Annotated in this window: 37 protein-coding genes and 1 tRNA gene; 27 read left to right on the top strand and 11 right to left on the bottom strand. The window is 59.5% G+C overall.

What is annotated here, in order from left to right:
• Positions 1–430: 2-dehydropantoate 2-reductase N-terminal domain-containing protein (locus K0H47_RS21055; RefSeq protein WP_307877331.1), on the bottom strand; the 430-nt coding region annotated here is incomplete at its 3' end.
• A gap of 125 nt (positions 431–555) precedes the next feature.
• Here K0H47_RS21055 and K0H47_RS21050 point away from each other — a divergent pair.
• Together K0H47_RS21050 and K0H47_RS21045 are read left to right on the top strand one after the other, a co-directional pair.
• A complete protein-coding gene (locus tag K0H47_RS21050; RefSeq protein ID WP_017475669.1) occupies positions 556–1,041 on the top strand; it encodes a YajQ family cyclic di-GMP-binding protein in 486 nt (161 codons plus the stop codon).
• Positions 1,042–1,176: 135 nt separating this feature from the next.
• Positions 1,177–2,019, top strand: coding sequence for a mechanosensitive ion channel family protein (locus tag K0H47_RS21045; protein ID WP_201139987.1), 843 nt, complete (start codon positions 1,177–1,179; stop codon positions 2,017–2,019).
• Positions 2,020–2,210: 191 nt separating this feature from the next.
• Here K0H47_RS21045 and K0H47_RS21040 read toward each other — a convergent pair whose 3' ends face one another.
• Positions 2,211–3,518, bottom strand: coding sequence for an OprD family porin (locus tag K0H47_RS21040; RefSeq protein WP_063027607.1), 1,308 nt, complete (start codon positions 3,516–3,518; stop codon positions 2,211–2,213).
• 174 nt (positions 3,519–3,692) lie between these two features.
• Between K0H47_RS21040 and K0H47_RS21035 the strand changes: the two genes are divergently transcribed.
• The 3 genes from K0H47_RS21035 to K0H47_RS21025 all read left to right on the top strand — a co-directional run bounded on the left by K0H47_RS21035 (position 3,693) and on the right by K0H47_RS21025 (position 5,038).
• A complete protein-coding gene (locus K0H47_RS21035; RefSeq protein ID WP_219273555.1) occupies positions 3,693–3,950 on the top strand; it encodes a hypothetical protein in 258 nt (85 codons plus the stop codon).
• 452 nt (positions 3,951–4,402) lie between these two features.
• Positions 4,403–4,828, top strand: a complete 426-nt coding sequence (locus K0H47_RS21030) for an HIT domain-containing protein (protein WP_219273554.1) — start codon at positions 4,403–4,405, stop codon at positions 4,826–4,828.
• A 3-nt stretch (positions 4,829–4,831) separates the two neighbouring features.
• A complete protein-coding gene (locus K0H47_RS21025; protein ID WP_017475674.1) occupies positions 4,832–5,038 on the top strand; it encodes a SlyX family protein in 207 nt (68 codons plus the stop codon).
• Between the two features lie 83 nt (positions 5,039–5,121).
• Here the strand turns inward: K0H47_RS21025 and K0H47_RS31330 are convergent, their stop codons facing one another.
• Positions 5,122–5,724, bottom strand: coding sequence for a cold-shock protein (locus K0H47_RS31330; protein WP_003209798.1), 603 nt, complete (start codon positions 5,722–5,724; stop codon positions 5,122–5,124).
• Between the two features lie 429 nt (positions 5,725–6,153).
• Here K0H47_RS31330 and K0H47_RS21015 point away from each other — a divergent pair, with 429 nt between their 5' ends.
• The 18 genes from K0H47_RS21015 (at position 6,154) to K0H47_RS20930 (ending at position 20,074) form a co-directional block, all read left to right on the top strand.
• Positions 6,154–6,627 (top strand): Dps family protein, encoded by a 474-nt coding sequence (locus tag K0H47_RS21015; protein WP_003209800.1) that lies wholly within the window; start codon positions 6,154–6,156, stop codon positions 6,625–6,627.
• 213 nt (positions 6,628–6,840) lie between these two features.
• On the top strand, positions 6,841–7,194 hold the full coding sequence (locus K0H47_RS21010) for a ribbon-helix-helix domain-containing protein (RefSeq protein WP_081253086.1): 354 nt from the start codon (positions 6,841–6,843) through the stop codon (positions 7,192–7,194).
• Positions 7,195–7,412: 218 nt separating this feature from the next.
• Positions 7,413–7,634 carry an FmdB family zinc ribbon protein gene (locus K0H47_RS21005; protein WP_003209804.1) on the top strand — a complete coding sequence of 74 codons (222 nt, stop codon included), beginning with the start codon at positions 7,413–7,415 and terminating at the stop codon, positions 7,632–7,634.
• Between the two features lie 108 nt (positions 7,635–7,742).
• Complete coding sequence (gene aspS, locus K0H47_RS21000) at positions 7,743–9,518, top strand: aspartate--tRNA ligase (protein WP_003209808.1); 1,776 nt, start codon at positions 7,743–7,745, stop codon at positions 9,516–9,518.
• 151 nt (positions 9,519–9,669) lie between these two features.
• Positions 9,670–10,416, top strand: coding sequence for a YebC/PmpR family DNA-binding transcriptional regulator (locus K0H47_RS20995; RefSeq protein WP_063027612.1), 747 nt, complete (start codon positions 9,670–9,672; stop codon positions 10,414–10,416).
• A 180-nt stretch (positions 10,417–10,596) separates the two neighbouring features.
• The gene (gene ruvC, locus K0H47_RS20990) at positions 10,597–11,121 is read left to right on the top strand and encodes a crossover junction endodeoxyribonuclease RuvC (RefSeq protein ID WP_003209812.1); all 525 of its coding nucleotides are present in this window, start codon (positions 10,597–10,599) and stop codon (positions 11,119–11,121) included.
• Between the two features lie 115 nt (positions 11,122–11,236).
• Positions 11,237–11,848: a Holliday junction branch migration protein RuvA gene (gene ruvA, locus K0H47_RS20985; RefSeq protein WP_010169952.1), complete on the top strand. Its 612-nt coding sequence runs from the start codon at positions 11,237–11,239 to the stop codon at positions 11,846–11,848.
• A complete protein-coding gene (gene ruvB / locus K0H47_RS20980; RefSeq protein ID WP_017475679.1) occupies positions 11,849–12,907 on the top strand; it encodes a Holliday junction branch migration DNA helicase RuvB in 1,059 nt (352 codons plus the stop codon).
• Positions 12,908–13,045: 138 nt separating this feature from the next.
• A complete protein-coding gene (gene ybgC / locus K0H47_RS20975; RefSeq protein ID WP_063027614.1) occupies positions 13,046–13,501 on the top strand; it encodes a tol-pal system-associated acyl-CoA thioesterase in 456 nt (151 codons plus the stop codon).
• A gap of 1 nt (position 13,502) precedes the next feature.
• A complete protein-coding gene (tolQ, locus tag K0H47_RS20970; protein ID WP_003209819.1) occupies positions 13,503–14,198 on the top strand; it encodes a protein TolQ in 696 nt (231 codons plus the stop codon).
• A 23-nt stretch (positions 14,199–14,221) separates the two neighbouring features.
• Positions 14,222–14,674: a protein TolR gene (tolR, locus tag K0H47_RS20965; protein WP_161635741.1), complete on the top strand. Its 453-nt coding sequence runs from the start codon at positions 14,222–14,224 to the stop codon at positions 14,672–14,674.
• A complete protein-coding gene (gene tolA / locus K0H47_RS20960) occupies positions 14,674–15,747 on the top strand; it encodes a cell envelope integrity protein TolA (RefSeq protein WP_017475681.1) in 1,074 nt (357 codons plus the stop codon). Before tolR ends, tolA begins: the two co-directional genes overlap by 1 nt.
• Positions 15,748–15,764: 17 nt before the next feature.
• On the top strand, positions 15,765–17,045 hold the full coding sequence (gene tolB, locus K0H47_RS20955) for a Tol-Pal system beta propeller repeat protein TolB (RefSeq protein ID WP_032868196.1): 1,281 nt from the start codon (positions 15,765–15,767) through the stop codon (positions 17,043–17,045).
• Positions 17,046–17,100: 55 nt separating this feature from the next.
• A complete protein-coding gene (pal, locus tag K0H47_RS20950) occupies positions 17,101–17,601 on the top strand; it encodes a peptidoglycan-associated lipoprotein Pal (protein WP_003209827.1) in 501 nt (166 codons plus the stop codon).
• Positions 17,602–17,607: 6 nt separating this feature from the next.
• On the top strand, positions 17,608–18,444 hold the full coding sequence (gene ybgF / locus K0H47_RS20945; protein ID WP_063027616.1) for a tol-pal system protein YbgF: 837 nt from the start codon (positions 17,608–17,610) through the stop codon (positions 18,442–18,444).
• 164 nt (positions 18,445–18,608) lie between these two features.
• A complete protein-coding gene (gene queE / locus K0H47_RS20940; protein ID WP_063027618.1) occupies positions 18,609–19,256 on the top strand; it encodes a 7-carboxy-7-deazaguanine synthase QueE in 648 nt (215 codons plus the stop codon).
• 1 nt (position 19,257) lies between these two features.
• Positions 19,258–19,935 carry a 7-cyano-7-deazaguanine synthase QueC gene (queC, locus tag K0H47_RS20935; protein WP_177025512.1) on the top strand — a complete coding sequence of 226 codons (678 nt, stop codon included), beginning with the start codon at positions 19,258–19,260 and terminating at the stop codon, positions 19,933–19,935.
• A gap of 63 nt (positions 19,936–19,998) precedes the next feature.
• Positions 19,999–20,074 (top strand) — tRNA-Lys (locus K0H47_RS20930).
• Between the two features lie 117 nt (positions 20,075–20,191).
• On the opposite strand, the gene pstB is transcribed toward K0H47_RS20930, so the two are convergent.
• The 7 genes from pstB to lldD all read right to left on the bottom strand — a co-directional run bounded on the left by pstB (position 20,192) and on the right by lldD (position 32,357).
• The gene (pstB, locus tag K0H47_RS20925; protein WP_003209835.1) at positions 20,192–20,971 is read right to left on the bottom strand and encodes a phosphate ABC transporter ATP-binding protein PstB; all 780 of its coding nucleotides are present in this window, start codon (positions 20,969–20,971) and stop codon (positions 20,192–20,194) included.
• The gene (gene pstA / locus K0H47_RS20920; RefSeq protein ID WP_063027624.1) at positions 20,971–21,843 is read right to left on the bottom strand and encodes a phosphate ABC transporter permease PstA; all 873 of its coding nucleotides are present in this window, start codon (positions 21,841–21,843) and stop codon (positions 20,971–20,973) included. The genes pstB and pstA overlap by 1 nt, the downstream gene beginning before the upstream one ends.
• Positions 21,840–22,835, bottom strand: a complete 996-nt coding sequence (gene pstC / locus K0H47_RS20915; RefSeq protein ID WP_017475686.1) for a phosphate ABC transporter permease subunit PstC — start codon at positions 22,833–22,835, stop codon at positions 21,840–21,842. Before pstC ends, pstA begins: the two co-directional genes overlap by 4 nt.
• A gap of 65 nt (positions 22,836–22,900) precedes the next feature.
• Positions 22,901–23,917 carry a phosphate ABC transporter substrate-binding protein PstS gene (gene pstS, locus K0H47_RS20910; protein WP_219273553.1) on the bottom strand — a complete coding sequence of 339 codons (1,017 nt, stop codon included), beginning with the start codon at positions 23,915–23,917 and terminating at the stop codon, positions 22,901–22,903.
• 173 nt (positions 23,918–24,090) lie between these two features.
• Entirely contained in the window at positions 24,091–29,046 is a 4,956-nt protein-coding gene (locus K0H47_RS20905) for a hemagglutinin repeat-containing protein (RefSeq protein WP_219273552.1), read from the bottom strand.
• A 103-nt stretch (positions 29,047–29,149) separates the two neighbouring features.
• Positions 29,150–30,820 (bottom strand): ShlB/FhaC/HecB family hemolysin secretion/activation protein, encoded by a 1,671-nt coding sequence (locus tag K0H47_RS20900; RefSeq protein WP_218169073.1) that lies wholly within the window; start codon positions 30,818–30,820, stop codon positions 29,150–29,152.
• 394 nt (positions 30,821–31,214) lie between these two features.
• On the bottom strand, positions 31,215–32,357 hold the full coding sequence (gene lldD / locus K0H47_RS20895; RefSeq protein WP_177071280.1) for an FMN-dependent L-lactate dehydrogenase LldD: 1,143 nt from the start codon (positions 32,355–32,357) through the stop codon (positions 31,215–31,217).
• Positions 32,358–32,465: 108 nt separating this feature from the next.
• Here lldD and K0H47_RS20890 point away from each other — a divergent pair, with 108 nt between their 5' ends.
• On the top strand, positions 32,466–33,374 hold the full coding sequence (locus K0H47_RS20890; protein WP_017475691.1) for a LysR family transcriptional regulator: 909 nt from the start codon (positions 32,466–32,468) through the stop codon (positions 33,372–33,374).
• On the opposite strand, the gene K0H47_RS20885 is transcribed toward K0H47_RS20890, so the two are convergent.
• Positions 33,371–35,329 carry a PAS domain-containing sensor histidine kinase gene (locus K0H47_RS20885; protein WP_063027636.1) on the bottom strand — a complete coding sequence of 653 codons (1,959 nt, stop codon included), beginning with the start codon at positions 35,327–35,329 and terminating at the stop codon, positions 33,371–33,373. The two genes, K0H47_RS20890 and K0H47_RS20885, sit on opposite strands and share 4 nt — an antisense overlap.
• A gap of 359 nt (positions 35,330–35,688) precedes the next feature.
• Here K0H47_RS20885 and K0H47_RS20880 point away from each other — a divergent pair, with 359 nt between their 5' ends.
• From K0H47_RS20880 to nadA, 3 genes are all read left to right on the top strand, one after another.
• A complete protein-coding gene (locus K0H47_RS20880) occupies positions 35,689–36,975 on the top strand; it encodes an OmpP1/FadL family transporter (protein ID WP_201139981.1) in 1,287 nt (428 codons plus the stop codon).
• 128 nt (positions 36,976–37,103) lie between these two features.
• The gene (locus K0H47_RS20875; RefSeq protein WP_256124515.1) at positions 37,104–38,675 is read left to right on the top strand and encodes a lactate dehydrogenase; all 1,572 of its coding nucleotides are present in this window, start codon (positions 37,104–37,106) and stop codon (positions 38,673–38,675) included.
• A gap of 219 nt (positions 38,676–38,894) precedes the next feature.
• A complete protein-coding gene (gene nadA, locus K0H47_RS20870; RefSeq protein WP_003209852.1) occupies positions 38,895–39,953 on the top strand; it encodes a quinolinate synthase NadA in 1,059 nt (352 codons plus the stop codon).
• The last annotated feature ends 448 nt before the right edge of the window (positions 39,954–40,401 follow it).

Genomic DNA, 40,401 nt, shown 5'->3' with positions numbered 1-40,401 from the left:
GGCCGGCAAATACGACCCGCCAGTCGCTTTCGCGAAACGCGCCTTCGGTGCTGGAGGCGAAGATGCAGCGGGCTTGGGGCAGTTGGGCGGCGACTGCATCCTGGCTGCCCAGGCCGTTTTGCAGCAGGATCAGCTCGGCGTGGGGTGCCAGACGATGTTCAAGCTGTGCGACGGCCTCTTGGGCGTCGTAGGCTTTGCACGCCACCAGCAGGCGATGAATCGGCCCAGGGCTGTCGGATGTTTCGCCGACGACTGGATAGGTGTGAGCCACGCCGTGCTCGACCAGGGTCAGGCCCTTGCCGGTCTGATAGCTCGCCAGCCGCGCGTGGTCCCGCAGGATCAGGCGCACCGGCAACCGGGCGCGGGCCAGGCGGGCAGCCCACAATGTTCCGAGGCTGCCAGCGCCGAGGACATGCCAGGTGGTCGACATCAGTTTTTACTCCGTAAGGCTGCCCGCAGTGAACGAGGCGAAAGAACCGCTATAATGCCCGGGCATTTTAGCCTGGGCGTGCTCCATCTCTACTGAGCCGCGCCCCTTTTTATTGGAGAAATTACATGCCGTCGTTCGACGTGGTATCCGAACTGGACAAACACGAAGTCACTAACGCCGTCGAGAACGCCGTCAAGGAGCTGGATCGCCGCTATGACTTGAAGGGCAAGGGCAGCTTCGAGTTCAAGGAAAAGGAGCTGACCGTCAACCTGACCGCAGAAGCCGACTTCCAGCTGGAAGCGATGATTGAGATCCTCAAGCTGTCCCTGGTCAAGCGCAAGATCGATGCGCAGTGCCTTGAAATCAAGGACGCCTATGCCTCCGGCAAGCTGATGAAGCAGGAAGCCGTGCTCAAGGAAGGCATCGACAAGGAGCTGGCGAAGAAAATCGTCGCCCACGTCAAGGACGCCAAGCTCAAGGTCCAGGCCTCCATCCAGGGCGAGCAGGTACGTATCACCGGCAAGAAGCGTGACGACTTGCAAGAGGCCATTGCTGCCCTGCGCGCCAAGACCTTCGACATGCCGCTGCAGTTCAATAACTTCCGCGACTGATAGCACTTTGGGGAACCTGTGGGCGTTTTTGACGTCCCACGCCCCAGAACCTGCGCCCACCATTGAGCCCTACGGGGCTCAATTGTATTTAGGGCCAACCAATAGGCCGAGCATCCGGTAAACAGGAGAATGTAGATGGACTTGAACGCTGAAGTGGATCACCTGATCAAGAGCTCGGAGTCATGGTTACCGATGATCATGGAATACGGCAGCCGATTTTTGCTGGCTGTGGTCACCCTGGCCATCGGTTGGTGGCTGATTAACGTCTTGACCCACCGAGTGGGGCGTTTGCTGGCACTGCGTAATGCTGACCTGGCGCTGCAACACTTCATTACCAACCTGGCGAACATTGCGCTCAAAGTCATGCTGGTGGTCAACGTGGCCTCGATGATCGGCGTGGCAACCACGTCGTTCGTTGCCGCGATTGGTGCCGCCACCCTGGCCATCGGCCTGGCCTTGCAAGGCAGCCTGGCGAACTTCGCCGGCGGCGTGCTGATTCTGTTGTTCCGCCCGTTCCGCATTGGTGACTGGATCGAAGCCCAGGGTACTTCCGGTACCGTCGATAGCATCCAGATTTTTCACACCGTGCTGCGCACCGGCGACAACAAGACGGTGATCATCCCAAACGGCAGCCTGTCCAACGGCCTCATCACCAACACCAACCGTCAGCCGACCCGCAAGGTAGTGTTTGATGTGGGTGTCGACTACGAAGCCGACCTGCAGAAAGCACGTGAAGTGCTGCTGGAACTGGCCAAGGATCCACGGGTACTGGCTGATCCTGCGCCGGCTGCCGTGATTTCCACCTTGGGCGATAGTTCGATCACTGTATCCCTGCGAGTCTGGACCAAGACTGCGGATTATTGGGATGTGATGTTTATGTTCAACGAACTGGCACGTGACCGTTTGAAAGCGGCGGGAATTGATATTCCATTTCCGCAGCGGGTTATTCGCGTCATGCAGGAAAGTGCTACGAAGTAATAGCATGACTGGATGATTAAACCTGGCCGATGTGTCAGGTTTGTTACGCAGCATTAAACTAGATAGCTAGCTTGCTAGTTATTCGGTTGTTGAGATTAAGTTGCAATAAAAAAGCCGCTCACTTGTGAACAAGTGAGCGGCTTTTTAGTTAGAGCCGAGGCCCTAAGTCATCGTTGTAATCAAACTGCCAATTACAAGATGTTCAGCGGGTATTGCGCAATCAGACGCAGTTCGTCCAACGATGCCGAGCCGTAGTACACACCATCGCTGGAGCGGTAAGTGGCTTGACGTACACGCAGGCTCAGGTCTTTAGCCGGGCCGCTCTGAATCACGTACTTGGCCTCGATGTCGCGTTCCCACTCTTTGGCGTTGTTGGTCACGCCGTTGTCAGCACCGCTACCGGTGACATAACGAGTCATGAAGCTCAGGCCTGGAATGCCGAAGGTGGCCATGTTCAGGTCGTAGCGAGCTTGCCAGGATTTTTCACCTTCAGCGTTGAAGTCGGAACGGGCAACGGAGTTGGCGAGGAAAATCGTGCCGCCGCCGTCTACGCCGTAACCGTAGTCGCCGTCACCGGTGACCTTCTGGTAGGCCAGGGTGAAGGTGTGAGCGTCGATGGTGTACGCGCCTTGCAAGCTGTAGGCACGGTTGTCGAGCTTGGTGGTGTTGTCTTTTTCTGCGCGTTGCAGACCAAGGCCATCACTTTTGGTGCTGTAGATGTTGAAGTCAAAGGCCAGCGACTGTTCCTTGCTCAAGGCATGGGTCCAGTTGATGTTGGCGTAGGTCTTCTTCCAGTAGTCTTCGGTTTTCGCGTAGTACAGGCTACCGGTCAGCTCTGGGGTGAACGCGTAGACGCCACCGACAAAGTTGGTTTCCTTCAGGCCCAGGCTGTCATGGTAGGTCTGGGCTTGCGCGGTGCTGGCGGTGAAGTGACCACCTTCCAGTTTCAGGCCCTTGATCTCGTTGCTGGTGATCGAGACACCTTGTGGCAGCTCAGGCAGCAGGCGGCTGTCGTCGGAAGCGAAGACAGGAGCGGTGGTGTATTGGTCGCCGATTTTCAAGACCGTGTCGGAGAAACGGAATTTAACGGCGGCGCCACCTTTGGAGTAGTCATCCTGTGCACGGCCATCAGCGCCGTTAGGGAACAGGCCTGTACCTGCATGGCCACGGCCGCTGTCCAGTTTCACACCCAGCAAACCGATTACATCAACACCGACGCCGATGGTGCCCTGGGTGAAGCCTGATTGGTAAAGAGCATTGAAGCCCAGGCCCGTTTCTTCGGAGATGCTCTTCTTCTCAGTACTGCCTGCTTTAACAGGTTTGTAACCGCCAGCAGGTTCGTTGCGGATATCACGGCTGAAATACAGAAGGCGAGTGTTGATGCTGAAAGTGCTGTCTTCAACAAAGCCCTTGGCATCGTCCTGGGAGGACGCGATTGCGAACTGCGAGGTGCCTGCTGAAACAGCCAGGGCGATCATGCTCCACTTCATCACGCGCATCGTGATTTGCTCCTTTGGTTTTAGGAAGAGTACTGCCGTCCCACCTATATTTTTGTCTGGGCGGCTCTTTCTTTTTTGTGTCGGCGCAAAGTTATATCACGCAGACATTATTGACGATACTTGCACATCTATCCTTTCAGCTTCTTTACGGGCCTGTCGTAAATTGCTAGCTCCATGTCGCAAATTCACAGTCCGCTTGTAACCGGACTGACAACTTCAATACTGTTTAAAAGCATCGAGGTGGGGGGGGGGAACCTCCCTTCTCAAAGTTTTAACTCTTCCTTGAAAAGCATTGAACCGCTGTTGTTTTCCGTCGCGAAACACCTGCTTCCTGCCGGTGCCGTTGTCGACGATACAACGGTGAATGCAACAAGCGTGCACAAACCGGAAACCGAATGTGATTTTTTCGTGAAAATTGTCAACGCCGTGTAAAAACCGCATAAGCGCGGGCTTTTTACACCGTTTGGTTTGGCCTTGACGCGCCTGCTGCACTTCTGTCCGGTGGTGCATAAAACCTGCACCAGAGCAAAACGTTACCGGTTCACCCCGTTCGGTGGGTAGTCGGCGGATCCCTTTGAGGCACAAATGGGTCATTTTGGTGCGATTGTTCCCGGTCTGCGTTTTTGCCCCAGGCCAGCGTTCTTATCCTGAGAGCCCTCTGGCTCAAGGTCTTTAAGCGTATCCCACGTCCCGTCTTTGACTGGGATTGGCTGCATTGGTCATTTAGCGTAGCTGAAATATTGGTCTGTCTCGAAATGGTGCGCTTTTTTTCGCGACGTGCTGTTTGGGCGCGTATTTGGCCTGATGCATTCGCCGTGAAGCGCTCGGCATTCGCAGGTATGCTGGGCGCCTGAAACCTGACCCGCCGAACGGGAGTGACTGCTGTGTTCGCCTTAGATCCACGTCTTCAACAAGACACCTTGCCCATCGGGGATTTCCCCCTGTGCCGGCTGCTGCTGTCCAATGACTCGAATTACCCCTGGTTCATCCTGGTGCCGCGCATCGACGGTATCAGCGAAGTGTTTCAACTGGATGTCGCTGACCAGCAGCGGGTGTGGCAGGAAAGCACGGTGCTGGCGCAACTGCTTAATGAAGGGTTTGGCGCCGACAAGATGAATATCGGTGCCCTGGGTAACGTGGTCAGCCAACTGCACGTGCATGTAATCGTGCGCAAGCGCGATGACGCTGCCTGGCCGGCGCCGGTCTGGGGCAAGCATCCGGCGAAGCCATACAGCGACAAGCAGCTGGCGGCGATTCGTGCACGCCTGCGCGAGATCCTGCCGGCTGATTTCATGTTTCTGGAGGCTTGAGTCATGGACCTCCAAGACCGTGTGACCGACCTGGAAAGCCGCTTGGCCTTTCAGGACGACACCATTGAGACCCTCAATGACATCCTGGTCACCCAGCAGCGGGCGGTCGAACGCCTGCAGATGCAGATGACTGCGTTGCTCAAGCGCCAGGAAGAAATGGGCGGCCAGTTCGAGTCATCCGAGGAAGAAGCGCCGCCGCCTCATTATTAATAAGGCAGGGATGAATCCCCGGGCATAAAAAAACCGCAATGCAGCCAGGCTGCATCGCGGTTTCTTTTTTCGGGGTGCTGGAATCAGCGGCGCGGCAACGCGGCGATCACATCTTCAGCTTGCAGGCCCTTGTCACGATTCATGACGGAGAACTCCACGCGCTGGCCTTCCACCAGTACGCGATGGCCTTCGCCGCGAATCGCCCGGAAGTGGACGAAGATATCGTCGCCCGAATCCCGGGAAATAAAGCCGAAGCCCTTGGAGGTGTTGAACCACTTCACGGTACCGGTATCCCGGTTGGTCATGTCGTAGCTTTGCGACGCAGCGGCCGGGGAGGAACGGTAGAAACTGATGGCCAGATGAAGAACGATGGCGACCAGTGCGATTGCCAGGCTGAGAAGGACGGCCGGGTGGCCACCGACTTCAGGCATAGGCGCCAGCAGGGTGAGGGTTTGCACGACAACAGCCAGGACCAGCAGGGCGCTGACCAGGTTTTGCAGTTGATGACGCGGGCCTTTGTTCCAGTAAGGAATGACTGGAGCCAGTGTCAGGTTAAGAAGACCAAAAAAGGTCAGGTAGAGAGCGTCAGGTTGTTGCAGGTAAGGCAGGGTTTCTGATCGCAGGCTGGGGATAAAGGACAGCAGCAAAGCTGCAGCGCCCGTTAGCAGGTGGACGATTTTCAACATTTTGATTAACTCACGTTAAGACGGATCACGAGGAAGAGCTGACTGGCACGGTTCGCTTCTGAACAATGGGAGGCGTTGGACACGTACACGGGTATCAGCCTATGCCACTTGCCGCAAACAAAAACGGCGGCGACACGCTGCCTATTTAACAGCAAAGCCTGTGCCTACTCAAATCAAGCATTTCGGGCTGTTGCGAGGCATGCGGCATTTCTGCGTCAAACGCTTGTCCTAGACAGGTGCGGGGTTTTTTCGCCGGCGGCGGATAATTTTTTCGGCAGGGCTTGAAGCTTTGCCTGCCGTGTAAACCCGCTCTGCGAGGGGCAATTTGCCGCACCTCGAGAGGGTCGGCCGGGCTGCGCAAGGCCGGCACTCTTGCTAGAGTGGTCCTGCACCTGATCAATGAATATTTATCAATTGAAGGGGAAACACATGGCAATCGATATTGGTATCAGTGAAGAAGACCGTAAATCAATCGTTGACGGACTTTCGCGCCTGCTTTCCGATACCTATGTACTTTACCTGAAGACCCACAACTTCCATTGGAACGTAACGGGCCCGATGTTTCGCACACTGCACTTGATGTTTGAAGAGCAGTACAACGAACTGGCGCTGGCGGTGGATTCAATTGCAGAGCGTATACGCGCCCTGGGCTTCCCCGCACCGGGTGCTTATTCGGTGTACGCACGACTTTCTTCGATCAAGGAAGAAGAGGGTGTGCCGAGTGCTGAAGACATGATCAAGCAATTGGTCGAAGGCCAGGAAGCGGTTACCCGCACGGCCCGGGGCATCTTCCCGTTGCTGGATAAAGTCAGCGATGAACCCACTGCGGACTTGCTGACCCAGCGTATGCAAGTTCATGAAAAGACCGCGTGGATGTTGCGTTCCCTGCTCGAAAACAAGTAATGCCGGTGGCGGGTGGGCGTCGAGCTGACGCCCCTCGCGTGCCTTCTTTCCGGCGATTTCCCTGACCCTGCGAGCTTCCTGATACACGCGTTGGCTTGTCCTACGGCGATCGGCTCCCTGTCTTCTGGCTGCACTTGCCTTCTTGATGTTTTATAGCTCAACGGCCAACGACAACACTGATGAGTGGCCGTCAGGCAATGGAGTGTCAAGTGTATGTCACGCGGAGCAGGTAATGGAGTTATGGAAACGTGCGGGTTGCACAAGATAAAGGTAGACCCCTTTGCCAAAGGGTTCGATATGAACTTGGCCAGGCCATTGTCCCGATCCGTTCGGCTTAATGGCTTTTCGACGTGTTTGCGACTCGAAGAGGTCTATTGGAATATCCTTGCGGAAATAGCCCGGATCAATACATGTTCGGTCAGTGCGTTGCTGTCTTACGTGGACCGTGAAGTGCACTTGCGATATGGCGGTGTAAAGAACTTCAGCGGTCTGGTCAGGGTAGTTTGTGTGGTTCATGTATTGAAAGAGCGCCTTAATGCGTCGGGTGTCCATCCGGACCTGGCATGATCCTTGTGCCAGTCGCCAGGCTCGGGATTGCCCCGGGTCGGGCGTCTGGCAGAAGCCTGCTGCAGCCACCTATATAAAGAGCAGCGCGCCGCTACGGCTGCACAGCCTCGATTTACCAGATATAATCCCGGGCTTTGCTGCGCATGCCGGGACTTTCCCACGGGATAGAGCCAGGGCAGGGCGTGGCGCAGTAATGATCTGATCGCCGAGACATCTCCATGCCCATGTACGACTATCAATGCGCTTCCTGTGGTCATCAGTTGGAAGCCATTCAAAAGATCAGCGCAGCGCCGCTGGTCGATTGCCCTGCCTGCCAGGCTCCGGAGCTCAAGAAGATGTTGTCCATGCCGGGCTTTCGCCTGAGTGGCAACGGTTGGTACGAGACCGATTTCAAGACCGGTTCGAAGAAGAATCTGGCCGGCGGCGACAAAGCAGACTGAGTTGAACTCTACGCGCAGGCTCCTGCATTATCCGTCACCTGACTTAGCTGTACGGTGATGAGGCAGGCCTCCACCGAATTTCGAATTACGAGAAGCGAAACCACTATCATGATGCGCAGCCACTATTGCGGCCAACTGAACGAGACCCTGGAAGGTCAGGAAATCACCCTTTGCGGATGGGTTCACCGTCGCCGCGACCACGGCGGGGTGATCTTCCTCGATATCCGTGATCGTGATGGTCTGGCCCAGGTGGTGTTCGATCCGGACCGCGCCGAGAGCTTCGCCGCCGCCGACCGCGTGCGCAGCGAGTACGTCGTGAAGATCACCGGCAAGGTTCGCCTGCGTCCGGCCGGTGCCACCAACGCCAACATGGCGTCGGGCATGATCGAAGTGCTGGGTTACGAACTGGAAGTGCTGAACGAGTCGGAAACCCCGCCGTTCCCACTGAACGAGTTCTCCGACGTTGGCGAAGAAACCCGCCTGCGTTATCGTTTTCTGGACCTGCGTCGCCCGGAAATGGCCGAGAAGCTGCGTCTGCGCTCGCGCATGACCACCAGCATCCGTCGCTTCCTCGACGAGAACGGCTTCCTCGACGTCGAAACGCCGATCCTGACCCGTGCTACCCCGGAAGGCGCTCGCGACTACCTGGTGCCGAGCCGTACCCACGCCGGTTCCTTCTTCGCCTTGCCGCAATCGCCACAGCTGTTCAAGCAGTTGCTGATGGTGGCCGGCTTCGACCGTTACTACCAGATCGCCAAATGCTTCCGTGACGAAGACCTGCGGGCTGACCGCCAGCCGGAATTCACCCAGATCGACATCGAGACCAGTTTCCTCGATGAAAAAGAGATCATGGGCATCACCGAGCAGATGATCCGCAACCTGTTCAAGGAAGTGCTGAACCTGGAGTTCGGCGAATTCCCGCACATGACCTTCGAAGAAGCCATGCGCCGTTACGGTTCCGACAAGCCGGACCTGCGTAACCCGCTGGAACTGGTTGACGTTGAAGACCAACTCAAAGACGTCGACTTCAAAGTGTTCAGCGGCCCGGCCAACGACCCGAAATGCCGTATTGCCGCGCTGCGCGTTCCTGGCGCTGCGAGCATGCCGCGCAAGCAGATCGACGACTACACCAAGTTCGTCGGCATCTACGGTGCCAAGGGCCTGGCGTACATCAAGGTCAACGAGCGCGCCAAGGGCGTTGAAGGCCTGCAGTCGCCAATCGTCAAGAACATCCCTGAAGCCAACCTCAACGTGATCCTTGATCGCGTTGGCGCGGTCGACGGCGATATCGTGTTCTTCGGCGCCGACAAGTCGAAGATCGTCAGCGAAGCGCTGGGTGCACTGCGGATCAAGGTCGGTAACGACCTGAATCTGCTGACCTGCCAGTGGGCGCCGATGTGGGTTGTCGACTTCCCGATGTTCGAAGAGAACGACGACGGTAGCTTCAGCGCGCTGCACCACCCGTTCACCGCGCCGAAGTGCACGCCGCAAGAGCTCGAAGCCAACCCGGCTGGCGCTCTGTCCCGTGCCTACGACATGGTGCTCAACGGCACCGAGCTGGGTGGCGGTTCGATCCGTATCCACCGCAAGGAAATGCAGCAATCGGTCTTCCGCCTGCTGGGCATCAACGAAGATGAGCAGCAAGAGAAGTTCGGCTTCCTGCTCGACGCCCTGAAGTACGGCGCGCCACCCCATGGCGGCCTGGCCTTTGGTCTGGACCGTCTGGTGATGCTGATGACCGGTGCCCAGTCGATCCGTGAAGTGATTGCCTTCCCGAAAACCCAAAGTGCTGCCGACGTCATGACGCAAGCACCGGGTGTGGTGGATGCCAAGGCACTGCGCGAGCTGCATATCCGTCTGCGCGAGACACCAAAGGCTGAGTAAGGCCGCAGCGTGAAAGCGCGATAAGGTTTTACATTGTCAGCTAAGGGCGCATCTTCGGATGCGCCTTTGCGTTACAAGGGCTGCACGTTAAAGAGGGAAGTCCCGCCTGGGGCGGGATTGACAGGTTTCTACAGAATTTCGGAGTTGTGTTATGGCTGGCCATTCCAAGTGGGCGAACATCAAGCACCGCAAAGAGCGTCAGGATGCCAAGAAAGGCAAGATCTTCACCAAGTGGATTCGCGAGCTGACCGTCGCTGCGCGCCAGGGTGGCGGTGACCCGGGTTCCAACCCGCGTCTGCGTCTGGCCCTGGACAAGGCCCTCGGCGCCAACATGAGCCGCGACATCATCGACCGCGCCGTGGCCCGTGGTGCCGGTGCGGCCGATACCGACGACATGGTCGAGTTGAGCTACGAAGGCTACGGCCCGGGTGGCGTGGCGGTGATGGTCGAGTGCATGACTGACAACCGCAACCGTACTGCGGCTGCCGTGCGCCATGCGTTCAGCAAATGTGGCGGCAACCTGGGGACTGACGGTTCGGTGGCCTACCTGTTTGAGCGCAAGGGGCAGATCTCCTTCGCGCCGGGTGTTGACGAAGATGCACTGATCGAAGCAGCGATGGAGGCCGATGCTGACGACGTGGTGACCAACGAAGACGGTTCCATCGACGTGTTTACCTCGTTCGCGGGCTTCTACTCGGTGCGCAACGCGTTGGAAGCGGCCGGTTTCAAAGGTACCGATGCGGAAATCGTGATGCTGCCCACCACCAGCGCGGAGCTGGACCTGGACGGGGCGCAGAAGGTACTCAAGATGCTCGATATGCTCGAAGACCTGGATGACGTGCAGAACGTCTATTCCAATGCCGATATCCCGGAGTCGGTGGCCGAACAGCTCGTTTAAGAGCACCAAAGATCCAATGTGGGAGCTGTCGAGCCTTGGCGAGGCTGCGATGGCATCAACCCGGTGTAACTGAAGCACCGAGGTGCCTGTATCGCAGGCAAGCCAGCTCCCACAGGGATCTATGCTGTTACACAAACCATGTGCCTGGCGCATCCGCTTTAAACCCATCCCGCAGGCGTTATGACTCTAATCCTAGGTATCGACCCCGGTTCGCGAATCACCGGCTTTGGCGTGGTCCAACAGACCCCGCGAGGCTGCGTGTACGTGGCGTCGGGCTGTATCCGTACCGGCGCCGGCGAGCTTGCCGAGCGCTTGCAGATCGTTTACCGCGGCGTGCGTGAAGTGATCCAGACTTACGGCCCGGTCACCATGGGCATCGAAAAAGTGTTCATGGCAAAAAACGCCGACTCCGCCTTGAAGCTCGGCCAAGCCCGCGGTGCTGCCATCGTGGCCGGTGCCGAGGAGGGCATGGAGATCGCGGAGTACACCGCGACCCAGGTCAAGCAGGCCGTGGTCGGCACTGGTGCGGCGAATAAGGAGCAGGTGATGATGATGGTCATGCACATGCTCAAGCTCACCGCCAAACCGCAAATCGATGCCTCCGACGCCCTGGCCATTGCCATTTGCCACGCCCACACCCGTTCCAGCCTGATGCCCCACGGCTTGGGTACGGCACGCAGTCGTGGCGGCCGCCTGCGTCTCTGATAGCATCAGCGCAATCATTCTGCGTGGGGTGCATGAACGGCCTGTGCTGCCGGCCGGCATGCCCGCGTTATTACCGGTCAGGCCTTGATCTGAGCCGATTCTTAAGGATTCGAACGTGATTGGACGCTTGCGCGGCACCTTGGCTGAGAAACAGCCGCCGCACCTGATTCTGGATGTAAATGGGCTGGGCTATGAGCTGGAAGTGCCCATGACGACCCTCTACCGCCTACCGTCGGTCGGTGAACCGCTGACCCTGCACACCCACCTGGTGGTGCGCGAAGACGCACAATTGCTCTATGGTTTCATTGGCAAGCGTGACCGGGATTTCTTCCGTGAGCTGATCCGCCTCAACGGCGTGGGCCCGAAGCTGGCGCTGGCGCTGATGTCGAGCCTGGAAGTGGATGAGCTGGTGCGCTGCGTATCGGCCCAGGACACTTCAGCGCTGACCAAGGTGCCAGGCGTTGGCAAGAAAACCGCCGAGCGCTTGCTGGTGGAGCTCAAGGACCGCTTCAAGGCCTGGGAGGTCGTGCCGAGCATGTTTGCCCTGGTGCCTAACCAGCCGGATGCGCCGGGTGTGCCGGTGGCCAGTGCCGAAAGCGATGCAGTCAGCGCGCTGATCTCCCTGGGCTACAAGCCGCAAGAGGCGAGCAAGGCAGTGTCGGCCATCAAGGACAAGAACCTGAGCAGCGAAGACATGATCCGCCGCGCCCTGAAGGGAATGATTTAAGTGATTGAAGCTGATCGTCTGATCGCGGCCACCGGCCCCCGTGACCGTGAAGAAGTCCAGGACCGGGCGATTCGCCCCCTGAGCCTCGCCGAATACATCGGCCAGCCCACCGTGCGCGAGCAGATGGAGCTGTTTATCCAGGCTGCACGCGGGCGCAGCGAGTCCCTGGATCACACGTTGATCTTCGGCCCGCCGGGCTTGGGCAAGACCACCCTGGCCAACATCATCGCCCAGGAAATGGGCGTGTCGATCAAATCCACCTCCGGCCCTGTGCTGGAGCGTCCGGGTGACCTGGCGGCGCTGCTGACCAATCTGGAGCCCCACGACGTACTGTTTATCGACGAGATCCACCGGCTTTCGCCCATCGTCGAGGAAGTGTTGTACCCGGCCATGGAAGACTTCCAGTTGGACATCATGATCGGCGAAGGCCCGGCCGCGCGCTCGATCAAGCTCGACCTGCCACCGTTCACGCTGGTGGGGGCCACCACCCGTGCGGGCATGCTGACCAATCCGCTGCGAGACCGTTTCGGGATTGTTCAACGTCTAGAGTTCTATAGCACGGCGGATCTGGCCACCATCGTCAGCCGTTCGGCGACTATCCTCGGCTTGCCCCTGGACCCGGAAGGCGCGTTTGAAATCGCCCGCCGCGCCCGTGGTACGCCGCGGATTGCCAACCGGTTGCTGCGTCGGGTGCGCGATTTTGCCGAAGTACGCGCCAAAGGGCATATCACCAAGCCCGTGGCAGACCTGGCGCTGAACCTGCTGGATGTGGATGAACACGGCTTTGATCACCAGGACCGGCGCCTGCTGCTGACCATGATCGAGAAGTTCGACGGTGGCCCGGTGGGTGTGGACAGCCTCGCGGCAGCCATCAGCGAAGAGCGGCACACAATTGAGGATGTACTGGAACCGTACCTGATCCAGCAGGGCTACATCATGCGTACACCGAGGGGGCGCGTGGTCACCCGGCATGCGTATCTGCACTTTGGGTTAAACATTCCGTCACGATTGGGCGAGATGCCCGTAGTAGACGAATTCCTTGATGCAGTAGACGATTAAAAACGCTTGGCGATTCGATTTATTCGGCGTTTGTGCTGTCCTAGTGGCTGGCGTCGTCATTCTTTCGTTAGAAATGTGCCACAGAATGAAAAACAGTTGCCTGGCCGGATTGGCAACCTGAGGAGTAAGCACTAGAGTATGCGCGCGCAAAACGGGGATCAGTCGTTCGCACATCGCTGTCGCGTTTATTACGAGGACACCGATGCCGGCGGCATCGTTTATTACGTCAATTACCTAAAGTTCATGGAGCGGGCTCGAACCGAGCGGCTACGGGAGCTGGGCTTTGCCCAATCCCAGCTGGCAGGGGAGGACCTGTTGTTTGTCGTGCATTCCAGCGAGGCTCGTTATTACGCGCCGGCGCGACTGGACGATGAACTGCTGGTCAGCGCAGAAATAACCGAATTGAACCGTGCCAGCCTGCGCTTTAAACAGCAGGTCAGGCGGGCTACGGATGCAACGCTGCTCTGTGAGGGGCAGTTCCTGGTGGCCTGTGTTCGCACCAATAGTTTGAAACCCCGGGCCATTCCCGAAGCTCTACGCGCGGCCTTTGCCGGCGTGAGCGGCGCGGGTAAACATTCAGAGCAGGAGATTTAGCGTGGAACCTACCGTCGTCGACCATTCCTCCATGTGGAGCCTGGTCAGCAATGCCAGTGTCGTGGTTCAACTGGTGATGCTGGTCCTGGTAGCCGCATCGGTTACCTCTTGGGTCATGATTTTTCAGCGCAGCAACCTGCTGCGTGCCGGTCGACGTGCCCTGGAGAGCTTCGAAGAGCGCTTCTGGTCGGGTATCGACCTGTCCAAACTGTATCGCCAGGCCGGCAGCAACCCGGACCCGGATTCGGGCGTCGAGCAGATCTTCCGTGCCGGCTTCAAGGAATTCTCCCGTCTGCGCCAGCAGCCAGGCGTTGACCCGGAAGCGGTCATGGAAGGCGTGGCCCGTGCCATGCGTGTAGCGATTTCCCGCGAAGAAGAAAAGCTTGAGCAAAGCCTGCCGTTCCTCGCCACCGTAGGTTCCGTGAGCCCGTACATCGGTCTGTTCGGTACCGTATGGGGGATCATGAACTCCTTCCGCGGCCTGGCCCAGGCCCAGCAAGCGACCCTGGCCACCGTGGCCCCGGGTATCGCCGAAGCGCTGATCGCCACCGCCATCGGCCTGTTCGCAGCTATTCCCGCCGTAATCGCCTACAACCGTTTTGCCGCTCGTGGCGAAACCTTGATCAGCCGTTACTACACCTTCGCCGATGAATTCCAGGCGATCCTGCACCGTAAAGTGCACACCAGCGAAGAATAAGCAGGTAATTCCCAATGGCTTTAATCGCTCGAGCTCGCAAAAAGCGCAAGCCGGTCGCCGAGATGAACGTAGTGCCTTACATCGACGTGATGCTGGTGCTGCTGGTTATCTTCATGGTGACCGCGCCGATGCTCAATCAGGGCGTGAAGGTTGATCTGCCCAAGGTTTCCAGCGAAGCCTTGCCGCAGGACAACAACACTCAGGTCCTGACCATTTCGATCAAGGCTGACAAGACCTATTACTGGAACCTTGGCAGCGAAGTCGACACTCAGAAACAGCAGGACAAGGCCATGACCTTGCCGCAGATGACTGATGCTGTGACCAAGATCATTCGCGCCGGCAACGAAGGTGGCAAGCACACCCAGGTGTTCATCCGCGGCGACAAGGTCGTCGACTATGGCTCCGTCATGGGCGCCATGGGCGGGCTGCAGAAGGCCGGCGTCGGTAACGTTGGCTTGATTACCGAGGCGCCCTGATGCACCAACAGCGAGAGCCGTCCGCCTCGGAAAGCTTCTTCTGGCCTAGCGTCTGGGCAATTGCCCTGCACGTCCTGGTGTTTGGCATGCTGTTCGTCAGCTTTGCCATGACCCCGGACCTGCCGCCAGCCAAGCCGATCGTGCAGGCGACCCTGTATCAGCTGAAATCGAAAAGCCAGGCCACCACCCAGACCAATCAGAAGATTGCGGGTGAGGCCCAGAAGTCGGCTGCGCGCCAGACTGAAGTCGAGCAGATGGAACAGAAGAAGGTCGAGCAGGAAGCGGTGAAGGCTGCTGCGGAACAAAAGAAAGAAGAGGCGGCTCAAAAGGCCGAGGAATCGAAAAAGGCTGACGAGGCGAAGAAAGCTGACGAGGCTAAAAAGGCTGATGAAGCCAAGAAAGCCGATAAAGCTGCTGAAGCCAAGAAGGCTGAAGAGAAACAATTGGCTGATATAGCCAAGAAGAAATCTGAAGAAGAAGCCAAGAAAGCTGCTGAAGAAGAGGCCAAGAAAAAGGCCGCTGAAGACGCGAAGAAAAAGATAGTCGAAGACGCGAAGAAGAAAGCCGCGGACGACGCCAAGAAGAAAGCTGAAGCTGACGAGGCGAAGAAGAAAATCGCCGACGACGCGAAGAAGAAAGCTGCCGCCGATGCCTCGAAGAAAAAGGCCCAGGAAGCAGCACGTAAATCGACCGAAGACAAAAAGGCCCAGGCCTTGGCCGATTTGCTTTCCGACACGCCGCAGCGCCAGCAAGCCTTGGCCGATGAACGTGGTGATGAAGTCGCGGGCAGTTTCGATGACCTGATTCGTTCACGGGCAGCGGAAGGTTGGACCCGTCCTCCTTCGGCACGTAAAGGCATGACAGTAGTGCTGCAGATCGGCATGTTGCCGGACGGTACGGTGACCTCGGTCAGCGTGGCCAAGTCCAGTGGCGACGGTTCGTTCGACAGTTCGGCGGTAGCAGCGGTCAAGAACATTGGCCGGTTGACCGAGATGCAGGGAATGAAACCAAGCGACTTCGCTCCCTACCGTTCATTCAAGATGACATTCACACCTGAGGATCTAGCCTTGTGAGAAACCTTCTTCGAGGAATGCTTGTCGTTATTTGCTGCATGGCAGGGATAGCGGCGGCGGATGAAAAGAACATCCTGGTCACCAGCGGTAGCGATCGGGCCACCCCGATCGCCGTTGTACCGTTTGGCTGGCAGGGCGGCAGCGTGCTGCCGGACGACATGTCGCAGATCATCAGTGATGACCTGCGCAACTCCGGTTACTACGCGCCGATCGACAAAGGCAACATGATCAGCCAGCCGACCCAGGCCAGCGAAGTCATCTTCCGTGACTGGAAAGCGCTGAACGCCCAGTACCTGATGGTGGGCAGCATCACGCCTGCCGGCGGTCGCCTGCAGATCCAGTACACCCTGTTCAACGTCGCGACCGAGCAGCAAGTGCTGACCGGCAGCGTGTCGGGTACCACGGATCAGTTGCGGGACATGGCGCACTACATCTCCGACCAGTCGTTTGAAAAGCTGACCGGGATCAAGGGTGCCTTCTCGACTCGCCTGCTCTATGTAACAGCAGAGCGTTTTTCGGTAGACAACACTCGCTACACGCTGCAGCGCTCCGACTATGACGGCGCTCGTGCAGTGACGCTGCTGCAATCCCGTGAGCCGATCCTGTCGCCACGCTTTGCACCAGACGGCAAGCGTATCGCCTACGTGTCCTTTGAACAGAAGCGTCCACGCATCTTCGTTCAGCACATCGACACCGGTCGCCGTGAGCAGATCACCAACTTCGAAGGCCTGAATGGCGCGCCAGCCTGGTCGCCGGATGGTTCTCGCCTGGCGTTCGTATTGTCCAAAGACGGTAACCCGGACATTTACGTGATGAACATGGCTTCGCGCCAACTGAGCCGTGTTACCAGCGGCCCTGGCATCAACACCGAACCGTTCTGGGGTAAGGATGGTTCGACCATCTACTTCACCTCCGACCGTGGCGGCAAGCCGCAAGTCTACAAAACCAGCGTCAACGGCGGCGGCGCCGAACGTGTGACCTTTATTGGTAACTACAACGCTGCACCTAAGCTTTCGGCTGATGAAAAGACGTTGGTGATGATTCACCGTCAGGATGGTTTCACTAATTTCCGGGTTGCGGCCCAGGATTTGCAGCGCGGAACCGTTAAAATCCTTACAGATACCAACCTTGATGAGTCAGCCACTGTTGCGCCCAACGGCACCATGGTAATCTACGCCACCCGCCAGCAGGGCCGGGGAGTCTTGATGCTCGTGTCCATTAATGGACGCGTAAGGCTCCCGCTTCCTACCGCACAAGGCGAAGTCAGAGAACCATCCTGGTCCCCTTACCTGAACTGACGCGGCGCTACAAAAAGAAGTACTTAACACACTGGGGTTCATTAGGAGTTTCACGATGGAAATGCTGAAGTTTGGTAAGTTTGCTGCTCTGGCTCTGGCTCTGTCCGTAGCCGTTGGTTGCTCGTCTAAAGGCGGCGACAATGCCGGTGAAGGCGCAGCTGTTGATCCAAACGCTGGTTACGGCGCTAACACTGGTGCAGTTGACGGCTCCCTGAGCGAAGAAGCTGCTCTGCGCGCTATCACCACTTTCTACTTCGAATACGACAGTTCGGACCTGAAACCAGAAGCCATGCGCGCTCTGGACGTTCACGCGAAGGACCTGAAAGCTAACGGCGCTCGCGTTGTTCTGGAAGGTAACACCGACGAACGTGGTACTCGTGAGTACAACATGGCACTGGGCGAGCGTCGTGCGAAAGCCGTTCAGCGCTACCTGGTACTGCAAGGTGTTGCTCCAGGCCAACTGGAACTGGTTTCCTACGGTAAAGAGCGTCCAGTTGCTACTGGCCACGACGAGCAGTCCTGGGCTCAAAACCGTCGCGTCGAACTGCGTAAGTAATTCGTCATGCGAACGTGCCGTCGTGCTCTAACTGTATTGGCTCTCAGCCTGGCACCGCTTGCGGTGTGGGCTGCGGTTCCTGTGGAAGATAGCAACTCTGGCTATAACAATAGCGGGAGCAGTTATCCGCCAGCGGGTTATGGCACGAACGGCGCCTATGCCGGGGGGGCGGCTACGGCCGCGCCTTCGGCACAGGGCGAACTGTTCAACCAGCTGCAACGCATGCAGGATCAATTGTCGCAGCAACAAGGCACGATTGAAGTTCTGCAGAATCAAGTGAACCAGCTGAAGCAAGAAGGCCTGGAGCGTTACCAGGATCTTGATCGACGTATTGGAGCCGGCGTTACACCAGCCGCTACTCCTGATAATTCTTCTGCCGGTGGCGCGCCAAGTGCCGCCGCCGGTGGTGCAGCAGCAGGGGCCGCGGCTGCCAGCCAGGCCCCTGCCGCCAGCAGCGAACCGGGTGATCCGGCGAAGGAAAAACTGTATTACGACGCAGCCTTCGACCTGATCAAAGCCAAGGATTTCGATAAGGCCAGCCAGGCTTTTACCGCATTCCTGCGCAAATACCCGAACAGCCAGTACGCGGGCAACGCCCAGTACTGGTTGGGTGAGGTGAACCTGGCCAAAGGCGACTTGCAAGGTGCAGGTCAGGCGTTTGCCAAGGTCAGCCAGCTGTACCCCAAGCACGCCAAGGTGCCGGATTCGCTGTACAAACTGGCTGACGTAGAACGCCGCCTGGGTCATACCGACAAGGTCAAAGGCATTCTGCAGCAGGTGGTGGCCCAATATCCGGGTACCTCCGCTGCTCAGTTGGCACAGCGGGATCTGCAACGCATGTAAGCGTCGCAACCCGTTCAGAAGAAACCCGCGCCCTGCGCGGGTTTTTTCGTTAGAATCCACGCCCTTTTATGAAACACGCTTCCTGGGGTTTACGCGTTGGCGGAATTCCTCGAAGTGCCTGACGGAGGCGGACAGCCTGTTTAGCTGTTACGCCCGTGGCGACTATGCAAGACACATTACGTATCACCGAAGTTTTTTACTCGTTGCAGGGTGAAACGCGCACTGCCGGGCTGCCCACTGTATTTGTGCGCCTCACCGGTTGCCCGCTGCGTTGCCAGTACTGCGACAGCGCCTACGCCTTCAGTGGCGGTACCGTGCGCACCCTTGACGACATCCTCGAGCAAGTGGCCGGTTACCGGCCGCGTTATGTCTGCGTCACCGGTGGCGAGCCGCTGGCGCAGCCTAATGCCATTCCCCTGCTCAAGCAGTTGTGTGATGCCGGTTACGAGGTTTCCCTGGAAACCAGCGGTGCCCTGGATATTTCCGCGGTCGACCCTCGCGTCAGTCGTGTCGTCGACCTCAAGACCCCGGGTTCCAAGGAAGCGCACCGCAACCGCTACGAGAACATCGAGTTGCTGACGGCCAACGACCAGGTCAAGTTCGTCATCTGTTCCCGTGAAGACTACGACTGGGCGACCTCCAAGCTGATCCAATATGGCCTGGACCGCCGTGCCGGCGAAGTGCTGTTTTCCCCCAGCCATCATGACCTGAATGCTCGCGACCTGGCTGACTGGGTTGTCGCAGACAATCTGCCGGTGCGCCTGCAGCTGCAGTTGCACAAGTACCTGTGGAACGACGAGCCGGGGCGCTGAGATGACTGATCAAAAGCGTGCTGTCATCCTGCTGTCCGGCGGCCTCGACTCCGCCACCGTGGTCGCCATGGCCCGTGCAGAAGGCTACAGCTGCTACACCATGAGCTTCGACTACGGCCAGCGTCACCGTGCCGAGCTGGAGGCTGCTGCCCGCGTCGCCCGAGACCTGGGCGTGGTGGAGCACAAGGTGATCGGCCTGAACCTCGACGGCATGGGTGGTTCGGCGCTGACCGACAGCTCCATAGACGTGCCGCAAGGCCCCAGCGAAGGCATCCCGGTGACCTACGTGCCTGCGCGTAACACCGTCTTCCTGTCCCTGGCCCTTGGCTGGGCCGAAGTCCTCGAGGCGCGCGACATCTTCATCGGCGTCAACGCCCTGGACTACGCCGGCTACCCGGACTGCCGTCCCGAGTACATCGAGTCGTTCGAGCGCATGGCCAACCTCGCTACCAAGGCCGGTGTAGAAGGGCCGGGCTTTCGCATCCTGGCGCCGCTGCAGAACCGTAGCAAGGCCGATATCGTGAAGGCTGGCGTAGGACTTGGCGTCGATTACTCGCTGACTGTTTCCTGCTATCAGGCGGATACTGACGGTCGTGCTTGTGGGAAGTGCGACAGCTGCCGACTGCGTGCAGAGGGCTTCCAGGCGGCCGGAATTACTGACCCAACGCGTTATTTCTGATTTATTTCAAATAAGGTGTTGAATAATCCTTAGAAATCAGTATTATACGCGCCACCACACAGCGGGTCGTTAGCTCAGTTGGTAGAGCAGTTGGCTTTTAACCAATTGGTCGTAGGTTCGAATCCCACACGACCCACCATTTTTGGCGGTTTAGAAAATCCGGAAGGCCCACGCAAGTGAGGATTTCCGGGTTTTTTTTTGCCCAACAAAAGCCGATCACTCTCATGGCAGAGAGTGATCGGCTTTTTTGTTAAAGCTAGCCGAACCGCCCGGTGATGTAGTCCTCGGTCTGCTTCATCTTCGGCTTGGTGAAGATCTCATCCGTATTGCCGTGCTCAATCAGCTCCCCCATGAACATGAACGCCGTGCTGTCGGACACCCGCGCGGCCTGCTGCATGTTGTGGGTCACGATGATCACCGTGTATTGCTCTTTCAGTTCGGTGATCAACTGTTCGATGCGCCCGGTGGAAATCGGGTCGAGTGCCGAGGTCGGTTCATCCAGCAGCAACACCTGCGGCCGCAGCGCAATGGTGCGGGCGATGCACAGGCGTTGCTGCTGCCCGCCTGAGAGACTCTGGGCGCTCTGCTTGAGTTTGTCTTTCACCTCATCCCACAGCGCGCCGCCGCGCAAGGCTTGCTCGACTCGATCATCCATTTCCCGGCGCGACAGCTTTTCATGGTGGCGCACGGCATAGGCGATGTTGTCGTAGATCGACATGGGGAACGGCACCGGCTTCTGGAAGACCATCCCGACATGACTGCGCAGGCGGTTCATCGAGTAGCCGGGGGCGAGGATGTTTTCGCCATTGAGCAGCACTTCACCGCGGGCTTCCTGCTTCGGGTACATCGAGTAGATACGGTTGAATACCCGCAGCAAGGTCGACTTCCCGCAACCCGATGGACCGATGATCGCGGTGATGCGTTTTTCCGGAATGTCGATGTCGATGGATTTCAGCGAACGTTGGTTGTTGTAGAAAAACTCCAACCCACGGACACGGATTTTGGTTTTTTCAGGATCAAGGCGGGTCGATTGCATCAGTGGGACCTATTGCGCAAAAGAATCAGGCGAGACAGCAAGCTCAGCACCAGCACGAACATCGTCAGTACCAAGGCGCCTGCCCATGCGAGGGAGTGCCAGTCATCGAAGGGGCTCATGGCGTACTGGAAAATAACCACCGGCACGCTGGCGATCGGTTTGAGCAGGTTGCTGCTCCAGAACTGGTTGCCGAAGGCGGTGAACAGCAGCGGGGCGGTTTCCCCGGTAATCCGGGCCAGCGCCAGCAGGATGCCGGTCACCACACCCGCCTTGGCCGCCCTCAACACGATCTGCAACGTCAGCTTCCATTGCGGCACGCCCAGGGCCAGGGCCGCCTCACGCATGGTGGAGGGCTGCAGTTGGAGCATCTCGTCGGTCGTCCTCACTACCACCGGAATCACCAGCAGTGCCAACGCCAGGGCGCCAGCAATGGCAGAGAAGCCGACCTGGTGATTGGTCAGCAGGTTCAGCGGCAGGATTACGCCGGTGTAGATGAACAAACCGAGGACGATCGAGGGCGCGGACAGCAGAATGTCGTTGATGAAACGCACTGTGGTACCCAGGCGCGAGTGCCGTGCGAATTCCGCCAGCCAGATACCGGCCATCAGCCCGATGGGCGTGCCAATCAGTAGCGCAATCCCGGACATCAGGGCGCTGCCGTAAAACGCGTTGGCCAGGCCGCCGTCTGTTCCGGGCGGCGGCGTCATCTCGGTAAACAGGCGCAGGTTGAGTGCCTGAAAACCGTTGATGATGGTAGTCAGCAGAATCCACGCCAGCCACAGCAGGCCAAAGACCGTCGCGCCACAACTGAGCAGCATGGCCACCCGGTTCTTGAAGGCACGCTTGCGGTACAGGCGGTCGTTGCTGTTCATAGGCCCTCCTTGCGTGACAGGCGCATGAGCATCAACCGCGCCAGTGCCAGCACCACGAATGTCACGATAAACAGCAGGAAGCCCAGGGCGATCAGCGCCGAACGATGCAGGTCGGTGTAGGCCTCGCTGAACTCGTTGGCGATGACCGATGCAATGGAACTGCTGGGCATCAGCAACGAGGCGGAGAACTGTTGCGCGTTACCCAGCACGAAGGTGACGGCCATGGTTTCACCCAGGGCGCGACCGAGGCCAAGAAAGATCCCGCCGACCACGGCCGAGCGGGTGTAGGGCAACACGATGTCCCACACCACTTCCCAGGTAGTACTACCGAGTGCGTAGGCCGACTCCTTCAATTGAGTCGGAACACTGCGGAAAACCTCATGCATCACCGACGTGATGAACGGCGTAATCATGATCGCCAGGACGATACCGGCGGTCAGCATCCCGATGCCCAGCGGCGGTCCCTGGAACAGCGAGCCAATAAACGGAAGTGCGCCCAGGTAGTCATTGATCCAGGGTGACAAGTGTTCTGCCATGAAGGGCCCGAAAACAAACAGGCCCCACATGCCGTAGATGATTGAGGGAATGCCCGCGAGCAATTCAACGGCGGAGGCGACTGGCATTCTCAGCCAGGGCGGCGCCACTTCGGTGAGGAAAATCGCGATGCCGAAACTCACGGGCACCGCAATCAGTAACGCGAGAAAAGAGGTGACCAAGGTGCCGTAAATCGGCACCAGGGCGCCGAAGTGGTTGTTGACCGCATCCCAGTCGGTGCTGGTAATGAAACCGAAACCAAAAGTCTTGAAGGCCAGGCCGCCGCCCCAAAGCGTTGAGGCAGCAATGCTGGCCAATAACAGCAAGACCAGCATGGCAGCGCCGAACATGGAGCGTTTGAACCACAGGTCATTGCGCTGATCGCGAGCAGCACGGTTGTCACCGCTCACATCGCCCGCGTGAGTAGTCATCACCATCGGTTGCACGGTTTCGTTCATATCAGATGTGCTCACCAGCGCCCCCTGGCATCAGGTTGCTTGAGGGCGCGGGTCTCAGGGACGGATCAGTGGGCGAAGTCGGACTTCCAGTAACCTTCGATCCGGGTCACGAGGGAATCAGGCAGCGCGACGTAGTCCAATGCCGCAGCCTGCTGTTGACCTTTCTCCAATGACCATTTGAAGAAGTTGAAAGCGGCCTGGCTTTGCTCGGCGTTCTTGGCCTGCTTGTACATGATGATCCAGGTGGTCGCCGTGATCGGCCACGCGTTCTCGCCCGGTGCGTTGGTCATGATCAGGTTGAAGTCCTTGGCGTTGGCCCAGTCGGCGGTATCCGCCGCTGCCTGGAAGGCCTTGGCGTTGGGCTCGACGAATTTGCCGGACGCGTTCTTCAGTGAGGCGTAAGTCATCTTGTTCTGCAGGGCGTAGGCGTATTCAACAAAGCCGATGGAATTCTTGATCTGCTTTACGTAGGCCGAAACACCTTCGTTACCCTTGCCGCCCACACCGACTGGCCACGGCACGGTGGTGCCGAAACCGATTTTGTTTTTCCAGCCATCACTGACTTTGGAGAGGTAGTTGGTGAAGTTGTACGAGGTGCCCGAGCCGTCCGAGCGGTGGACCACGGTGATATTCGCGCCGGGCAGCTTCAGGCCGGGGTTGAGCGCGGCAATCGCCGGGTCGTTCCAGGCCTTGATGTCACCGAGGAAAATCTTCGCCAGCACCTCGCCATCGAGTTTCAGCTGGCCTGCTGCAACGCCTTCGACGTTCATCACCGGCACGATACCGCCAATCACGCTGGGGAACTGGCCGAGGCCGCCGGCCTTCAGTTCATCCGCCGACAGCGGTGCGTCGGAAGCACCGAAATCCACGGTGGCCGCCTTGATCTGGGCGATGCCGCCGCCAGAACCGATGGACTGGTAGTTGATCCGGTCACTGGAGCTTTTGCTGTATTCCTGGGACCACTTGGACAGCACCGGGTAGACGAAACTGGAGCCTGCACCCGTGACGTCAGTGGCGTGAGCGACACCACTCAGGCACAGGGCAGTGAACAACACTGACAGACTCTTTTTGGTCAGCAACATCACGACGACACCTCAAAGGAAGGGGGTAGGTGGAGGGCTCCACCTGTCTGGGACGTGACGATTTAATTCCTGAAATGTGTCTGTTTAATGACGATTTGGCTTTATGAAGAAACATTTAGAAATGTTTGCTCCGATGAAAGCGGGCATGCCCGTCTCCACCGGAGCAGGGTTGCTTAGTGGGTGCCTTGATCAATCCCGGCCTGCAACTCCTGGCTATTACTGTGCCCGCCAACCCGCAGCGGTCCGAGGTTGATGGCTTGATCCTTACGCGTTGCGTCGTCCTGTTTGCGCGTCAGTTCATCCTTGGCGCCGAGCGCCAGATTGACCGGTGACTTCGAGACGTTCAGCCCGACATCCGCGCGATAATCGCTGCCCGTCAACGTGGTGGCGTTTACCGCAGAACCACCCAAATCGACTTTGCCTTCCGAAGCCCCGATGCGCGCACCGGTCAAGCGAGTCTCACCACCCACCTGCAAGTTCACGCCCTGGGTACCGCTGATGCCCGAGGCCTGAGTGACGCTGTCCTTGGCGACGTGGCTGACGTTCAGGTTCAAGGTCGGGGTGTAGGCGGTGGTGCCGCTCTTGTCGCCGAACAACACGCTTTCTGCGGTATTGGCCACCGAGCTGCCGGTGGTGTTCTTGCCGCTGACGGCGTAGCTGTCACTGGTTTTCGGCCAGAGCTTTTCCTTGACGCTGGACAGGCGCGTGCCCAGGGCGTCCTTCTTGTCGGCGAGGTAAGTCTTGGCCTGCTCCACGCGGGTGCCGAAGGCGCCACGGGGCTCGGGGTTCACGTCGTAGCTACCGCTGCGGGTGAGTTTTTCGCCCAAGCGTTCCTTGGCGTTGCCGACGCTATTAACCACGTTGTCCTTGGCCGAGGCCAGGTGCTCGGTGCCCTTGTCGACGGCGTTCTCGAGTTTTTCGCGGTGCTTGTCGAACGCGCCTTCCGCCTTGGCCTGCACTTTGTCCTTGAGGGGGCCGGTGGTCTTGGCGAGTTTGTTGACGACGCCGGGCTGGTTTTTTTCAACGTCCAGCTTGGCATCGACGTTGACCTGGGTGCTGCTGACGTGATCCTTGCGGCTCTCGACCACGAGGTCGCCGCCGATCTTGCCGCTCACCTGATTCGCGTCGATACGTGCCCCGGACAATCGGGTATCACCGGCACTGTTGATCACCACGGTGTCGGCCTTGATCTGGCTGTCGTGCTGAGTGGTGCCTTGCAGGTAATCGACGTCGACCTTGGCCCGGGCATTGATGCCGTGTTGGGTCTTTGGCGTGTCGTGTTCACCCGCGTTGGCCAGCGTGGTTTTGCCGCCGCTGCCGCCCGCGCCCAAGGTCACGCCCCAGCTGTCATGGGCCTGGGTCGATTGCGCCGACTCTTGCAGGATGCCGCCATTCACCGCGTCGAGGCTGACGTTGCTGGCCGCGATTTGCGTGCCTTGCAGGTGGATGGCATCGGCGCTGTTGCCGCCGCTGGCGAGCGCCACGTTGCCGTTGCTGTGCAGCTGTCCGACGCTGACGGCCTGGTCGTTTTCCGCGCCCTTGCCGATGTTGAAGTTGGCGCTGAGGCTCCCGGTCTTGCCGCTGCTTTCAGCGCTGCTGGTCTTGCCGGCGCCGACGTTCAGGCCGCCGCCCAGGTTGCTGGCGTTGCTGACGTGGTGATCGGTGGCGGCTTGCAGGTCCAGCTTTCCACCGGCGGCGAGGTTGATGTCGCCGGTCTTGGCGCTGCTGCTGCCAATCCGGGTGCCTTGCAGGGTCAGGTTGGCGCCGCTGTCGAGTTGCACCGGACCTTTGCCCTGGATGCTCGCGACCCGGGCCTGGCTGTCCTGGGTGTCCAGGTGCTTGTTGTCCAGTTGCACGCCGGCACCGAGGTTGACGTTATTACCGTTGGTGCCCGGCGCCGTGCCCACGGTCAACGAGCCGTTGCCGCGCAGGGTGCTGCTGGTTTTGCTCTGGGTGTCGTTGGCTTGATTCAGCGCCAACTCGCCGCCCGCCTTGAGGTCGACGCCGGCCTGGCCGCCGTTGAACTGGCTGCCTTCATAACGCGCATCGCCCTTGACGTCGATGCCCACGCCTTGGGCCCCGGCGTAGCTGCCGACCACTGCCGTGCTGGTGGATTCGCGTACGTCACTGCTGCCGCCGGCGCCGCTGCCGCGCACGTTCAAGTCTTCACCCGTGGTGGTGTAGACCCGCACGCCGGCCTTTGCGTCCACGCCTTGCTCGCTGCTGCTGTGGGTATTGGCGGCAGCGATGGCAAGGTGGCTGTCGGCGTCGATTTTCAGGCCGCCCTCGGTGGCATGGTATTGAGTGCCTTCATCCTGCAATTTGCCGGCGACGTTGACCTGCACCGTGCCGCCCGTGAACTGGCTGACCACTGCCGTGCTGTCCTGCTGTGTACGGGACTTATTGGCATGGCCGACTTCAACATCGAGCCCGACATTGGGTTGCTCGAACGCGTCCAGTAGCCCTGGCTGATGAAACTTGCTTTGGGCCACACCTTCGATGGCTTTTTCGATGGGCCGGGTGATGCCTTTGTATTCGATATTGGCGCCGGCATCGGCCGTCCAGCCATTCTCCTTGTGGGTGCTGGACTCGCTGTTATGCGCCGCCTGGTTGTCGACCTGCGCAGCGTTGACCTGCAACCCGGAACCGGCCTTGACCTGTGCGCCCTGGCTGGTGAGGGTGTTGCCGGCATTGATGGTCAGCTTGCCGGCCGCCGCAACGGTGCTGGTGTGCGCGGTGGTTTTGCTGTTGGTGTCGTGGCTGCTTTGATGGCTGAACTGCGCGCCGCTGCCGGCCCTGTCGAGGCCGCCGGTGTAGTAGACGCCGCCGCCAGTGGTAGTCTGCTCGGTGGTGTTGGCAGTGCTGTCATGGGTCGCCAGCAACTCGACATTTTTCCCGCTTAAGGTCGCATCACCCTGGGTGGCCTTGAGGCCTGAACCCTCGACGCTCAAATCGCCACCCGCGGCGACGGCCAGGGTACCGCCGCTGAGGCTGGAGGCTTGTTGGCGGGTGGTGTCGGTGTGGCTGGTTTTCTGCTGGTCTTCGTAGTTCACGCCTGCGCGGTACTGGCGCGTGCCGTCGGCGGTTTCCTTGGCGTAGCCATCAAAACCACGGGTGTGAGTGCGGGTGGTGTCGCTGGAAGTGTTTTCCGCCGAGGTGATCTTGATATCACCCTTGGCGTCAGCCGTCAGTTCGCCTGTGGCAGACACCTTGGAACCACTGACTTCGATGTCCTTGGCGCTGCGCAGTGCGAGGTTACTGTCCGAGCGCAGTTCGCTGGCGACCACGGTGCTGTCCTTGAGGTTCTTGCGGCTTTCGTCCTTGGAGATCCCGAAGAACTTGCTGTCCTTGCTGTAGCGGTTGTCGTGGGAGGTGTCGCGTACGCCATCGATCACCAGCGAACCCTTGTCGCTGATGACGCTGGCCTGCGTGCCGCCACGGGCCTGGCTGCCGCTGATGCGTACTTCATCGGCCTTCACGATCAGCTTGCCGTCGGCGTTGACCTTGCTGCCGGTATTCAGGGTTTTGCCCTTGTCGCCATCGCCCTTGGAGCCGAAGAAACTGCCGCCCACCAGGTCACCGGAGTAACCGTTATCCCGGCTGCTTTGGGTCCGGCTGGCGCTGGTGATTTCCACGTGCCGGGCGGCCAGTTGAATATCCCCCGGGGTTTTCAGTTCGGCGCCTTGCAATTGCAGGGCCTGCCCGCCGGTCAGCTCCAGGTTCTTGCCGGCCTTGAGGCTGCTGGTGATGCTGCGTTGTTCGCTGGCGGATTTGTCCCAATCGGCTTTCCACAGGTGCTTGCGGTGGTTGCCCTGGTCGCGGGTTTCATGGGTCTCGGTGGCGGCGGTCAGGCGCAGGTCTGCGCCACTGTTGACGCGCACGGTATCGCCGGCGTCGACACGGCTGGCCTTGATCTCGGTGTCGGCGCCGGAAGACAGCGCGGCGTTCTGCTGCGCGACGACGCTGTTGCCGTGCTGGCGCGAGTCCTTGTCGGTGGTGGTGCGGTCATAGGTTTCGTAGGTGAAGAGGAAGTTGCTGTTGTTCCACTGCTCACGCTTTTCCTGGAGCTTGCGGCTCTCCAGGCTACTCAAGGTCAGGTTGCGGCCAGCGTCGAGCTTGACGTTGCGCCCGCCAACATCGGTGGCGGCCAGGCTCAAGTCCTTGGCGCTGTGCAGGTCGACATCGCCCTGGCGGCTCTGCACCCCGGCGCGGGTTGCCTCAAGGCTATTGGCGTGCACCTGGCCGCTGATGTCGAGGTCGCCGGCCGAGCGGATGTTCACGCCGTCCCGCCCATCCACTTGCACGGCCCCCACGCGTACGCCGGCACCTTCGGCGGTACTGACGATATTGATCCGCCCGGCCTGCATCGCACCGAACAGGCTGGCGTCGATACGCTGGTCTTCGGTCTTGCTGGCCGGGTCTACCTGGCGCACCTGGCCGCTGGCAACGTCGACCTGATTGCGGCCGATGGTGAGGTTCAATTGATCACGAGCGCTGAGCCGACCTTCGCTGTCGATGCGCGGTGCGATCAGGTTGATCGAGCCGTCACGGTTTTGCAGGCCCTGGGCTTGCACCGTCAGTTGGCCGCTTGCATCACGGGTGTTCAAGCCTTGCAGCTTGCCGTCGCTGAGCTCGGGACGGCCGACGACCAGGCTGGCGTTGGGGGTGTTGATGAAGCTGCCACCGTTGACAGAAATCCCGTTCGGGTTGGCCAGCACATAATCCGCCGCCTGGCCAAAAATCTCCTGCGCACCGTTGAGAGCCGAGGCGTTACGGCTGACCACTTCATTGAGGATCACGCTCGCAGCCTGGCCCTGGAACTGCGGGTTGGCCGCCAGGTGCCCGGCGAGTTGGGATTGCCCCGCCTGCAAGGCGTTGTTCAACACCACGCCTTGGCGGTCGACGTTGTAGTCGAGAAATTGGTTGTGGGACAGGCCGCCGGCATTCGGCGCGACGATATTGACGATAGGCACGCCCGCCTGGTTTTGCAGTTGTGGGGTGCCGCCGGGCCCTTCGACGACGGTCAAGCCGCCGGCCAGTACGAGTTGAGGTAACAGGAACAGGCTGGCGATGGCCCAGCGCAGTTTGCCCTGTGGAGAGAGGTGAAAAGCATGAGTGTTAGTCGGCATAAATAGTCTCGCTCTGTTGGCTGATCGGTGAAGTGCGTCGTTCGGTGCAACGCTGCCGTGCTGATCAGGTGCTGCGGTTATTTCAGGCAAATCAGGTGTCGGCTCATATCTGCAAACTAAGGCGCGTCAGCCAGACCTCCGGCTCCTGGGCAAACCCCGCGGGGGTGTTCAAGTTGCGTTGGTAATCGAGGTCGAGTTGCACGTTCTTCCAGCTCAGGTTGAGCCCGGCACTGGCGCCGCTTAGGCGTTGGCTGCGGGCGCCGTATTCACGCTTGACCCAGCCGTTGTCCAGGCCCAGGCGCGGGGTGATCTTGAACGGCAGGTCGCTGTTGAGTGGCAGGCGCAGGGTGTTGCGCCACACCGCGCCGATGGCGCCGGACGCGCTGTTCTCGCGATAGCCACGCACCGCCGAATCGTCAGTCACCAGCAGTTGTTCGATGGCAGGCAATGCATCCGGGCTGTATTGCACCGACAGTTGGCTCTGCCACTGCCACGGTTGCCCGATGAGCTGGCCGTTGCGCCATTGGGTGAGGTTGGCGCGGTACTTGTGAAATTGCGCCTGGGGCAGGTTTTTCACTACCTGATCGGCATCGCGGTCGGCGCCGAACCAGGTCAGGCCCTGAGCGTAATTGACGTCCAGGTTCCACACCGCGCTGTTGAGCCAGAACAGATTCACACCGGCCTCGGCCACGGTCAGGGTTGGGCTCTGGATACCCAGCCGAACCTTTTGCAGGTAGCTGTCGACGTCCTTGTAAGCCAGTTGCAGGTTGGCGCTCAGTTGATGGCTTTGGTCGCGCCACAACACCCGGTCGGTGCGCAGGCTGACTTGATCGGTGCGGCCACTGTTATAGAGCGTGGTGCGGCTGAGCTTGAACGGCGAGCGGTACTCGGCATGGCTGGCGAACAGGCTGTAGGTCCAGTAACCGTAGGGGATGGAATAAAACAGGCTGTTGCTGCGGCTGTAACGCGGGCCGTGGTTGAGGGTGTCGCTGAAGCTCAGGTTGAGGGCGTCGTTGAGCTGCAACGGGCTGTCCAGGCTCAGGCTCACCGCATTGCGATCACGGCCGGTGCCGGCACTTCCCAGGTTGTCGACACCCAGTCCCAACGCCCACCGCGAGGCACTGCTGCGCGAGCGCAGGATGATCCGTGAGGCGCCCGGTGTGCTGCCGGGGGCGATGTCGGCGGTGAGGTCAACCGAGCGCAGGCGATTGAGTTGGTCCAGGCCCTGTTCCAGGTCCCGCAGGTTCAGCGGTTCGCCGAGCATTCCTGGGAATGCCCCGCGTAACGACACGGGGAGGCTCTGATCGGCCAGCTCGATGGCTTCGACGTAGCCTTCCTCGACGTGAATATCCAGCGGGTGCCCGGCGGCCGGGGTGCTGATCAGGTATGGGCGACTGGCGATATAGCCGGCCTCGACATACAGGCGGGTGATCTCGGCGAGCAGGCGGTTGATCTGCGCGACGCCCATGCACGGCGCCACATAGGGTTCGATGCGGGTGTTCAGTTCAGCCTTGTTGAACAGCGTGACACCGGCCACGCGCGTACCGCTCAAAGGCCAGCAGCGCTGGTCCTGGGCGGTGTCTGCCGGCAGTGCGGGTGTGGTCGGTGGTACTGCGAAACTGCCTCGCTGGATTTGCCGCTGACGCTGTTCCAGTTGTAATTGCTGCAGGTCGCGCTGCTGTTGCTGCTGCAAGCGCAATGCTTCCTGGCCAGGCAGCGGCCCATCGGCGGCGGCCGCCGGCAGCGTGCACAGGCAGAGCAGGGCAACGATCAGTCTGTTGCTACAACAGAGTCGCTCGGTTGAGGGCTGATTCGGCACTCGACATCCTTAACGTGAAATACGCACGATCCATGCCCCTGAGCCAAAACGGTGAACTCAGGGACTTTCCACAGTTGAGCCATCATTAAACGGTTTGTTACATCAGTGGCAGGATTTATTACGTAAAACGTGGGGAATGCCGCGTTATTCACAAAATAAATGCACAGAGGTGGTGCAGGGCGGGCAAGCGGGTGCCTAATGCAGGTTGGTTTTGCGGGCTTTTGTCAGGGGGGATGGTGCGAGGGGGCTTTTGGATTGTTGCAATACAGGTGCTTAATCGTTTTGTTTATACGTGACTGAAAAGGGCAGCCCCGGCCTTGGCAAGAGACCGGGGCTGCTTCGCTTCAACTCAGTTTTGGCCGCGCACCAGAATCGATTCATCGATTTGTGCAATCGACGTGACCCCGGTCAGCGTCATGGCCACGCGCATCTCCTTGGCGAAGATATCCAGCAGGTTTTCCACGCCACGCTGTCCGTCGGCGGCCAGTGCATAAGCTTGTGCACGGCCCAGCAATACGCCCTTGGCACCCAGCGCGAGCATGCGCACCACGTCCAGCCCCGAGCGTACGCCGGAGTCCACCAGCACCGTCAGATCGCTGCCCACGGCTTGTACGATAGGTGCCAGCGCCTTGGCCGTGGACAGCACGCCATCCAGCTGGCGGCCGCCGTGGTTGGAGACGACGATGCCGTCGGCGCCAAAGCTCACCGCGTCCTTGGCATCCTCGGGGTCGAGGATGCCTTTGATGATCATCGGGCCTTTCCAGAACTCGCGGATCCACTCCAGGTCTTTCCAGCTGATGGACGGGTCGAAGTTGTTCGCCAGCCAGCCGATGTAGTCCTTCAGTTGGGTGGGCTTGCCCAGGTATTTGGAGATGTTGCCCAGGTCGTGGGGGCGCCCCAGCAGACCCACATCGAAGGCCCAGGCCGGTTTGGTCATGGCCTGCAGGATTTGGCGTTGCGGCCCGTAGGCGCCGGACATCCCCGAATGAGCGTCGCGATAACGCGCGCCGGGGGTGGGCATGTCGACGGTGAACACGAGGTTTTTCACGCCCGCGGCCTGGGCTCGCTCCAGAGCATTTTTCATGAAGCCGCGATCTTTCAGCACATACAGCTGAAACCAGATGGATTGCGCGCTCTGGGACGCCACTTCCTCGATCGGGCACACAGACACCGTCGACAGGCAAAACGGAATGCCCTTGTTCGCTGCCGCCTTCGCCGCCTGGACTTCACCGCGCCGGGCAAACATGCCGGTCAGGCCCACCGGGCTGAGGACCACGGGCATCGCCAAGGGCTGGTCGAACAGCGTGGTTTCAAGGCTCAGGCTTTCGACGTTACGCAGGATGCGCTGGCGCAGGCTGATATCGGACAGGTCCGAGCTGTTGGCCCTGAGGGTGTGTTCGGCGTAGGCACCGCCGTCGATGTAGTCGAACAGGAAACGCGGCAGTTTGCGGCGGGCGGCTTCGCGGTAATCCGATGCGGACGAAATGATCATGAACAGTGATGCCCCGAGTGAAGAAAAACGGTGGGGTGAGCATAGACAAAGGCCTTTCATGGTAAAAACAACTTTTCCAACTTGAATCAAGTCGCAAATGGAATACTCATGAACCTTCGTACGTTGTTGGCCTTTGTCGAAGTGGTTCGCCAGGGCAGCTTCTCACAGGCGGCCGAGGTGGTTTCGCTCACCCAGTCTACCGTCAGTAAGGCGGTCAAGACCCTGGAAGATGAGTTGGGCACGCCGCTTTTCAATCGCATCGGTCACAAGAGCGAGCTGACGGCCGCTGGCGAAATTGCCTACCGCCGCGCTCTGGTGTTGCTGGCCGAGCGCAGTGACCTGGTGGCCGAGATCAATGATCTGCTGGGGCTCAAGCGCGGTGTCTTGCGCATCGGCTTGCCGCCGGTGGGCAGTGGCGTGCTGTTTGCGGCGATGTTTGCGTTATATCGACAGCGTTATCCGGAGATCGAGATCGAGCTGATCGAGCACGGCAGCAAGAAGTTGGGCGAATGCCTGGAGGCCGGGGAGGTGGACCTGGCCGCGTTGCTGGTACCGGTGGCGGGTGAATTTGAATATCAGGATGTACGCGTCGAGCCGCTGATGGTGGTGATGCCGATCGACCATCCATTGGCCGGGCGCAAAAGCGTCGATTTTTCCGATCTGGCCGACTCGCCCTTTATTCTGTTCGAAGCCGGGTTTGCGCTTAACCGGATTATTCTCACGGCCTGCGAGCGCAGAGGCGTAGTCCCACGCGTCACCGCCCGCAGCGCCCAGATCGACTTTATCGTCGACCTGGTTGCCGCAGGATTGGGAGTCGCGTTTTTGCCGAGCATGCTGGCTTACAAACACCTGCACGCCGGTATTGCTCTGATCCAGCTGGACGAGCCCCAGACCGATTGGCACATCGCCCTGGCCTGGCGGCGACAGGCGCATCTGCCCCCGGCAGCGCGGGCCTGGCTGGACTTGGCCCTGGAGATGGGCAATGTTCCAGACAGCGCGGCCCAGCCGGCGGTTTAGCCTTGTGCGATCAGGGTCAGGCGGCTCTTGACGACTTTTTGCAGCAGCAGGGCCAGTGCCTCGGTGGAGTACGGCTTCTGCAGCAAGACAAAACGGCTGGCCTCTTCCTGAGCGATACGCGCATACTCGTCGTTGTAGCCAGTGGTGAGCACCACCGGCAGCCAGGGATACAGGGCCTCGATTGCGTCCAGCAACTCCAGGCCGCTCATGCCGGGCATGGAGATGTCGGAGAACACCACCTGAAAGCTTTCCGGGTTGGGGGCCAGGGCTTCCAGTGCGCTGTTGGCATCCGGGACCCAGAGTACGTGAAAGCCCATCTGTTCCAGGGTTTGCGAGGTATACAGGCCGACATCGGCGTTGTCCTCGACCATCAGCACACACAAGCTTGAGACGATGGGCGTGGCGCTGGTGTCTTGAAGAACCGGTAGGGTACTTGGCTCGACCTTGGGCAGGTACAGGGTGAACTGGCTGCCGGTGCCGCACTCGCTCTGCACCAGGATTTCACCGCCCGACTGCTTGGCGAAGCCGTACACCTGAGACAAGCCCAGACCGGTGCCCTGGCCGATGCCCTTGGTGGTGTAGAAGGGCTCAAAGATCGCGTCGAGTTTTTCCGGCGGGATACCCGAGCCGGTGTCGGCCAACTCGATGGTTACGTATTCGGCGATGCGTACCGGATGGGCGCGAACCGAAGGCAACCAGTCTGCCGTCGAAACGGTGATCGTCAAATGCCCATGACCGGCCATGGCGTCCCGGGCGTTGACCACCATATTGACCAGCGCGGTATCGAACTGGCTTTCATCGGCGTTGATAAAGCAGGCGTCGTCAGGCACCTGGATGCTTACCTTGACCCGTGAACCGGTCAGGCTGTCCATCATCTCGCCCACCCGCTTCACACTTTCGCCGACGTTGAACACTTCTGGCCGCAGGGCCTGGCGGCGAGCGAACGTGAGCAACTGGGCGGTCAGGCGGGCTGCGCGGTCGACGGTGCTGGCGATGGCTTCCACGTATTTCACGCGCCGCGCTTCGCTGAGGGCGGGCGGCTTGAGCAAGTCGGCGCAGGACTTGATCACCGTCAGCAGGTTATTGAAATCGTGTGCGACACCACCAGTAAGCTGGCCGATGGCTTCCAGTTTCTGCGACTGGCGCCGGGCATCTTCCGACAGGCGCAAGGCTTCCTTGGCTTCTTCCTCGGCCTGGATGTCGCGGCCCACGGCATGGATGTAGTCGCTGTCGGGCACGGCCGTCCAGGCGATCATGCGGTAGCTGCCGTCCTGGTGGCGGTAACGGTTCTTGAAGTTGGGGAAGTTCTTGCCGTCCCCCAGACGGCTGACCGCCGAGGATGAGACGGCCAGGTCGTCGGGGTGAACCAGGGCCAGCAATTGGCTGCCCACCAGGTCGTTTTCGGTGTGGCCGAGCATGCGTGTCCACGCCGGGTTCACGGCGGAGATCACACCATCGAGTTGCGCCACCAGCATCAGGTCCGGCGACAGGCGCCAGATGCGGTCGCGGTCGCGGGTGCGTTCGATCACCCGCTGTTCCAGGGACTCGTTGAGTTTGCGCAGGGACTCTTCGGCTTCGCGCAGGGGCGTGATGTCCCGGGACACGCAGAGGATTTTTTCCGGCAGGCCGTCACTGCCCATGATCGGGCTGACGTTCACGTGCCACCATTTCAGGTTGCCGGCCAGGGTGTTGGCGGCGCCGACAAAGCTGGCGTTGCGACCGGCCTTGGCGGCATCCACGGCGGCCTTGGCGTCGAGATTGCCCTGGTCTTGCCAGAAGTCGGGCCAAGGACAGCCGCGAATCGCATTGAAGTCGCTGACTTCCATGATCTGCTTGCCGCCTTCGCTCATGAAGGTCAGGCGGGCGTCCAGGTCCAGCACCTTGATGCAGTCATTGATGCTGGCAAGCACGCGCTCAGTGAAGGCTTCACTGTGAGTGAGGCCCGCGGCGGACAAATCACTCTCGCCAGATTCAGGTGGGCTATTTGTATCGGAGCCCTTCCCGATAGTGCTATTCATTTGAGTGCGGCCGCGCGTGTTAAATGGCCGCCATCATGTCATTACGACACCTATATCACCAGCGACTTGACACTTATTCGGTGACCACCGCTCGCCATGCTGCAAGCGGAAGGACCAGGGTTAAAACCCATCAGTCATATTCGGGTTTTCAGGTCTGAATAAGTGCCGGGAAAACCGTCGAAGTCTTTGAAAAAACTAAGATTGTCGGACAATTTTTCCCATGAAAAACTCTTCATAATTTGCCCGCTCGAAGATTGGTAGCTTCCTCTCGCTGCCCAATAATTCGAGTTCTAATAATGAATAAAAAACTCTTCAAGAGCGCTTTGGCGCTGTCGATTTCGCTCGCCTCCACTTCCCTGCTTGCGGGCGGTTTCGCCCTCAATGAACAAAGCATCAGTTCAATGGGTACCGGTTACGCCGGGCGTTCCTCTTCCGCCGATGACGCCAGCACGGTGTACGGCAACCCGGCCGGCATGGCCCGCCTCAAGCAGAATGAAGTGAGCATCGGGGCGACCTACCTGGATGCCAGTTCGAATATCAAGAATGCCAGCTCCTCGCAATTTGGTGCCAACAACCCCGGCACCGACAAGGGCGACATGGTGCCAGGCATTGCCGTTCCGATGGGCTACCTGGTTACGCCGATTGATGAACACTGGGCGTTCGGCCTGGGGATCTACGCGCCGTTCGGCCTGGAAACCGACTATGAGCGCAGCTTTCAGGGCAATGGCTTTGGCAATAAAAGCCAGATCAAGGTCATTACCGTCCAGCCGACGGTCAGTTATGCCTTCAACGACAAGGTGTCGGTGGGTTTCGGTCCCACCTTCAACCGGATCTCGGGTGAACTGGATTCCAACGTGCCTCTCGGGGGTGGCGCCGGCGAGAAGGTCAAGGTCAAGGGTGACGACACCGCCACCGGTTTCAATGCCGGTATCCTTGTACAGCCGCTGGAAAGCACGCGCATCGGCCTGACTTATCACTCGCAAGTGGTCTACCACCTCAGCGGCAAGACCAACGCTTCCGGCCTGATTTCCGATGCCTTTGATGGCGGCCCGCAACGCTATGACGCCAGCCTCAATGTCACCACACCCTCGTCGGTGGACTTCTCGGTTACCCATCAACTGAACGATGACTGGACCTTGTACCTGGGCAGCACTTACACGCGCTGGAGCCAGTTGAAGAAGATCACCATCAACAACGACGGTGTGTCCGCTTTGGCCGCCCAGTTTGGCGGTTTGAATTCAATCACCGAACAGCAGAACTGGCATGACACCTGGTCCCACGCCATTGGCGCGGCGTATCGGGTCAACAAACAACTGGTGCTGCGTACCGGGTTCTCGGTGGACCAGACGCCAACCAACAACACCGACCGTTCCGTGCGGATTCCGACGGGTGACCGCACGGTGTTCAGCCTCGGTGCCGGGTGGACGCCAATTGAAAACGTAACGTTTGACGTGGCCTATTCCTACCTCAAGGAAGAACCGATCAAGGTGCATCAGAACCAGCCCGCCTTGGGCCTGACCTACGACGCCAAGTATGAAAACAGCGCCAACGGTTTTGGTGGTTCGGTCACTTACCGCTTCTGATGCACCGAAAGAGGGCAAAGAGTCATTTTTCTGACGTGGCTCTTTGCTATTAATTGTATCAATCGTGCTACCAAACCCTGCCTGTCTTGGTTAGATTAGGAGCAATCCAGCTCAAGACAGGGATCGTCATGACTACGCTTTCGCCGATCAGCTCCGCCATTCCCCTTATCAATCGACCCGCCGTTACGCCGCCAGCAACGCTGACGCCCGAAACGGACGCCACTGCCGTGCGTCCTTCCTCGGTGGTCAGCCTTGGTAATGTCACGGTGGAGGTTCAAGCCGAGACCTATTCCCGTAACGGCCAATTGCCCGGCCATGGGTCGATCAACGCCTGGGAAAGTGACAGCTACGATGCGGTCACTAAAGCGATCAACACGAATTTCTATGCGCTGCCCAGAGGCACGGGCTTCAGCGGCCTGGGCGCTACCCTGATCGAGCAATTTGCGAAGAGCGGTACCGACATTTCCCAGTCGGCGCTGACCACTACTTCGTCCAAGACCCAAAGCCCCGACGAGCTCAAGATTCAACAGGCGCTGCTCCACAGCAAGGCAGACAACCTGGTCAGCCTCACCGTCAAGACGGCCAGCGGCAAGACCGTCACCTTCAGCTTGGCCAGCCAGTCCGGTGGCCTGGCCGCGCAGGCCAAGGTGGACGGCGGCACCCTCAGCGCCGCCGAGCTCAAGGAAATCGCCAAGTTGGGCGAAGCCTTCCAGGGTGCTATTGACGGCCTGGCCGCCCAGCCGCCAAAACTCGAGCTGAGCAAGCTGACGCAGTTTGATTCCAGTGTGTTGTCCTCGGTGGACCTCAGCGGCAAATTGAAAGTACGCAATGCTGAGGACCTCACCCTTGCATTCCATGCGGACAACCAAAGCCGTACGACGCGGATGAGTGGCCCGGCGGGGGAGGTGAATCTCTCGGTCGACCTGAAAAACGCCGGCATCATCGGTAACGCCAAGCAACAGGCAATCGCGCTGAAAAGCTACCTGGCCCAATTCGACAAGGCCCAGGCGCGAGGCAAAGCCGATGCTGACCTGATGGCAATGTTCAAGGATGCGTTTACCGCCATGAACAGCAACTACCCGCAGGGCGTCAAAGCCCCTGCGGCGCTGACCCGGAGCGCGGCGGATCAAGGCCTGCTCACCGGTCTCGCAGATTTCAAGGCCTCCATCCGCCAGACGGCCACGTCCCCGAACCCGTCCCGCCTTACGGAAACCGACACGTTTGCCTATGAGGTGTCCCAGAAGACGCGTGTCGGTGGCAATGACCTCTCGAATCGCACGGTCGACCAGGTCCAGCAATCAAATCTCAAAGCCAGTTTTCATTTGGCGCTCAATAGCGGCAAGCCACCGTCTTTCGACACCCAGCGCGAGTCGCAGAACTACCTCTACGTGCAGGTCGACGACAAGGCCAGCAGCGCGGCGAATATCACCTACAAGGACGGACTCCTGACCAACGCCTCCGTGGACCAGAGCGCCAGCCAGAACACCCGCACCCAGCGCTATGAGATGGGGATATTGGTTAAAGACAGCGTGGCGCCGAACCAGGCCAGCAGCCATCGCGACTACCTGGTGTTGCTGGAGTATGCGGCGCGGGAAGGCAAGAAGGCCCAGGGCGCCGATCAAACCATCCTGAAGGATGCGCTGGCGAACATGCATCAGTGGGTGTTGCTGCAAGACGACCCCACCGTTTTGCCCCGTTAAACCGGTCGTTGTAAAAAAGGGAAACCCCTGGCCGGGTTTCCCTTTTTTATGCCTCGCCGAATCCCAGATTAGGCTTTTGAAACCATTCGATATTCTGTAGCCTTGCGCAGCTTCACCGTGCTTGATGAACACAATCACTTCGTCCGGCGGCGCCCGAAAGGCTCCAGAGCCGGTGGTACACTCGACTTTCGCGCAACTGCGCCTGCAGGTCTTGCGAACATGACGCAAATTTCCGAACGCCTTCTGGTCCAAGCCCACCTCGACGCTAAGCAGCCCAAGGTGCTGAGCGCCGAAGAAGAGGCGGGCTACCGTGCCGCCATCGCCGCCGAGCTCAAGGCTCAGGACGCGGTGCTGGTGGCGCACTTCTACTGCGATCCGGTGATTCAGGCCCTGGCCGAAGAAACCGGTGGCTGTGTCTCCGACTCCCTGGAAATGGCCCGCTTCGGCGCGGCGCACCCGGCCAAGACCGTATTGGTGGCGGGCGTGCGCTTCATGGGCGAAACGGCCAAGATCCTTACCCCTGAAAAACGCATCCTGATGCCAACCCTGGAAGCCACGTGCTCTCTGGACCTTGGTTGCCCGGTGGATGAGTTCTCGGCGTTCTGTGATCAGCACCCCGAGCGCACGGTGGTGGTTTATGCCAACACGTCGGCGGCGGTGAAAGCTCGGGCTGATTGGGTGGTCACCTCCAGTTGTGCGTTGGAGATTGTCGAAAGCCTGATGGATAACGGCGAGACCATTATCTGGGGGCCGGATAAGCATCTGGGTACCTATATCCAGCGTCAGACGGGGGCGGACATGCTGCTGTGGGACGGTGCGTGCATCGTTCACGAGGAGTTCAAGTCCAAGCAGTTGGAGGACATGAAGGCGTTGTACCCGGACGCAGCGATTCTGGTGCACCCGGAGTCGCCGACGTCGGTGATCGAGTTGGCGGATGCGGTGGGGTCGACCAGCCAGTTGATCGCGGCGGCGCAGCGGTTGCCGAACAAGACGTTTATCGTGGCTACCGATCGGGGCATCTTCTACAAGATGCAGCAGCTGTGCCCGGACAAGGTGTTTGTCGAGGCGCCGACGGCCGGGAATGGGGCGGCGTGTCGCAGTTGTGCGCATTGTCCCTGGATGGCGATGAATACCCTGGAGCGTACGCTGCAGTGTTTGCGTGAGGGGAGTAATGAGATTTTTGTTGAGCCTTCGGTGATTCCGCAGGCGGTTAGGCCGCTGAAGCGGATGTTGGATTTTACTCAGGCGGCTCGGTTGAGGTTAGCGGGGAACGCTTGATTTTGCGGTGGGTTGGTTTGTGTACATATCCGTTGCTGCGGTAACGGCGGCTTATGGTTCCGCTCTTACAGCGGGTCACTTTTGGCAAACGCCCCAAAAGTAACCAAAAGGTCTTTGCCCCACCACTCGGTGCCTCGCCTAGGCTCGGCATGCCCGCACTCCGGCACGGCTCCGCGGGCCGCCGCGACGGGCCATCCATGGCCCGGCGCGGCTAAATCGGCATCCCTGCCGATTTACCCGCTCCACCGTGCCTGCTTGCGGCCATCGTGGTTGACGGGGCCCGCAGATCAAGATCAAAAGCAGATCAAAAGCAGAGCACAGCGGCCTACCGGCCGGCTTGAGTGTTAGAAGCCAGATCAAAAGCCAGAGCGAAAGCAGAGCTGCTTTTCTGTGGGAGCTGGCTTGCCTGCGATGCAGACACCTCGGTGCATCAGGTACACCCAGTTGA

Source organism: Pseudomonas sp. Xaverov 83 (assembly GCF_019352905.1).
GTDB classification, from domain to species: Bacteria; Pseudomonadota; Gammaproteobacteria; order Pseudomonadales; family Pseudomonadaceae; genus Aquipseudomonas; species Aquipseudomonas yamanorum.
Note: the sequence above shows the minus strand (reverse complement) of the source record. Positions and strands in the feature narration are given on the sequence as shown.

What these genes read in the sequence shown, in the direction of transcription:
- pstS (WP_219273553.1), bottom strand. Translation starts at nt 23,917, where the DNA reads ATGTTGCTGACCAAAAAGAGTCTGTCAGTGTTGTTCACTGCCCTGTGC.
- K0H47_RS21040 (WP_063027607.1), bottom strand. Translation starts at nt 3,518, where the DNA reads ATGCGCGTGATGAAGTGGAGCATGATCGCCCTGGCTGTTTCAGCAGGC.
- K0H47_RS21015 (WP_003209800.1), top strand. Translation starts at nt 6,154, where the DNA reads ATGGCAATCGATATTGGTATCAGTGAAGAAGACCGTAAATCAATCGTT.
- K0H47_RS21025 (WP_017475674.1), top strand. Translation starts at nt 4,832, where the DNA reads ATGGACCTCCAAGACCGTGTGACCGACCTGGAAAGCCGCTTGGCCTTT.
- ybgC (WP_063027614.1), top strand. Translation starts at nt 13,046, where the DNA reads ATGCGCGCGCAAAACGGGGATCAGTCGTTCGCACATCGCTGTCGCGTT.
- queE (WP_063027618.1), top strand. Translation starts at nt 18,609, where the DNA reads ATGCAAGACACATTACGTATCACCGAAGTTTTTTACTCGTTGCAGGGT.
- pstB (WP_003209835.1), bottom strand. Translation starts at nt 20,971, where the DNA reads ATGCAATCGACCCGCCTTGATCCTGAAAAAACCAAAATCCGTGTCCGT.
- tolA (WP_017475681.1), top strand. Translation starts at nt 14,674, where the DNA reads ATGCACCAACAGCGAGAGCCGTCCGCCTCGGAAAGCTTCTTCTGGCCT.
- K0H47_RS20905 (WP_219273552.1), bottom strand. Translation starts at nt 29,046, where the DNA reads ATGCCGACTAACACTCATGCTTTTCACCTCTCTCCACAGGGCAAACTG.
- pal (WP_003209827.1), top strand. Translation starts at nt 17,101, where the DNA reads ATGGAAATGCTGAAGTTTGGTAAGTTTGCTGCTCTGGCTCTGGCTCTG.
- ruvC (WP_003209812.1), top strand. Translation starts at nt 10,597, where the DNA reads ATGACTCTAATCCTAGGTATCGACCCCGGTTCGCGAATCACCGGCTTT.
- K0H47_RS20890 (WP_017475691.1), top strand. Translation starts at nt 32,466, where the DNA reads ATGAACCTTCGTACGTTGTTGGCCTTTGTCGAAGTGGTTCGCCAGGGC.
- K0H47_RS31330 (WP_003209798.1), bottom strand. Translation starts at nt 5,724, where the DNA reads ATGTTGAAAATCGTCCACCTGCTAACGGGCGCTGCAGCTTTGCTGCTG.
- K0H47_RS21005 (WP_003209804.1), top strand. Translation starts at nt 7,413, where the DNA reads ATGCCCATGTACGACTATCAATGCGCTTCCTGTGGTCATCAGTTGGAA.
- K0H47_RS21045 (WP_201139987.1), top strand. Translation starts at nt 1,177, where the DNA reads ATGGACTTGAACGCTGAAGTGGATCACCTGATCAAGAGCTCGGAGTCA.
- aspS (WP_003209808.1), top strand. Translation starts at nt 7,743, where the DNA reads ATGATGCGCAGCCACTATTGCGGCCAACTGAACGAGACCCTGGAAGGT.
- K0H47_RS20880 (WP_201139981.1), top strand. Translation starts at nt 35,689, where the DNA reads ATGAATAAAAAACTCTTCAAGAGCGCTTTGGCGCTGTCGATTTCGCTC.
- K0H47_RS21050 (WP_017475669.1), top strand. Translation starts at nt 556, where the DNA reads ATGCCGTCGTTCGACGTGGTATCCGAACTGGACAAACACGAAGTCACT.
- pstC (WP_017475686.1), bottom strand. Translation starts at nt 22,835, where the DNA reads ATGAACGAAACCGTGCAACCGATGGTGATGACTACTCACGCGGGCGAT.
- K0H47_RS20875 (WP_256124515.1), top strand. Translation starts at nt 37,104, where the DNA reads ATGACTACGCTTTCGCCGATCAGCTCCGCCATTCCCCTTATCAATCGA.
- K0H47_RS20995 (WP_063027612.1), top strand. Translation starts at nt 9,670, where the DNA reads ATGGCTGGCCATTCCAAGTGGGCGAACATCAAGCACCGCAAAGAGCGT.
- lldD (WP_177071280.1), bottom strand. Translation starts at nt 32,357, where the DNA reads ATGATCATTTCGTCCGCATCGGATTACCGCGAAGCCGCCCGCCGCAAA.
- ybgF (WP_063027616.1), top strand. Translation starts at nt 17,608, where the DNA reads ATGCGAACGTGCCGTCGTGCTCTAACTGTATTGGCTCTCAGCCTGGCA.
- K0H47_RS21010 (WP_081253086.1), top strand. Translation starts at nt 6,841, where the DNA reads ATGTCACGCGGAGCAGGTAATGGAGTTATGGAAACGTGCGGGTTGCAC.
- pstA (WP_063027624.1), bottom strand. Translation starts at nt 21,843, where the DNA reads ATGAACAGCAACGACCGCCTGTACCGCAAGCGTGCCTTCAAGAACCGG.
- tolB (WP_032868196.1), top strand. Translation starts at nt 15,765, where the DNA reads ATGCTTGTCGTTATTTGCTGCATGGCAGGGATAGCGGCGGCGGATGAA.
- nadA (WP_003209852.1), top strand. Translation starts at nt 38,895, where the DNA reads ATGACGCAAATTTCCGAACGCCTTCTGGTCCAAGCCCACCTCGACGCT.
- K0H47_RS21035 (WP_219273555.1), top strand. Translation starts at nt 3,693, where the DNA reads ATGTCGCAAATTCACAGTCCGCTTGTAACCGGACTGACAACTTCAATA.
- queC (WP_177025512.1), top strand. Translation starts at nt 19,258, where the DNA reads ATGACTGATCAAAAGCGTGCTGTCATCCTGCTGTCCGGCGGCCTCGAC.